Origin of the sequence: Mycobacterium paraterrae, assembly GCF_022430545.2 — a bacterium.
Classification (GTDB): domain Bacteria; phylum Actinomycetota; class Actinomycetes; order Mycobacteriales; family Mycobacteriaceae; genus Mycobacterium; species Mycobacterium paraterrae.
In genome coordinates this window covers 797,957-854,570 of sequence record NZ_CP092488.2, presented here as the reverse complement: position 1 = coordinate 854,570, position 56,614 = coordinate 797,957, and the positions used below count along the sequence as shown (strand labels likewise).

Genomic DNA, 56,614 nt, shown 5'->3' with positions numbered 1-56,614 from the left:
TGCGCCGCAGACAGTTCGGGCGCGTGGTCGGTGTCGCGGTAGACGATGGCGCTGGCGCCCTCGGGTGGCAGCGGCGCCAGCCAGCCGTGCAGCGCCGCCAGCACCCGGTCGGCGGGCACCATCGCCAGCGCCGGGCCGCCGCTGCCCTGGCCGAGCAGCACCGAGACGGTCGGGGTGTCGAGGGTGACCAGTTCGGCCAAGCAGTGCGCGATCTCGCCGGCCAGCCCGCCCTCCTCGGCCTCGGCCGACAGTGCTGGACCGGCGGTGTCGATCACCAGCACCAGCGGCAGCCGCAGACCGGCGGCCAGCATCATGCCGCGGCGGGCTTCGCGCAGCGCGGCGGGCCCGACCAGCCCGCCGGTGACGCGCTGCTGGCCGAGTAGGACCGCGGGCTGATCGTCGAACCGGGCCAGCGCCAGCAGCATCGTCGCGGCCTCGCCCTGCTCGTTCCTCGACAGCAGCACCTGGTCGGTGCATCCGTGGCGCAGCAGGTGCTGGATGCCGGGCCGGTCCGGCCGCCGCGACGCCAGCACCGAGTCCCAGGCCGGGATGTCGGGTAATGGTTCTGCGAGTGGCCGCTGCGGTGCCGAGCCCGGCTCGTCGGCGACGACGGTGAGCGCCCGGTCGACGATGTCGCGCAGCCCCTCCAGCGGCACGACGGCGTCGATCACGCCGTGACGCTCCAGGTTCTCTGCGGTTTGCACGCCGGTTGGGAACGGCTCGCCGTACAACTGCTCGTAGACCCGGGGGCCGAGGAAGCCGATCAGCGCGCCCGGCTGCGCGAAGGTGAGGTGGCCGAGTGAGCCCCAGGACGCGAACACCCCACCGGTGGTCGGGTGTCGGAGATAGACCAGGTACGGGAAGTGGGCCTGCTTGTGCAGGGTGACGGCCGCGGCGATCTTGACCATCTGCAGAAAGGCGACCGTGCCTTCCTGCATGCGCGTACCGCCCGAGCACGGGGACGCCAGCAGGGGCAGCCGTTCGGCGGTTGCGCGCTGGATCGCGACGGTGATCCGTTCGGCGGCGGCGACCCCGATCGATCCGGCCAGGAAGTCGAACTCGCAGACCACGACCGCCACGCGACGGCCGAACACGCGGCCCTCGCCGGTCAGCACCGATTCGTCGTAGCCACTGCGGGCGTGTGCGTCGGTCAGCTCACGCGAATACGTTTCACTCGTCGGGATCGCCAGCGGCTCGGTGTCCCAGCTGACGAAGGAACCGTCGTCGAGTATGGCCTCGCGCAGCTGGTCGGTCCCGATCCGCTTCACTCCGCTGCTGCCTCGAAGAACGTGAGGGGGTCCAGGACGACACCGGTCTCGTCGACGTAGCGATCCCACAGGCGCAGCAATTCGGCGAGCTTGTCGGGGTGAGAGGCCGCGAGATCGTCGATTTCGCCGGGATCACCGGCGAGGTCGTAGAGCTGCCAGTCCCCCGAGCCGTACGGCTGGGGAAGGTGCACGGCCTTCCAGTTACCCTGCCGAATCGCCCTGCGGCCGAACAACTCCCATCCGGTTCCCACCGCGTCGTCATGCACCGACTCGGACTCGCCCGACAGGTACGGCACCAGCGACCGTCCGCGCATCGGGGCGATCTCGCGGCCGCGGTATTCGGTTCCCGGGTGGGTGACCCCGGCCAGTTCGAGGACGGTGGGGGCGACGTCCATGACGGTGCTGAACGCGGTGCCGATCTGTTGCTGCCGGTCGAAGCCCGGCCAGGTCGCGAAGCCGACCACACGGATCCCGCCTTCAGTGGTGAACGCTTTGTGCAGCCGGGACGGCGCCGTCGCGGCCTGTGCCCAGCGCGGTCCGTACCACATGAACGAGTCGGGGGCACCGATGTTGTCGAGGCTGTTGTCCAGGTTCCGCTCGATTTCGCCGGCGATCGCACCACCGAGGATCGGCATCGCCTCGACGATCGCACCCTCGGCACCGTTGTCGGACATGAAGATCACCACGGTGTTGTCGAGCTCGCCGGTCTGGCTCAGGTAGTCGACCACCTTGCCGATGTTGTAGTCCATCCGGTCGACCATGGCGGCGTAGACCTCCATGGCCCGCGCCGACAGGGCCCGCTGGTCGGCGGTCATCTCGTCCCACTCTGGTTCGCTGTCGGGCACCACCGGGTGAGGAACGACGTCGGGCGGGCACAGTCCGAGCCGCTTGAGCGCGGCCAGCCGCTCGTCGCGCAGCGCGTCCGGGCCGGCGTCGTAGCGGCCGCGGTATTTGGCGATGGTGTCCGCGGGCGCCTGCAGCGGCCAGTGCGGGGCCTGGAAGGGCAGGTAGGCGAAAAACGACCGGTCGTCGTCGTGCGGGCGCTCACCCAGATACCGCAGCAGGGTGTCGGCGTAGAAGTCCGACGAATAGAAGTCCTCGCCGACGGAGACGAACTGGCCGTCTTCGGCGTACCGCGACATGGCGGGCAGCAGGTCACCGGGCACGACCCCGTAATGGCTTGCGCCGCCGGGCAATAACGCAAAGCTTCGGTCGAAGCCGCGGGCTGAGGGCGTCCGGTCGAGGGTATTGCCGAGATGCCACTTGCCCGCCATCAACGTGTGGTAGCCCGCGTCACGCAGCAATTCCGGCAGCGCGACGACCCGGTCGTTGAGGTAACCCTCGTAGCCCGGTGGAGGCGTGAAGCCGGGCGGCGTGACCTCCAGCATGGTGCCGATGCCGGCGATGTGGTGATCGGTTCCGGTCAGCAACATCGACCGGGTGGGGGAGCAGGCCGGTGCGGAATGGAAGTCGGTGAACCGGATTCCCGCGTGAGCCAGTCGGTCCAGGTTCGGCGTCTCGATCTCGCCACCGAAAGCGCCGATGTCGGAGAACCCGAGGTCGTCCGCCACAATCACCAGGAAGTTGGGCCTCGTCACGGGGAAGCATCCTGTCAGGTCTGTCCGTCCAAGGGAACGTCTCGGCTACCGCCGATTCGGCAGGCTTTCCGAAGGCTAATAGGCTTAGCGTCGTGATTCGCGCCGACGACCGTGCTATGCGCCGCTGGAGCGGCGCCAATGAGGAGGAGCGGCGCCCGTGATAGGTGTTACCCGCGTCGACAACGTGCTGACCATTGAATTGCAGCGCCCCGAACGGCGCAATGCGCTCAATTCTCAGCTCGTCGAGGAATTGCGTGAGGCCATCGAGAAGGCCGCAGGTGACGACGTCCGTGCTGTCGTGCTCACCGGGCAGGGCACGGTGTTCTGCGCCGGCGCCGACCTCAGCGGTGACGCGTTCGCCGCGGACTATCCCGACCGCCTGATCGAATTGCACAAGGCGCTCGACGCCGCGCCGCTCCCGGTGGTCGGCGCGATCAACGGTCCGGCGATCGGCGCGGGGCTGCAGCTGGCGATGCAGTGCGACCTTCGCGTGGTCGCGCCCGAGGCGTTTTTCCAGTTCCCGACGTCGAAATACGGTTTGGCGCTGGACAACTGGAGCATTCACCGACTGTCGTCGCTGGTGGGCCATGGCCGCGCCCGGGCGATGCTGCTGACTGCGGAGAAGTTGAGCGCCGAGACGGCCCTGCAGACCGGGATGGCCAACCGGATCGGGACTTTGGCCGACGCGCAGGCGTGGGCGGCCGAGATCGCCGGTCTGGCACCACTGGCCCTGCAGCACGCCAAGCGCGTGCTCAACGACGACGGCTCGATCGAGGAACCGTCACCGGTGCAGAAGGAATTGTTCGACAAGGCATGGGGTAGTCAGGACGTGATCGAAGCTCAGGTCGCGCGGGTAGAGAAGCGGCCGCCTAAGTTCCGGGGAGCCTAATCGGATGCTGCGCGGGGCGCTGCGACTGGCAGTGGGGACGGTCTCGCTCGCCACTGGCGGGTGGGTGCTGCGAGCTTTGCACGGCACTCCTGCTGCGCTCGGTGCCCAGCCGGCCGACATTCGCGGTGTTGCCGAGCGCTCACCGAACTTCCGTGACGGTGTGTTCGTCAACCTCGAGCCGGCCTCGTTCAATCTCGACACCGAGGAACAGCGCAACATCCTGTGGGAGTTGATCACTGGTCGCGCCGCGGCACGGCCCGCCGTCGATATCCCGCTGATCACTCCCGAGCCCCGCACCTTCGACGCTCCGGCAGGCCGCGTCGCGGTCAGCTGGTTCGGTCACTCGACCGCGCTCCTGGAGATCGACGGCTACCGAGTGCTCACCGACCCGGTGTGGAGCCAACGCTGTTCGCCCTCGGACGTGATCGGGCCGGGTCGTATGCACCCGCCGCCAGTGCCGCTCGAGTCGTTGCCCGCGCTGGACGCGATCGTGGTCAGCCACGACCACTACGACCACCTGGACATCGACACGATCATCGGGCTGGCCCGCAGCCAGTGGGCCCCGTTCGTCGTTCCGCTCGGCGTCGGATCACACCTGCGCGAGTGGGGCATCCCCGACGACCGCATCGTCGAACTCGACTGGAACGAGCGCACCCAGATCGACGAGCTCACCCTGATCTGCACGCCGGCTCGTCATTTCTCCGGCCGCTTCCTCAACCGCAACAACACACTGTGGGCGTCATGGGCAATCATCGGCCCGGCGCACCGCGCATTCTTCGGCGGCGACACCGGCTATACCAAGAGCTTTGCCGAAATCGGTTCTGAACATGGGCCTTTCGACGTCACCCTGATGCCGGTCGGCGCCTACAACAAGCAGTGGCCCGACATTCACATGAATCCCGAGGACGCGGTTCGGGCGCACCTGGACGTCAACGGCGGGCTGTTGGTGCCGATCCACTGGTGCACCTTCCGGTTGGCGCCGCACCCCTGGGCCGAGCCCATCGAGCGATTGCTCACGGCTGCGGACGCCGCGCACGTCAAGGTCGCGGTACCCAAGCCGGGTGGGCGCGTAGAACCCACGGACGCAATAGAATTCGAGCCGTGGTGGCGGCTCGACGAATCCCCGTAATACCCGAAGAAAAGGACACATGATGGGATTCCTGGACAAGGCGAAGGATCTGCTGGCCCAGAACGCCGACACGGTGAATTCGGCGATCGAGAAGGCGGGTGACTTCGTCGACGAGAAGACCGACGGCAAGTTCGCCGGCGTCGTCGACCAGGCGCAAGAGGCAGCGAAGAACGCGTTGAAAGACAAGGGCGAGTAGCAGAAGCGAACTATGGCAAAGCTTTCCGGATCCATCGATGTCCCGCTGTCGCCCGAGCAAGCCTGGGAGGCCGCATCCGACCTGTCCCGCTTCAAGGAGTGGCTGACCATCCACCGGGTGTGGCGCAGCAAGCTGCCCGACACGCTGGAGAAGGGCACGGTGATCGAGTCGATCGTCGAAGTCAAGGGCATGCCCAACCGCATCAGCTGGACGATCGTGCATTACAAACCGCCGGAGTCCATGACTCTCAACGGGGTCGGCGTCGGTGGCGTCAAGGTGAAGTTGTTGGCCAAGGTCAAACCCAACGGCGATCAGTCGGTGGTCAGCTTCGACGTGCACCTGGGCGGACCGGCGTTGTTCGGGCCGATCGGCATGATCGTCGCCGCCGCGCTGAAGACTGACATCAACGAGTCACTGCGGAAATTTGTGACGGTGTTCGCCCCGGCCTGACCGGCCTCAGCGGCTACTGTCGCAGTATGTTCCGCCCACGCCCCGGTTGGATGGTCGCGCTGTCCGCCACCGCGGTGTGGGTGAGCGTGTGGCTTCCGTGGTTGACCACCGAAACCGGCGGCGGCGGGCGCGCCAGCGCGATCGGTGGCAGCATCGGCAGCCTGCACGTGCCGCATGGGTTCGGGCCCGGCCAGTTGATCGTCGTGCTGTCGTCGGTATTGTTGGTGACAGGCGCGATGGTCGGTCGCGGCTTGTCGGTGCGGACGGCATCGATTGCCGCGTTGACGATTTCGATGGTGGTGGGGGCGCTGATCCTGCGCTACTACTCGGTCAACGTGAAGCCGCCGGTGTCGGCGACTTACGGGCTGTACGTCGGCGGCGTCGCGGCCGGCGCGGCGGTGTTGTGCTCAGCGTGGGCCCTCGCTGCGGCGCTGCGCCGCTAGTCGATGCGAACGTCGGCGCCCTTCAACAGCCCGGCGCACTGGTCGCAGGTCAACTGACCGACAAACGGTTCGCCGCAACCAAGATGGGTCAGCAGCACGGCAGGGCCTTCCGGCGCGTGGAACCAGCGTTGCCCGCACTGCAAGGCGGCAATGATGACCGGGAAGAACGCCCGCCCCTTCTCCGTGAGCTGATAGCTGCCTTCCCTCGAGGTGCGCATCACCCCGTTTGCGCAGAACGTCTGCAATCGACCGGACAGCAGCGACGGCGGCGCCCCGAGTTGGGTATGGAACTCCGAGAAGCGGCCGGTGCCCAAGAATGCGCACACCAACAGCGAAGCAGCCCAGCGGTTTCCCAATACACTCATCGTCTCGGGGAACAATCCGGCCTGGCCGGCGGTCGACCTGCGCCGGGTCGTGCCCTCGGGTACCGAGCGCAGCCACGACCCGCTCGGGCCCCAGCGGGCCGCCACCTGCTTTTCGTCGACCGCGCCGCCGCAGGCTAGACAGGTCAACGCCGGCGCAAAGAGGTTGCCGCACTGCGTGTGCCGCATGTTCGGCAGCGAACGAACGTGGTCGGTCACCCAGCGGCGTTCCCACTCCCAGATCGACAGCAGTACCGGCCAGAACGCTCGCCCGCGCTGGGTGACCAGGTACTCGGCCCGCACCGGCCGCGTCTGGTACTCGCTGCGCGCCAGTAGCCCACTGTCGGTGAGCGCGCGTAACCGGTTGGCCAGCACGGTATTAGAGATCGGCAACCGCTGGATGAACTCGCCGTACCTGGTCGCACCGAGCAGCGCCTGTTGGATGATCAGCAGCGTCCATTCGTCACCGAGCAGCCCCAGGATGCGGCCGACTGCGTTGGTTCCGCCGGGCGGGAGGATCGTCGGCTCAGACGTCATGCCAGCGGCGCAGTTGTGCAGCGGCCGCCCAGGTGGCATGCGTTCCGCTGGAAACCCGTTCGGGCAACGCGAGTTTGCACACCGGGCCGTCACTGAACCGGGCGGCGTCGAAGACCACGCAGTAGGAGGCGTCGGCATTCATGTCGGTGGTCAGCGTGATCAGGTAGCCGTCGTCTTCGCCGGTGGCATTCGGCCGCGGGGCCATTGCCGCCTCACTGCCGAAGACGCCGTCGGCGAAGCGGTAGTGCTGTTCACCGCCGGTCCGCAGATCGTGTTTGACCAGACCGTCGAACAGGAACCAGCCTGGTTTGCCGGTGGCTGCGTAGGTGAATCGGTAGCTGGTAGCCGCGTATTCGGGATTGATCGTGCCGAATTCGGTGATCGACTCGGACAACTGCTCCTCTTTGGCTTCACCGGTGACCAGGTTGAACCGCCAGCGGTGCAGACGGGTCTGCAGACGGTCCAGTGCCAGGAAGCGAAACAGCTTGTCCCACCTGTCTCCACCGGTGTCCGCTGGTTGCGGAGCGCCTTCGTAGAACCCGTCGAGCACGACCTCGTCACCGTCTTCGTAGGCGTTGGTGAAGTGCAGGACGAACGTGGGGTCGGCCTCGAACCAGCGGATATCGCTGCTGCCACCGCGGCGCGGCACCACCGCGAAGCGGGACGGCATATCGGCGTAGAACCGCGGCAGGTGGACATTCTGCGCGAGCAGGTCGGGATCCCAGAACAACGGGAAATCGTTGAGGATCGCGTAATTCTCGGTGAAGGCCATGTCATGCGGCAGACGCGGACCTGGCAGCGCGATGTCGATGTAGTGGGCCAGGTCGTTGTTCTCGTCGACGACGCCGTAATGCATGTACGGCGCCTGCTTGCTGTAGTTGAAGAACAGCAGCTCCCCGGTTTTCGGGTCGACCTTGGGGTGGGCGGACACACCCCAGTCAGTGGGGAAGTGCCCATTCCACGTTTCGGTGCCCAGCGTCTCGGCCGACAACGGGTCGACCCGGTAGAGGTCACCGCACTGGTAGAAACTGGTCAGCGCGACTCCCCGGTGCACGATCACGTCGGTGCTCGACGCGTCCTTCATCCGCGTCCGCGCCCCGCAGCCACCGTCGCGCCGAGCCAGCTGGACCGGCTCGGCGAGGCCCGGCCACAGCGGGCCGCCCGCCTCGTTCTCGGCAAGGAAGCCGTTGGTGCGGACAAAGCGGTTGCGGTAGAACGCCTTTCCGTCGCGGAAGCCGACGATGTGCAGCATGCCGTCGCCGTCGAACGGGTGATAGGTCTTCAGCGCCGGGTGCAGCGGGTTCTCGGTGTTGCGCAGATACACCCCGTCGAGGTCGCGGGGGATCTCGCCTTCGACGGCGACCAGATCGTCGGCGTCCCACTCGCTGGTCTGCGGTCGCCAGGGTCCGGTGCGGTAGGGGTGGTCGTCGTCCTCGGGCAGTGTCGACAGGAATTTGGCAACGAGCTCGACGTCGGCCATCAGCTCGCCACCTCCTCGACAACGAAGCTGACGGTGGTGGCCGTGCTGCCGCCGAAATTCAGCGTGGCAAAGGTTGTGGCGTTCTCGACCTGGTAATCACCGGCCATGCCGCTGACTTGCTTGGCGGCGTCGACGAGCATTCGGATGCCCGAGGCACCGACCGGGTGGCCGCCGCCGATCAAGCCGCCGCTGGGGTTGATCGGCAGCCGTCCGCCGATCTCGATCTCGCCGTTCTCGATGGCCTTCCACGACTCGCCCGGGCCGGTCAGGCCGATGTGGTCAATGGCCAAATACTCACTGGGAGTGAAGCAGTCGTGGACCTCGATGCCGTGCAGGTCGTCAAGAGTTGCGTGGGCGCGGCGCAAGGCGTCGAGCATGGCGGCGCGCACATGTGGCATCACGTAGGGGTCGTTCGCAGTGCGGTCGAGTTTCTGTTGGAGGCCGAGCCCGACGGTGCGGTGGCCCCAGCCGGCGATGCGGGCAATCGGTCGTGCGCCGGGATGGTCACGAAGGTAGGCATCGTTGACCAGGACAAGTCCGGCGCCGCCGTCGGTCATCTGACTGCAGTCGAATCGGCGGAGCCGTCCCTCGATCAGCGGGTTGGTCTCGCCGTCGTCGATGGGATCCGGCACTGTCCATTCTCTGGTCTGCGCGTTCGGGTTTCGGCGCGCGTTGCCGAAGTTGACCTGCGCGATCCCTCGCAGGTGCGCCTCGTCGATGCCGTAACGGCGGTCGTATTCGTCGGCGACCGTGGCGAACATCGACGGCCAGAGAAACGTCGCGTCGGCGCCCTCGTGTCCGGTCCACGCGGCGGCGCCGAGGTGACGCGCCGCGGTGTCGCCGGGCACGGTCTTCTCCAGCTCGACGCCCAGGACCAGCGCGGTGTCGTAGTTGCCCGCTCGCAGATCCGCCATCGCGGCGAGCGCCGCCACGCTGCCCGAGGCGCAGGCCGCTTCGTGGCGCGACGCCGGGGTGTTCCACAGGCCGTCGCAGACGGTCGCCGGCATCGCACCGAGATGACCCTGCGCGGCGAACATTTCACCGAACGCGTTGGCCACGTGGACGACTCCGATGTCCGCGGCGTCGATCTCGGCCGCGGTGAGAGTGGCGTCGACCACTTCCCGGGTCAGATCCGCGAAGTCGCGACCTTCCCGGCGGAAATTGCGAGCGAAATCGCTCTGGTAACCGCCGAGGACCCAGACACCGACGTCCATGCTCGGCACGCTACTACAACTAAAAGAGTGACGGGCTCAGAAGCACTATTTCAGGCGGTCCCACCAGCTCTCGGCTGAACCGGCAGGACCTGAGCAGCCACGTCGGTCGACCAACGTGTCCGCCTCCGTACGCGCATTGCCCCCGATGCCACCGGACAAACCTGTTTCCGCGGAACCGGACTAGTCATCTCCGCGCGCGACGGGGTTGTCGGAATCGGAACTCCACTGCGACCACGAGCCGGGGAACAGCGCGGCGCGATAACCGGCGGCGGCGAGCGCGGCGACGGTGACCGCCGCCGTCACGCCGGAGCCGCAGTACGCACCAATCCTGGTGTCGTCCACGTCGCGGTCGGCAAGCAGTCCGGCGATCGCATCATGTGCCAGGAATGTGCCGTCGGGGTTCAACATGGCGCTGCTGGGCAGATTGGTGGCGCCGGGGATGTGGCCGGCCACTGGGTCGATCGGCTCGATCTCGCCCCGGAAGCGTTCCGGCGCACGGGCATCCAAGAGGTCGACCTCGCCGACTTGTTGCGCGGTCAACGTGGGCAACGCGCCGTCGTAGAGGTCCTGGTGCGTGACGGTCGCGTTTCCCGGGGGCGGCTCGACCGGGTCAGTGGACAGGTCGCGGCCGACGGATCGCCATGCGGCCAAACCGCCGTCGAGGATGCATACGTCGGCAATGCCGGCGGCCGTCAGCACCCACCAGGCCCTGGCCGAGCCGGCGCGGTTCCAGTCGTCGTAGACGACGGTCGGCACGCCGTCGCGAATGCCCCAGCGCCGCGCCGCGGCCTCGATGCTGCGCCCCGACGGCAACGGGTGGCGTCCTCTCCCGACAGTGGAGTGGTCGCTGAGTTCGTCCTCGAGGGAGACGTAGACCGCACCAGGAAGGTGGCCGCGCTGATACGCCGCCCGACCGTCGGGCTCGTCGATTCGCCAGCGGACGTCGAGGATGGCGACGCGCTGGCCGGCATCGATCAGGCGAGCCAGTTGGGTGGCGGAGATCAGCACGCTTATGGCTTGAACCCCAGGTCATGCAGTGCGTCGACGCAGCCCGCCAGCCAGTCGTTCACATTCGGGGGCGCCGATCCACCCTTGATCTCCACCTGGCAGGCCGACAACGCGGTGTATCCGCTTCTCATCTCGCTCGCGAGATAGGCGTGGTTCTGCGGGATCGCGAAGAAGTCATGCTCGGACTTGTAACCGTCCTTGTACGACGAGCTGTTGACGTTGGCGGGCGGTGGGGCGGGCGGTGCTGCCGGGCCGGGCGCGTTGGTGGCCGGCCCGTGCGGGCAACCAGTGGCCGGGCACTGCGGCGGGTCGGCCAGCGCGAGCGGCGCAAAGCCGCAAGCGGCGACCGCTACGGATGCGGCGACAAGGACACGGTGGATCATGATGCGAATCATGTCATGCGCCGACTCGAACGCAGGCTGAAACGACTCTAAGAAACCAGCAAGCTATCGCTTGTTACCTCAATGGGCGCCGTGGCCGCCGAAACATCTTCACATAGAACGGATTTGACAGGGATTTCACATCGGCTACATGGGTTTGCTGTTAGCCTGAGCAAACTCGGCGATCGGCCGCCGGTTCACGAGAGGACAACCATGGTGAACGTCCGTCGGTTCGGTCAGGTGTGCGTGCTGGCGTTCGGTATGGGTGTCGGAGCGGCGGTGGCATCCGCGTCGGGGGTGGCCGGGGCCGACTCGTCGACCGACTGGCTGGCATCAGTCGACAGTCTGCTGAGCGGCGCGACGCTGCCGGCAGCGTCGTCGGGTCTGGATCTGGCCTTCTCCTACGACGGCTTCACGCTCATCCAGGAGGGCAGCGCTACCGCACACACCGCCACTGGGGAATACGGCCTGGCGATCGCCGCGGGCAGCGGCGCTTACGCCTACGCCGGCGGCGGCCTCGGCAATTTCGCCGAAGCGCAGGGCGTCAATGCTCACGCCGTTGCCGGCGGGTTACCGGGCGACACCAACGCGAACTTCGACACCGCCATCGACATCGGCAACAACGACCTGCCGTCGACGGGCGCGGCCGACGGAGCCTACGCCGGGAACGGCGACTTGGGCGGTGGCTCCGGCACGGGTTCCTACGACACGGCCATCGACATCGGCAACAACACCAACGGAGCCAGCGGCGGCGGCAACGAAGGCGCGTTTGCCGGCGCAGGTGGATTGGGCGGAGTCTCCGGAGACGGCAACCACGATTTCGCGATCGACCTCGGGAACAACAGCGGCCTGTTCGACGGCGCCGACGCGCTGGGCGGCAGCAACAACGTCGCCAGCCAGGTCGGCACCATCACCGGCTACGACGAAGGAGTTTTTGCCGGCTTCGGCGGTGACAACAACGTCGCGATCAGCAACGCCAACTACAGCGGCGAGTACTTCGGCACCTACGCGGAGTTGGGCAACAACAATTACGCTTCCGTATTCGGACCGGAGAACAGCCAGGCCGTCGCCTTCGAGGGTGATCACAACGTCGCGGTCGTCCTTGACCCGTTCGGCTCGGAGGGCAGTTACGCCGACTCCGGCTACGGTTTCAGCAACGACGTGACCGAAGTCCTGTTCGCCCACGGCACGACCGCCGCGGTGACCGCCGACAACGTCTACGACATCCTCACCGCGCTCGGTCACCTGACCGGGACGTTGTGAAACCCGTCAGCCGAACACCGGCAGCGCGCGCTTGCGGGCCAGCGCATCCATGCCGCTCTGAATGCTGCCCTGCACCTCGAGATACTTGCGGTGCACGTAGTCGTCGTCCTCGGCGCGCTCCGGATCGTGATCGACCTCGACCGGGGGCATGAACCGGGTTCGGATCTTGGCCGGCAACGGGAACTGCGGCAGCGCGGCCGGCGCGATGCCCCAAGGGAGTGAAATCGCGAGAGGAAACACCTTGAGGCGCAACACCTTGTCGAGTCGCAGAGCCTTCGACAGCCGGTCGCCTCGGATCAACACAGGCATGGCGTCGGCGCCGCCGACTGTCGCGATCGGGACGATCGGGACGCCCGCGCGAATGGCCATCTTCACGAACCCTGTGCGCCCGGCGAGGTTGGCCTTGTCGCGTTCGCGCCACGGGCGTAGCGAATCCACCTCGCCGCCTGGCCACAGCGCCACGTCGTGCCCTTCGGCCAGCGCGGTCGCGATGGCGTCAGGCGCGGCGGGCAGCACTCCCATCGAACGGAAGAACTGACCGAACCCCGGGATGGCCATCAGCGCGTCGTGGGCCGTGCCGTGCAGGATGCGTTCGTCGCCGAACTTCCGCCACCACTGCACGCCGACCGTCCAGGCGTCCCATACGAACGGCGCGCCCGAGTGGATGCCGATGAGCAGTGCAGGAGGCTCCCCGACGTTCTCCCAGCCGTCGATCTCCATGCGAAACCAGTAATCCATCAACGCATTCCAGAAGAACTTCTGGACGTGTAGTGCGGACTCGTCCGGACCGCTGAGGTCCCATTCGCCCGCTCGCTCGGCGACCCAACCGCTGACGCCGCCGGATTGACTTTCACGGCGTTCGTCCATGGTGGCGCGGGCCTGTTCGGCGTGCTTCTGTGCCTGCTGACGCAACTCGGGCGTCCTGTGATCGGTCTCACTCACGCCGGGCGGGGTACCCGTTTCGTCGTCGCGCAATCGCGAGTTTGTGCCCCCGGCAGGATTCGAACCTGCGACACCGGCTTTAGGAGAGCCGTGCTCTATCCCCTGAGCTACGGGGGCGGAAATCAGGGTTAAACCTACATGGTCGCCGGTGCGTTACAGGCTGTGGCGAAGGTATCGACGAAGTCGGTGAACGTCGGCCAGGGTCGGCGGCTCCACGCCGGGTCGCAGCGCCGCGTCGAGCCGCTTGCGCACGTCGTCGCTGTCGAGGTGCATCCCGATCGCGACCAGGAAGTTGGCGGCGGCTCCGCGCGGCGCATTCGCAATATGGATGGTCGGCCCGACGAGGTTGACCGCGAAGTTGGGTGTGCCTCGGCCGTAGCGCATCTTCACAACACCCTTGAGCCGGTACACCCCCTCGGGTGGGTCCTCGAGGAGGTCGAGCAGGGCTCCGGGGTGGACCTCGCCGTCGGCGGTCACCGTCACCGAGTCGGCGTGTGCGTGGTCGTGGTCGTCGTGAGCAACCTCGTCGACCAGCAGTTCGCGCAGCGAGAGTTGGCCGGGTTCGTCGTCCGATCCGGCGACGTCATAGAGCAGCCGGGGGTCGATCTGCCCGGCCACCGCCCCGACCACGGTCGCGCGGGGATTCTGCCGGTGTACCCGGTCGGCCACCCGTTCGACCATCGCGGTGCGATCAACGACGGGAAGTTGGTCGAGCTTGTTGACCACGACGAGGGACGCGGCGCGGTAGCGGGCGGGCAGTACCTCGCCGGTGTCGACGACGTCGAAATGCGTTGCGGCATCCACGACGTCGACGAGCCCGCCGTACCGAAGGCCGGTCACCTTGCTGAAGCCGATGATGCGGGACACGATCAGCGGGTCGGCCAGACCGCTGGCCTCGACGATGACGGCGTCGAGATTGAGCCGCGGATCGGCGAGCTTGCTGAGCGCGTCGTCGATGCCACCGTCGTCGGGCATACAGCAGATGCAACCACCGGCAATCGATACCGGCTCGTCGATCTGCCCGGCCACCAGCATGGCGTCGACGTTGAGCTCGCCGAAGTCGTTGATTACGACGCCGATTCGCGCACCGGGGCTGCGAAGCACGTGGTTGAGCAGCGTCGTCTTGCCGGCACCGAGGTAACCGGTCAGGCAGATGACGGGGATCGCCAGGGTCTTAGATCCAGACCAGTAACCGCGGGCTGCCGGGCGTATCGCGCGGGAAGGCGATCGGCTCGTCGATGCCGTCGAGTTTGAGGCGCACCTCCGCCGCGTCGGCCGAGACGGCCAGAATCGTGCCGACGGCGTAGTGGCGTTCGTCTTCCCATTTGACCGTCGCATGCTGCCCGAGGTGTTGCACCGCAAGCTCTTCGGGTGCGACCTCGGTCGGTTGCGGCGGCAGCGCCGTTACCCCGTCGTGCACCTCGTCGGCAACCCGTGAGGGTCCGGCATCGTCGGCCCACGCGTTCTCGTCGCCGAAGTATTCGCCGTCGTCACCGTCGTGCTTCAGCCGCCCGAGCGCTGCTGGTGCGTCCGGGCCGTCTTCGTCGTCGATCCAGAGCCGCCAGCCCGGGGGTGGCGGCGGCCACGCCGGGTCCGGTGACCAGTCCGGGTGCGGCGCCCAGCCCTTGGGGGGCTTTGGCCAGTTGGGGGGCGGGTTGTAGCGCATCAAACCACCATACGGAATCGGGCCGTCAGCGGACTTCGGCGATCACTTTTGCGATCGTGTCGACGTGGTTTTCCTGGAAGGTGAACGACGTCAACCCGTACTTCTCGCGGTAGCCGAGCAGGGTGTCGGCGATACCGCGCGGTGATCCCGCCAGCACTGAGGGCAGAGCGAGCAGCTGCTCGTCGGACAGGTCGACGAATCGGCGGGTCAGCGCGAGGTCGGGTTGTTCCGAGTCGCCGGACGGGACGGCGGTGATTGCGAGGTTCAGCTCGAGATCGGCGAACCGTTCGCCCGCGGCGTTGCGGACGAAGTCGACGCGCTCGGCCAGCGGGTCGGCGGCGTCACCGGAGCTCGCGCCGGTCAACCCGATGATGTCGGCATGCTGGGCCGCGATCGTCAGCAGCCGATTTCCGTTGCCCGCGATCAGGATTGGCACGGTCGGCAGGTGTTTTTTCATGTACACGGTGACGTGCTGGAGGTAGTCGACACGCTCCCGCGCGGTGGGGTACGGCAGCTCGGCTGCCTCGAATTCCTCACGCACGTATCCGGCGCCGAGGCCGAGGTCGAGTCGTCCGCCGCTGAGCTGGTCGACTTCGCCGGCGTCACGTGCGAGCAGGGCGGGCTTGTAGAACCCGGCGTTGAGCACATAGGTACCCAGCCGCACTCGCGACGTCGCCGACGCGATGGCAGTCAGGACCGGAAAGGGTGCCGGAGCGCCGAGGTGATCGGGCAGGTGCAAGGCGTCGAAGCCAAGGTCCTCGTAGCGCTTCACCTTGTCCCGTAAGGCGGGCAGCGACTTGGCCGCGTGAATGCCCAGCGAAAACCGTAAGTCCTTGTCGGCCATCGGCCACCTCCGATTGTGTTGTCAGATCTATTGCCACGAACGCGCCGCGGCCGCCAGGCCCCGCACCAGATCGGCCGTCACCGGCGACAATCCGTCGGCGCCGGGCAACGGGCTGCGGGGGCTGATGCCCCTGACCCGGATCGGCAGCTCCAATTGGGTTCCGCCGTAACGGGTCTGGTTCACCGGGTTTTGCGGATGCAGGCCGCGCAGCTCGGGCGGTATCTCGTCGATGTCGGTGACGACGCGATAGCCGGGGAGCCGCAGGTGCCCGGCGACGTGGGCGGCCAGCGCGCGATTGCCGCCACCGGCCAGCAGTTGTGTGGCGCGGCCGATCCGCCCGTAGCCGTGCAATGACACCGCGACGTCGACGTGGTCCAGGAACTCCGCCAGTCGCGGGGACTCTTCGCGAACGTAGCGCGCCGACGCGAGGTGGTGTGGATACCGATCAGGATGCCGGACCACATACACCGACGCGCCGGCTTCGTCGGCGGCACGCTCGGCGATCACATCGGTCATCTGTTCCAGGCCGCCGCCATGAATCGCCAGGAAGCCGAAGCGTGACCGGAGCCGGCTGTCCTCGACTACCTCGTCGTCGGCGAGCAGTTCGGAAAACGATTGCGGTGCGGGCGTTTCCGGCCGTGGTCGCGGGCGTGGCCACCGCGCGGGATCCCATCGGCGCAGGAAGTCGATCCAGTGCCGCGGCAGGCCGTGATGCTCCGCTCCGTCGATGATGCGTTCCAGGTAGCCCGGTCGCGGCGGCCCGAGGTTCACCCGGGGGTCGATGTAGACCCAGGCCTCCGCGGGCCCCTCTTCGGTCTGCACGGTCACCTCGTCACGGCGGTAGCGCACCGGTACGCCTTCGGCACTGTCCAGCGCCGTCAGGTCGTGGTCGGACACGTCCCAGACGACGCCGTGCACCGAGGTGCCTTGCAACGGTTCGACGGTGGCCACCCCGCGCTGATTGATCAGCCAGTCGTGGTCGGCGAGCACGGCCCGCCGCGGATTCACGGCCTCGGGACACCGCCGCGCCATCTGGTGCACGCACAGGTTGGACCCATATGCGAAATAGGAATGACGGCGCCGCTGCGTCACGACGTCGATGTTAGCCGAGCGAAATATCTACTTCGCTGCGAACGACGTCTGAGCGCAAGGTTAAATCCGTGAGTCGTGGCGCGAATGCGACGGCCCGAGGTGAAAAGATCGGTCGATGAGCGGCATGAACCACGGCGGCACCCGAGACCGGGCCACCATCGAGCGTGAATTGCGAGTGCTGGCAGGCGTTCGTGATGCGCACCGCGAGCGCGGCGGTGATATGCCGTCGACCGATCAGATGGACGCCCTGCTCGACGAACTCATCGAACTGGGTAGCGGCGGGAAACACCGCAAGTACGACGACTCCGACGCTCGCCCTAGCCTTTGGCGCTGACCGTCAGGTAGATCAGCACGACGTTGAGCAGGCTGATCAGCGTGCCGATCACCCAGCCGAGGGCCGTGGTGACGCGGTGATTGACGTCGTCTCCCATCAGCGCGCGGCTGCTGGTCAGCCGGACCAGCGGAAGCAGCGCGAACGGGATTCCGAACGAGAGAACGACTTGAGAAAGCACCAGCGTGCGCGTCGGATCGAATCCCAAACCCAGGATCAACAACGCCGGCGCCAATGTCACCAGCCTGCGCCACACCATCGGGATCGAGCGGTGCATCAGACCCTGCATGATCATTGCTCCGGCGTAGGCGCCGACGGAGGCGGACGCCAGCCCCGAGGCCAGTAAGCCGACCGCGAAGAGGGCGGCGATGACCGGGCTTACGGTGTCGCGCACGGCCGCGTAGGCCACCTCGATCGAGCTGATGTCGCCGTGCCCGCGCATGTTCAGTGCGGCGACGAGCAGCATGGCCGCGTTCACCCCGCCCGCGACGACCATTGCCAACCCGACGTCTACCCGGGTGATGCGCAGCAACAGGCGCCTCTCCTCCCCGGCGTCGGGATGGCCGTGTCGGTCACGGGCGAGCCCGGAGTGCAGATACACCGCGTGGGGCATCACCGTGGCGCCCAGGATGGCGGCGGCCAGCAGCACACTTTCCTTACCGTGGAAGCCCGGGATCAGGCCACCGACCACGTCACCCGGCGGCGGCGTCGACACGAAAAAGCTTGCGGTGAATCCGATTGCGATCAACATCAGCAGCCCGGTGATGACGCGCTCGAAGATCTGCTGTCCGCGCTGGTCCTGCACGCGCAACAGCAGCAGCGACACGACGCCGGTGAGCGCTCCACCCAGCAGTAACGGCAGCGCGAACAGGATGTGTAGCGCGATCGCCCCGCCGATCACCTCAGCGACATCGGTGGCCATTGCGACGACCTCGGCCTGCAGCCAAAACGTCAGCCTGACAGGGCGATTCAGCTTGTCCCCAATCGCCTCGGGCAGGGTCCGGCCGGTGACCAGCCCGAGCTTGGCCGACAGGTACTGCACCAGGCCGGCCATGATGTTGGCCAGCACGATGACCCACAGCAGCGAGAAGCCGAACTGCGAGCCCGCGCTGATGTTCGCGGCGACGTTACCCGGGTCGACGTAGGCAATGGCTGCGACGAAGGCAGGGCCGAGCAGATACCACCCGGTCTTCAACCGGGCGCGGGTAACCGAGGCCACCTAACTCACTTTCGTTCGACGAATAGAAAAGTTAGGTTAGCCGAAACCGTCAGGCGGGTGCGTAGAGGCCGCGACCGGTGATCAGCGGCAGGTCCAGCGTGGTGCGGATTCCGGCGGGCGCGGCCACGACGGCTGGAATCGCGTTGACGACACGCATCGCCGTCGCGACCAGGCCGGCATGGTTGTGGTCACCGTTGGGACTGCTCAGGCATACGTCGACCGCGTACGAGGGCTCACCGGTGATCTCGATCCGGTAGCAGCCACCGGGCTGGGCCGGCTGCGGCCACTCCGGGCAGAGGTCTTCGCGCAAGCGGGTGACGTGTTCGAGAACGACGGCGGGGTGGCCGTCCTTGATGCCCTGCACCTCGAATCTCAGCGCTGCGGCGCTGCCCTTCGGGATGTGTCCGGACGCGATGTCGAAGTCCTCGGGAGCGGGGACGCGTTCTTGTTTCTCGGTGACCGAGTCGAGTTCGACACCCAGGCCGGCCGCGAGCTGGCGCACCACCGAGCCCCATGCCAGGCTCAGCACGCCGGGTTGCAGCAGCATCGGAATCTCGTCGAGCGGTTTACCGAAGCCCATCACGTCGAACATGACTGTCGCGCTGTCGTAGGTGGCGTAGTCGACGATCTCCATGCAGCGGATCTGCTGAACACTCTGGCACGTGCCGGCCAGCGCCAGGGGGATCAAGTCGTTGGCGAACCCGGGGTCGATCCCGTTGACGAACAAGCTCGAATTGCCTGCTCGCGCAGCCTCTTCGATGGGCGTGAGCATGTTGTCGGGCAGCGTCTGCCAGGGGTACTGGAGAAAGACGGCGCTGCTGCCGACGATGTTGACGCCGGCGGCGAGGATGCGGCGGTAATCGTCGAGCGCGTCGGGTAGCCGGTTGTCGGCCATCGCGGTGTACACCGCGCACTGCGGCCCGGTGGCCAGCACGGCGTTCAGGTCGGTGGATGCCAGGATTCCGGTCGAAATATCAAGTCCGGCAAGCTCTCCGGCATCTTTGCCCGCTTTGGCTTCCGACGACACCCACACCCCGGTGAGTTCGTAGTCCGGGTTGGTGATCAGTGCCCTGAGCGCGTGAATGCCGACATTGCCGGTGCCGATGGCGGCGACCTTGATGGCCATGCTCACAGGTCCGGAATCGGGAGGTCGAGGTTGGGGAAGGTGATGCCGCCGTCGACCTCGATCACTTTGCCGGTCAGGTACCCACCTGCGGGTGAGGCCAAATAGACCGCAGCAGCGGCGATCTCGTCAGGATCGCCGAGTCGCCGCAGTGGTGTCGCCTTCTCCATCGGCTCGCGCAATTCGTCGTTGGACGCGACAATGTCGAGCGCGGACGTCGCAATCGAGCCGGGTGCGATCGCGTTGACCCGGACCCGCGGGCAGAGATCCAGCGCGGCCAGCCGGGTGTAATGGGCGAGCGCGGCTTTGGCGGTGCCGTAGGCGGCGAAGCCGCGGCCCGCGACCCGTCCCATGGTCGAGGTGATGTTGATGATGTTGCCGCCGCCGGAGTGCTCGATCATCAGCGGCACCGCGGCGGTGGTCAGCGCGTGGGCCGTCGCCACGTTGAAGGTGAACGCGCTTTTGAGGTCTTTCGTCGAGGTGGTCAGCAACCCGTTGGGCATCGTCCCGCCGACGTTGTTGACCACGATGTCGAGCCGACCGAACGCCTCGACGGCCTGGCTGGCCAGCTCGGCGGTGACCTCGGGTTGAGCCAGGTCGGCGGTGACGATGTGGGCCCGTCGGCCGGCCGCACGGACCTTTTCAGCGACGGCCTCTAGTTCGGATCGGGTGCGGGAAGCGATGACGACATCGGCACCTACGTCGGCGAACGCCAACGCGATGGCTGCCCCGAGGCCACGGCCGCCACCGGTGACGACGGCAACTTGGTCGTCGAGTCGGAATTTGTCGAGGATCACGGCGGTCACCGTAACAAGGCGTCGGCGGCCGCGGAACCACATTTCTGAAACACGTTCTAGTTGGCCGCGTTAAGAATCTGCCAAGCGGCCGCGCCTACCTTTCCGTCATTACCCGCATCATCGAGTAGCGAGCGAGGCCCACAACATGTCCCACTACCGCACTGTGAAGAAGATGCTCGGCGCAACTCTGTTGTCAGGCGGCGTCGCGGCGGCCCTGGTGGGCGTCGGAGCACCTGTCGCCCAGGCCGAACCGTACTTCGGGCCGTGGACATGTTGCCCAGGGCAAAAAGAAGGACACCCCCAGGGACCTGGCCCCGGATGCCCTTACCAGGGAGCAAATGTCAACTGGGACACCAGTGTCTGCCATACGTGGTGGACCGTCTATTACGGGCACGGCAACGCCGGGCCCAGCACCTGGGATGGTCCCGATGCGCCGCCACCGGAGGCTACGCAGAAGCCGCCGTGCGGATTCCCGTTCATGTGTTCGGGGACGCCGTAGTCCGCTGGTCAGAGATGGGGAGATTTCCCCATGCGGTGATCGGGCGGTAGGGCCGAAAATGGGCGCATGAGTGTGAAGAAAGTCGTTGTCGCCGGGCTACTTTCGGCCACGATCGCCGCGGGCCTGCTGACCACCGACATTGCCGTAGCGTATGCCGACGGTTGCTCTAACAATCCATTGACACCTCCCTGTCACTGGTGCCCGGGGGAGCCGCCGCCCATGACGGGCAATCATGTGACGGACCCTTTGCATTGGGATTTCAATGTGTGCCATACCTACTGGTATGTGTGGCCGGGCCAAGGCAACGTTTCCAACCTGATCTTCGCTGGAGACGCCCCGCCACCGCCTCCACCACCGACCGACCCAGGGCCGTTTGTCATCGATCGAAGCAACTGTCAGCAAATCCTGGGGATGTTCTGTCCGAAGGCGTGACGTGTCGGTGGCATATGGCACCATCGAATGTATGTTCGAAAATGATGTGATCGAGCGAGCGTGCTCGGCGGCGCGCGCGGAATCGCAGGCGACCGCGCGGCGACTCAACGCGGTCGCCGATCTGATGAAGTTGCGGTACCGCCAGCATGGGCCCCGCTCTGAGTGGGCCGCTGACGCGTGGGATGAGATCTCCGCCGAACTGGCTGCCGCGCTTCGGATTAGCCGCGCATTGGCGTCCAGGTACATGAGCGACGCCGAGATATTGCGGGAGCGACTGCCCAAGGTCGGCGAGTGTCTGGCATCCGGCGACATCAACTACGCAATGTTCAACGTCATCGCTACCCGCACCGCGCTGATCACCGACGAAAAGGCGCTGGCCGCCGTCGACGACGAGATCGCAGTGCGGGCGCCGCGCTGGCCGTCGTTGACGCGTGGCCGATTGTCGATGCGGGTGGATGCGATCGTCGCGCGGGTGGACCGCGACGCGATTCGTCGCGCGGACAGAGAGGTCAAGGATCGCTATCTCAATGTCTCGCCATCGTTGTCGGGCATCGCCGAGGTCTACGGCAACGTGTTCGCCAGCACCGCGCAGGCGCTGGACCGCCGCTTGAATCAACTGGCGGGCACGGTGTGTGACGCTGACCCGCGAACTACGGCGCAGCGCCGGGCCGATGCGTTGACCGCCTTGGTCGCGGGTGCCGATCGGATGAGATGCACGTGCGGAGGTCCGGACTGCCCGCGGGCGCAGGACTCCCTGCGCGACCGCAACGTGGTCATCCACGTGGTGGCAGACCAAGGCGGCGTCGCCGGCACCGGGACCACGCCTGGCTTCATGGCAGGGGTGGACGAGTTGATACCGCCGCACGTGATCGCCGAGCTGGCGAAATCGGCGACGTTGCGGCCGTTGAGTTTTCCGTCGGGCCCTGAACCGCGGTACACGCCGTCAACCGCCCTGGCCGACTTCGTCCGCTGCCGCGACCTCACCTGCCGAGCGCCGGGATGTGACGTGCCGGCGGTCCGCTGCGACCTCGACCACAGCGTGCCATTCGCCGAGGGCGGAGCGACCCATCCCTCCAACCTGAAGTGCCTATGTCGAAAACATCACCTGCTCAAGACCTTCTGGGGCTGGAAGGACAGGCAGCTGGCTGACGGAACCGTGATCTGGACGCTGCCCTCGGGACAGACCTATGTGACCAGCCCCGGCAGCGCCATCCTGTTTCCCGCGCTGACGGTGCCTACCGGCGACGTGCCTCCGCCGCCGGACGTAGACGTCCGCTGCGGCGACCGCACCGCAATGATGCCGATCCGCAGCCGGACGCGCAGCCAGCAGCGTGCTCAGCGAATCACCGCCGAGCGCAACAAGAATCGCAACGAACGCCTCGCTCGGCAGCGTGCACTCCGCCACGCCCGCGCGTCGTCAGACGAACCGCCGCCCTTCTAGGGCGACGCGACGATTACCCCGCGGTGTCGCGGGATACTGGACTGGACCCCTTGTACTGAGGGCAATAGGCCGATACGGCCACACCGATGAAGTAGCTGGATTGGCTGAAGTTCAGATCGGTGTCCCCGACCAGCTTCATGGCCAAAGCGCTTGTGTTGTAGTGCTTGTCGAGGCCATCGCACACCATGTGAGCCTCGGATAACATCGTGCCGCGATTGTCGTCGGTGATGACGATGTTGCGTTTGGCCAGCGCCGCGACCACCGCGTCATCGGTGGCATCGGCCGACGCGGGCGCAGCGCACATGACCGCGACCGCGAACAGCGGCGCAGCCCACCTGGTACATCGGACTTCCATGCGATAACGCTAATGCAAATCACGTCACTTCGCGCGGCAATCGGTCACCCGCTCCGCCGATACCCGACGCGCGAACCAAGACCGCCAGCACGATCGCGGCCAGCAGCAATGCTGGCACATCGCCCCACAGGTGCCCCCGGTGATGCTCGTTGCTCAGCGACTCGACCGCCATCACCACGGCGTGCACCACGCTGGACCAGACGGTGAACCAGATGAGGCTGATGTTGTCCTCCGGTCGGCGCGCCGCGTTCCAGACAAACACTCCCAGCGTCGCGTACAGGCCGACGATCATCATGAAATAGTCGGACTCGTATGGCGCACCGTGGTGCCATGCCCATCCCGACGGCCACACCACGGCCAGCGGGTAGAGCAGTAGCATCACCGTGCCGAAGAAGGCGAGGGCGATCCGGAGTAGGCGATAGCCGGTCGATGGCGTCATTGCACCTCCCAAAGTTGCTATGCCTCAGCGGTTTACGCTCAACCCCAGCTTCCTGGGGTACCCTGCGGCACCTGCTGACCGAGCCAGTTGCAGGGCATCATCGTGCGCCACGCGGTGAGTGCGCACTGCTGTTCGGGGGTCAGCGGGCTGGGACCGGCGCATGGTCGGTCCGGGGTTCCGCAAATGGGCGGATCTGCGTGCGCAGCCGGAGCCAGGGCGAGAGTGCAGTACATCGCGGCGGTCGCCGCGATTGCGAGTCCTGTTATCTGGATGCGACCCATGTGGAGTTCTTCCTGCACGCGGCCTCGAATGCCGCACTAGTCGCCGACCATACCGCCGGCTACCGGACGCTCGCGGTGAAACTGAACAGATTCCGCCGTTCGGCGGTCTAACGCTTGGCGGCGGCTTTCTTGGCGGGCGCCTTTTTGGCCGCAGCCTTATTCGCGGCGGTGTTCTTCGCCGGCGCCTTCTTGGCTGCGGTCTTCTTCGCCGGCGCTTTCTTGGCCGGGGCTTTCTCCGAGCGCGCCTTGACGCTGGCTTCCAGTTTGGCCAACAGGTCCGAGACGTCTTCGGTCTCGTCGAGTTCCTTGGGTTGTTCTTCGGTGGTGAAGGCCTCGCCGCCTTCGAGTTTCGCGGTGACCAGCTCCTGCAGCTGTTCCTGATAATCGTCGTGGTAGCGGTCGGGGTCGAAGTCGTCGGCCATCGACTCGACGACCTGGCCGGCCATCTTCAGCTCGGCGGGTTTCACCTCGACCTTTTTGTCGAGCACCGGAAAGTCGGGGTCGCGGATCTCGTCGGGCCACAACAGCGTGTGGATCACCATCACTTCACGCTTGCTGAAGTCCTTGACCCGCAACGCCGCAAGCCGGGTCTTGTTGCGCAGCGCAAAGTGGACAATCGCCACCCGGTCGGTCTCGGCTAACGTCTTGGCCAGCAGCACATAGGATTTCGTCGACTTACCGTCCGGCTCGAGGAAGTAGCTCTTGTCGTACATCATCGGGTCGAGTTCGCTGGCCGGGACGAACTCCAGCACTTCGATCTCGCGGCTGCGCTCCTCGGGCAGCGTCGCGATGTCGTCGTCGGTGATGATCACCATCTGGCCGTCGTCGGATTCGTAGGCCCGCGCGATATCCCGGTATTCGACGACCTCGCCGTCGACCTCGCACACCCGCTTGTACCGGATGCGGCCGTTGTCCTTGGCATGCACCTGGTGGAACTTGATGTCGTGGTCCTGGGTCGCGCTGTAGACCTTGACCGGGACGTTGACCAGCCCGAACGAGATCGAACCCTTCCAGATCGAACGCATGCTGCCAGTATGCCCACACCGACGCGCGGATACGCCTCTATCGCTGCTGCGCCGCGGCGGCCAATGCTTCCCGATCTGGCAGGTCAGCCCCGGCGCGGCCGACGGTCACCGCGGCCGCCGCGCTGCCGGCCTCCAGCGCCTCGGTCAGCGTCTCGAGATCCACGCCGCCGAGCGCCGGTCGTCGATCGGCGCCCAGCAGGCCTTGCTCCCACAGCGCGTCGAGCAGGCCGACCATGAACGAGTCGCCGGCTCCGACGGTGTCGACGACCTGCGCCGAACGCGCCGGCACGCGCACCATCCCGGCCGCGCAGACGGCCTGGGCACCCTGATCCGCCATCGTCACCGCGACGATTGCGGGACCCGTCGACTGCCAGGCCTGGGCGATGTCTTCCGGCTTACGCTTCGGATCCAGCCAGCACAGGTCTTCCTCGCTGACCTTGACGATGTCGCTGCGCTCGACGAGATGCTCGATGCGCCCGCGGGCCAGGTCACGGTCGACGATCAGCGACGGCCGCACGTTCGGATCGAAGCTGACGGTCGCCGATACCCGGTAGGTGTCGACGAGCGCCGCAACGGCCAGAGCACCCGGGTCGTGCACTGCGGCAATCGATCCGGTGTGCACGACGAGCGGCGGCACCACCGGTGGCGTCGCGGATAGTTGCCAGTCCAGGTCGAATTCGTAGCTTGCTGAGCCGTCGGCGGCCACCGTTGCGCGTGCCGTCGTCGTTCGGTCCGCGGTGTTGCTACCCGAAACCAGCTGCGCCCCAGAGGCTTTGACATACTCCGCGATGCGACGGCCGTAGGCGTCGTCGCCGATGTGGGTGAGGAAATCGACGTCACGGCCCAGCCGCGCCAAACCGACCGCCACGTTGAGTGGACTCCCACCGACGTGCTCGCCGACAACCCGACGGCCATCCTGGACGATGTCGATCAGCGCTTCGCCGATCACCAGCCCGCGGCTCACTGCAGCAACGCCTCCAAGGTCGCGCGAGCACCTTTGGTGTGCAACGAGTCCAGCGCCCAGCGGTACGCCTCGACGAATCGGTGCTGATGAGCTAGGTCCGCGAAGACAGCTGTGATCTCGATAAACGCGTTCGGGTTCTGATGCTGCGACCGCGCGATCGGCACCAGCGCGTCGGCCAGTCGATCGAGCACCTCGTAGGGCTCGCCCCACTCGTCGACGCCTTCGGCGTAGCGCGCCCAACTGGCCACCGCCGCAGAGGCCATCGCCACCGGACCGTCGTTGGCCAGGTTGTCGCAGATGACCGGGAACAGGAATTTCGGGATGCGGTCGGATGAATAGGCGCAGATCCGCGCGACGGTGTCACGCACCGCGGGGTTGGCGAACCGGTCGACCAGCGTGCTGCCGAACTCGTGCAAATCGATGCCGGGCACCGGCGGCAGGGTCGGAATCGCCTCGTTGTCGAAGTAAGCCCGTAAATACTTGGCAAACAACGGATCCTGGGCCGCGTCGTGAACGAACTCGAAGCCGCACAGGTGGGCGAAGTAGCACAGGCACTGGTGTCCGGCATTGAGCATGCGCAGCTTCATCAACTCGTACGGCCGCACGTCGTCGACCACCAGGACGCCCGCCTTCTCCAGCGGCGGTCGACCATCGGCGAACGTATCTTCGATCACCCATGCGCTGAACGGCTCGGCCACCACCGGCCAGCGGTCGTCGACGCCGAAGTCCCGTCGCACTTCGGCGGCCATCTCCAAAGTCGTTGCCGGAGTGATGCGGTCGACCATCGAGTTCGGGAACTCGGCGTGGGCGCCGATCCACTCGGCAAGTTCGGGATCGACCCGTTCGGCGCCGGCCAGCACGGTCCGTCTGGCAACGTCACCGTTGCCCTCGATGTTGTCGCAGGACACGATGGTCGGCGCGGGAATGCCGCGCGCGCGGCGCCTGGCCAGAGCCTCGGTGATCAATGCAAACGCGGGACCGTCCGGATCGCGGTATCCGCCCTCGGTGATGGTCAGCGAGATGATGCGTGTCGTCGGCGCGGCCAGCATCTCCAGGGCGGATTCCGGATCATCGGGGGCATAGCGGTAGTCGATGATCGAACCGATCACCTGAGCGCCCCGCGTGCCGTCGGGGTGCTCCAAGATCAGCGTGTAAAGGCCGTCCTGGCCAGTCAATACGTCGCGCATGGTCCAGTCGGCGGGCATCACGCCGATGCCGCAGATACCCCAGTCCTTGGCCAGGCCTTGCTGCAGCAACAGGTTGATGTACGCGGCTTGATGCGCGCGGTGGAAGTGCCCGGCACCGATGTGAGCGATGCCGACGCTGACATCGCCGCGGTCGTACCTTGGAGCGTCGATCGGTAAATCCTTGAGCGCTGAATTATTCAGGGTCACTGCGTCAGCCACGGCTGCACAACTCCTTTCACCGGTGGTGATCCCTACGTGAGTGCGGACCCCCCGCTCGTCACAGCTGTCACGATCAACGCATCGGCGAGTGCTCGCCACGAGTCCGTGACGGCGATAGCACCGGCGTCGATCAATTCCCTGATGCGGCTCTGACGTTCGTCGGCGGGCACGAACATGACGTTACCGATGGCGTGATAGCCGGCGGCCACAGCGGACTTCACACCGGGGACCGAGTCCTCTACGGCCAATCCGTGCGGCCCGTCGACTTCCAGCACCCGGCCGGCTTCGAGGTATACCGCGGGGTCGGGCTTGCTGGTCGGTACCGGCAGCGAGTCTTCCGCGCTGAATCGCACCGCCTCGGGTATGAGGTCGTCGAGTCCGGCGGCGGTGAAGGACGCTTTCAGCCGGGCGAGGGCGCTCGAGCTGACCGCGGCCATGGCGAAGCGCGTCGATAGATCTTGAAGTGGTTCAAGCACTTCCGGGTCGGGGGTGAGTGTCACTGCCAGGTGAGCGGTCACCTGCTCACGCTCTCGGCGAACCCAAGTTTCGAGTTCGGCGGCGGTGAGCGCGTGACCGTCGGCGAGTTCACTGTCGGAAGCCACCCGCGCCTCGGGTTTGCCGTCGGCGAGCGTTTTGTCGAAAGGAATCCCACTCAGCACCGCCAGATCGGTTGCGGTGCTGCGGAAGTTCTTACCCACAGCCTTCTTTCGCAGCTGGTCGCCGCTGAGCGGCGAGTCGACGCCGAACCTGGCCAGAAACTGCGTGGTCACCACTGCGGAGGCGTCGAATGCCGGGGACTCGGAGGGAAAGAGGTTGTCGTCGGCATCGAGGAGCAGCGTGGTGATGCTCGACGGGTCGAAGGGGCGCACGAATTCGAGGGGCCGGCTCATCTACGACACCAACTCCCGCGCCTCGTCCCGCAACGCCCGGTGCAGCGTGGGAACGACACCCAACTCGTCGATGTCACTGATCATCGCGTGCAGGCGGTGGGTAAATCCAGGAATCGTCCGAAGTTCGGCGAAGACCTCATGACGCAGCACAGGCTCGGGATTGTTGCCACCCATCGTCGCGAGCTTGGTCAGCAGATCCTTCTCCGGGTCGTCGACATTGATCACGCGTCCCGCGCAGTCGTAGCCCCGCAGATAGCGGATCCACCCGGCGAGGGCCACCATCAGCAGAGTGTGCGGACGGTGCTGCTCGATCGCCTCGCGCAGCGATGGCAGCAGGAACGACGCGATCTTCTCCGAACCCCGCCGGGCCAGCCGCGACAGCTGGTCGGGCATTTGCGGGTTGCTGAGCCGCACGAGCAGCGAGTGCCGGTACTCGGCGGTGTTCATTCCGGGTACCGGCGGCAGCAACGGTTGGATCTCGTCGCGGAGTAACTGCTCGGTAAACGCGTAGAGGGCCTTATTACGCATCGCCTCGTCGGTTCGCCGGTACCCGGCCAGCATCGCCAGGCACGACATCGCGATGTGCGTGCCGTTCAGCATCCGGGTCTTGATCAACTTGTGGTCCCTGACGTCGGTGACGAATTGAGCACCGACCTCCTCCAGCGGGGGACGACCGTCGCAGAAATTGTCCTCGATCACCCATTGGCTGTGCGGTTCGGTGAGAACCGGCCACTTGTCGGCGATGCCGAAGGCCTTGCGGACGAACTCGACCTCGTCTTCGGAGGTCTGCGGGGTGATCCGGTCGACCATGGTCGAAGGGAACGCGACATGGGTGTCGATCCAACGGGCCAGGTGGGGATCTTTGAGCGCGGCGAACGAGACCAGCGCCGTGCGCGCCGCCTGGGTGTTGTCGGCAATGTTGTCGCAGCAAAGCACAGTGAAGGGCGCGGTGCCGGCGCGCCGGCGCAGCGCCAGTGCCTCGGCCAGATAGCCCCACGCGGTGACATAGGGACCCGAGCTGGTCAGGTCGGCCCGCACGTCGGGATGGGTGGTGTCGAACTCCCGGGTCGCCGGATCGAGAAAGTAGCCGTTGCCGGTGATGGTCAGGCTGACTACTCGGGTGCGGGGATCGGCGAGCGCGGCGCGTACAGCGGCACCGTCGTTGGGCGCGTAGTGCACCGAGCCGATCGACCCGACCACCCGGGCCGTCTCGCCGTCGTGGCCGCGCTCGACGACTGTATAGAGCCCGTCTTGCGCCGACAACACGTCCTTGACGTCGCGGGAGCGCAAACTGACCCCGGTGACTCCCCAACTGTTCGAAACACCCTTGCACGCGAGGTCGTCGAAGTAGACGGCTTGATGCGCGCGATGAAAATTTCCGGCGCCGATGTGTACGACGCCGCGTTGCAGGGTAGATCGATCGTAAGTTGGTATCTCGATTCCCTGAGCGCGCATGGGGATGGTGTCGAGAGTGTCGTTGCTGAGTGGAACTCCGGCGCTTGGCCGCCATGGAATCACTTTTCGCATAACCCACTATGTCCACAGCCAGCGCTTAACTTAAACCGTTTAGTGGGACTCGTCACGATGGCCGATCGCGCGAAAACTGCATCAAATGAGCATCATCCGTGGTGAGGCCATTGATTCGCGGCGTAAATTGACAACCATGGCACTGCGGGTCAATTTGACGAACGCCGACAAGGTGCTATACCCCGCTGACGGCACCACCAAAGCCGAGATTTTCGAGTATTACGTTCGTGTTTCAGAATTCATGCTGCCGCATATCGCAGGCCGACCGGCGACCCGTAAGCGCTGGCCCAATGGCGTTCAGCAGTCGTCGTTCTTCGAAAAGCAGTTGGCCGCATCGGCACCGGAGTGGTTGCCGCGCGGCAGCATCACCCATCGATCGGGTACCACGACCTATCCGATCATCGACACCGTCGACGGCCTGGCGTGGATCGCCCAGCAGGCCGCGCTGGAAGTCCATGTGCCGCAATGGCGTTTCGAGGCGGAGTGGACCCGCAAAGGTGAAGAACTCAAGCCGGGTCCGGCGACCCGGTTGGTATTCGACCTCGACCCGGGCGAAGGCGTGACGATGGCGCAACTTGCCACCGTGGCCCGCGCCGTCCGCGATGTGCTCACCGACATCGGTCTGACCACGTTTCCGCTCACCAGTGGCAGTAAAGGGCTGCACCTCTACAGCCCGCTGGACAACCCGGTAAGTAGTCGCGGCGCGTCAGTCCTGGCCAAACGCATTGCGCTGCAACTGGAGAAGACGATGCCCAAGCTGGTCACCGCCACGATGACCAAGAGCCTGCGGGCGGGCAAGATCTTCCTCGACTGGAGCCAGAACAACGGCGCGAAAACGACCATCGCCCCCTATTCGCTGCGCGGCCGTGACCATCCGACCGTCGCCGCGCCGCGCACCTGGGATGAGTTGGACGACAAGAAGCTTCGCCAGCTCCGCTACGACGAAGTGCTCGAGCGGGTCGAACGCGACGGCGACCTGTTGGAGCCGCTGGACTCCGATGTTCGCCTCCCCGACCGGCTGACCAAGTACCGCAGCATGCGTGATGCCGGCAAGACGCCGGAGCCGGTGCCCAATAGCAAACCTGCTGCCGGACAGGGAAACACATTCGTCATCCAAGAGCATCACGCCCGCCGCCTGCACTACGACTTCCGCCTCGAGCGTGACGGCGTGCTGGTGTCCTGGGCCGTGCCGAAGAACCTTCCCGAGACAACCGCGGTGAACCATTTGGCGGTCCACACCGAAGACCATCCGCTGGAATACGGAACGTTCGAGGGCACGATCCCGAAGGGCGAGTACGGCGGCGGGAAGGTCATCATCTGGGACTACGGCACCTACGACACTGAGAAGTTCAACGACCCCGGCCAAGACGGTGATGGGAAGGGCGAAGTCATCGTGACGCTGCACGGGCAGCGAATCTCGGGTCGTTACGCGCTGATTCAAACCAACGGCAACCAATGGTTGGCGCACCGGATGAAGGACCAGCACGTCTTCGCCTTCGACGAATTGAAGCCGATGCTGGCCACCCACGGCTCGGTGGAGAAGCTCACCGCGGCGCAGTGGGCGTTCGAAGGCAAGTGGGACGGCTACCGGCTGCTGGTCGACGCCGACCACGGTGAGATCCGGCTTCGGTCCCGTAGTGGGCGTGATCTCACCGCGGAGTTCCCTCAATTACGTTCACTGGCAGCCGGTCTCGCCGACCATCACGCCGTATTCGACGGTGAGGTCGTCGCGCTTGATGCGTCGGGGGTGCCGAGCTTCTCGGAGATGCAGAACCGGGCCCGCGCCACCCGCGTCGAGTTCCGTGCCTTCGACCTGCTGTATCTGGACGGTCGCTCGCTGTTGCGGGCGAAGTATCGGGACCGTCGAAAGCTGTTGGAAACGCTAGGCTCAGCCGGTGGTTTGATCGTTCCCGATCTCCTTCCCGGCGACGGGCCCGAGGCGTTGGAGTACTCCCGCAAGCAGCAGTGGGAAGGCGTCATCGCCAAGAAACGCGACTCGACATATCAGCCGGGCCGCCGGTCGGCATCGTGGATCAAGGACAAGTACTGGAATACCCAGGAAGTGGTGATCGGCGGCTGGCGGGCCGGCGAGGGCGGTCGCACCAGCGGCATCGGTTCGTTGCTGGTCGGCATTCCCGCCGCCGGCGGACTGCACTTCGCCGGCCGAGTCGGCACCGGTTTCACCGAACGCGACCTGGCCAGTCTGAAGAAGACGCTGGAGCCGCTGCAGACCGACGAATCACCCTTCGACGCGAGGCTTTCCACGCAGGACGCCAGGGGTGTGACGTATGTACGGCCGACGTTGGTCGGCGAGGTGCGCTATAGCGAATGGACGTCCGACGGCCGGCTACGTCAACCCAGTTGGCGGGGGCTGCGCCCGGACAAACAGCCCGGCGAGGTGGTCAAGGAGTAGGAGGCGATCGCCTCCTGCAGGCCCCGCGTCGCCAGCTGGTCGGCCAGCTCGTTGTCGGCGATGCCGGAATGTCCTCTTACCCAGAACCATTCGACGCGGTGGCGCGCGCAAGCCAGGCGAAGCCGCTGCCACAGGTCGACGTTCTTCACCGGCTGCTTGGCGGCGGTCAGCCATCCGTTGCGCTCCCAGCCGAGCACCCACTTGGTGATGCCGTTGCGGACATAGGTGCTGTCGGTGTAGAGGTGCACCGACACGGGCCGGGTGAGTGCCTCCAACGCCATGATCGGTGCGGTCAGCTCCATCCGGTTGTTGCTGGTCTCCCCGGGATCGCCGCCGCACATCTCCCGGACATGCTGGCGCTGGCGCAGCACCGCACCCCAACCGCCGGGGCCCGGGTTCGGCCGGCAGCCGCCGTCGGTGTGGATGATCACTGAATCCTCGGCGCAGTCGGTCACCTGCCGAGAATAGGTGCCGAAATCAGCGCGGTGCGGACCGACATACCGAGGTCGTGGTGGCGCAGCGTGGTGATTCGCCGCCCGGGCTGGACCGCGTCTTTGACGCGCGTCGTGCGATCGCCAAAAAAGGCCGCCGACGCGTCGATATCGGCAACGGTGTAGGTGATGCCCCACAGTGTCGACGGGCCTTCGTCGGTGGTGTCCGGCGACCCGACCACCTCGATGATCACCGCCGCGAAGCGGAAGAAGACCTGCCGGATCGCTCGGCCGCCGAGTTCACCGTCCCGCTCCCGACGCGGTTGCACGCCCAGCGCTTGCAGGGCCCGAACAGTTCGACCGAGGTTGGGTGAGAGCACGACGACGTGATCGATCGCGGTCACGCCATTGCGATGCTCGGCCGGCTGCGGCGCGACCGCCCGCGAACCCGTCGTCGGGATGCCGTCGAGCGGGCCTTCGGAGAGCGGGCCGCGCAACGACCAGCCGACGATGCCGGTGCCGCGTTCCCGGCCGACGAGCCGGATCCGAACGTCGCCCACCCGGCAGACCGCGTCGTCGTCAACGGTGAACCCGGCGCGTATCCACACCTCCGGTGCATCGGCGACGTCGATTTCGGCGACGGTGACACTCATGGTGTGGGGCCTACGCTTTCGCGATCACATTCTCCGCGAACTTCTCGAGGTTGCGGATCTTGGCGTCGAGCGGCTCGGGGTCCTGGCCCATGATGTAGGGAATGCGGAATCCGACGATCACGTCGGTGACGCCTTTGTCTTCCAGACGCTTGACGCCGTCGAGGGTGAAGCCGTCGGCCGAGATGACGTGAATCTCGAACGGGCCGGACCTTTCCTGCTCCTCCCGAAGTTGCTTGACCCGGGTGATGAGTCGGTCGAGCTCGTCGGGGTCCCCGCCGCCATGCATCCAACCGTCGGCGCGGGCCGCGCGGCGCAGGGCGGCGTCAGCGTGCCCACCGATCAGGATCGGAATGGGCTCCGTCGGAGCCGGCGTCATCTTCGTCTTCGGAATGTCGTAGAACTCGCCGTGAAATTCGAAGTAGTCGCCGGTGGTGAGACCGCGAATGATCTCGATACACTCGTCAATTCGCTTGCCTCGCTTGGCAAATGGAACACCCATCAATTCGTAGTCTTCGGGCCACGGGCTGGTGCCGACTCCGAGGCCGACGCGGTTGCCGATCAACGCCGCCAGTGAGCCCGCCTGCTTGGCCACCAATGCTGGCGGGCGGATCGGCAGCTTGAGCACGAAGAAATTGAAGCGCAACGTCGACGTGACCGCTCCGAGTGCGGCGGTCAGCACGAACGTCTCGATGAATGCTTTGCCGTCCAGGAATTCGCGCCTGCCGTCGGGTGTGTACGGATATTTGGAGTCCGACTCAAACGGGTAGGCGACGCTGTCCGGGATCGTCATGCTCGCGTAGCCGGCGGCTTCGGCTGCTTTCGCCAGCGGAATGTAGAACGTGGGATCCGTCATCGCTTCCGCGTAGCTGAACCGCACTCCGACTCCTCATCTCGCGACGTCGATCGTCCGAATAGTAGGACCTACCTTTGCCGACGGGCTTCGGATTCGGCGTTGCCGGGTACCCATGACGGTTGGATAATCGACAGAGCGATCGAAGCAGACGATCGGAGACCCCCTTGACAGACCGGCCCCATGGACTGATCCGTGAAGTCGCGGAGCTGGTCCACACCCTCCAGCAACAGGAATACGTCGAGGTTGACGCCGTCCTGGCTGACCTGACCGTCAGCGCGCTCGGCGCGATGCCCGGGGCGCAATACGCCGGGATCACCCTGGCCTCGCGCGACGGCACTGTGCACAGTCCGTCCGCCACCGGTCGCTATCCCGCCCTGCTCGATGAGATCCAGCAGCGTCACGAGCAGGGGCCATGCCTGTCGGCGGCCTGGGAGCAGCACCTGATTCGGATCGAAGACATGAATTCCGAGAAGCGCTGGCCCTATTACTGCAAACACGCCCTGCTGGAAACCCCGATCCGGTCGGTGATTTCGTTCCAGCTGTTCGCCGACCACAATGACATGGGCGCGCTGAACTTCTATGCCGACAAACCACGGGCTTTCGACAACGAGGCGGCCGAGATGGGCTACATCCTGGCCAGCCACACCGCGGTTGCCTGGAGCATGTTGCGTCGCGACGAACAGTTCCGCAGTGCGCTGGCGTCCCGGGACATCATCGGCCAGGCCAAGGGAATGATCATGGAGCGCTTCAAGATCGACGCCGTTCAGGCCTTCGAACTGCTCAAGCGGCTGTCGCAGAGTTCGAACACGCCCCTGGCCGCCGTTGCACATCAACTCGTCGAGTTCGAGCAGCCGAAGAAATGATCGCGGCCGAGTTCGGGCCGGCGGGCCAGCGGGCCGCCGCGGCGCGGAGCGAAGCTGCCCGCCGACGGATCGCCGAGTTGCAGCAGCGCCGGGCCGAGTTGGCCGCGGGGATGCCGGCGAGCCCCGAGACCGTCAATCGCGCGCGGTTGCACGCGCTCGAGTCCCTGGAACGGGTCAAACAGGCGCATCGCGATGCGGCCGCACGGCATGTCGACGCCAGTGTTGCCCACCGCCGGGCCGCGGCGTCCCACGAGCAGGCGGCGCTACGCGCGCGTGACAGAGCCGGTGAGCTGCACCAAGATTCGGCCGCCATGCATCGCGCGGCCGCTGCCGTCCACGACGCTGCCGCGGTTGTGGAAGAGGAGCGCGAGGCCAGCTGCGCTCAGGGTTGGGCGTCCATTAACAGCAGCGCTCCCGACACGCCGCCCTCAGGACCCTGAAAGCTGGTGCACACCACTCTGACCTGGGTTGCGCGGCCGCGGCGGTTGATCGCCTCCACGGTCGTTTCACCGGCAGTGTCCGGATCGACGAAGGCGTGCCCGATCAACGGCCGGATGGTCTCCATCGGCAGGCCGATGTCCAAGCTAATGAGGAGTTCGCCGTTGGTCTCGTCGGCGCGTAGGCCCCAGAGTTCTTCGCAGCCTCGGTTCCACACCACGACCCGCATCTCCCGGTCGACCACGACTAGCCCAAGTTTGACCGAGTTCACCAGCGAGTCGAGGAAGGTGCGAGCGTCGTCGAGTTCGACGCTGCGCTCGCGCAACGTGTCGTTGATCGTGTGCAGTTCGTCGTTGGTGGACTGCAGCTCCTCGTTCATCGTCTCGAGTTCTTCGTTGGTGGACTGCAGCTCCTCGTTGGTGGTCTCCAATTCCTCGACCGTCGACTGCAACTCCTCGTTGGTGGTCTCGAGTTCTTCGTTGGTCGACTGCAATTCCTCGTAGGCGGCCTCGAGCTGATGGTTGGTCGCGACGACCTTGTCCAGCAGCGCGCGTGTCGCGGTGACATCGAAGAACACGATCGACACGCCCAGCAGGCCGTTCTCGCTGTCGATCAACGGGTTGACGTGAATCTCGAACCATATGGTCTCGGCGCCGGCCCGCTGCCACTTGACGTCCGGGATGCGGGCCGAGCGGCGATCTACCTTGGCTTGTTCCAGGTAGGCGCGCAGCTCGACCGGTCGGTAAGACACCTCCAGGTCGCGTAACAGCCGGCCGATGTCGCGGGCGGAGAGGCCGAACATGCTCTCGGCCTGCTGGTTGATCATCGCGACGGTGTCGTCACCGGTCACCACGATCTGCGCGACCGGATTTGCACGAAATGCCAAGTCCCGCACCGTCGTTAAGCCAGCTAGATCAGGGTGACGGTCGTACATCGTCGCGGCGGGATCGTAGCGCTCTAATCCTCCGTGCGAGCCCGGCGCCTTGCGGAATATGCGGTGTTTGAGGTTCAACGGCGAGAACCGGTCGCTGTGGCTGAGCAACATCTCGGCATGGCCGAGGAACAGGGTGCCCTGTGGCGCCAAGGCAAAATGCAAACGCCCCAACACGTTTCGCTGCGTCTCGGCATTCATGTACATCAACGTGTTGCGGCATACCAACAGGTCGACCCGTGAGATGGGGGCGTCTTTCACCAGGTCGTTGCGCCCGAAGATCACCGCGCGACGCAAGTCTTTGTGAAAGGTATAGCGCCCGTTGTTCTGCTCGAAGTACTTGCTCAGCAGCTCGGTCGGCACCGATTCGACGGCCTTGGCGTCGTAACTGGCAGCCCGCGCCTCCGCGAGGGCGTCCTCGTCGACGTCGGTGGCATAGATCTTGACGCGCTGCCGAAACGCTTCAGCGCCCAGTGCGCCGGCCAGCAACATCGCCAGCGTGTACGCCTCCTGGCCGGACGCGCAGCCGGCGCTCCAGATCCGGATCGGGGCATCCGGGCCGCGCTCGGCCAGCAGCCGCGGAATAATGTCCGACGTGATGTAGTCCCAGGCGTCGCGGTCGCGGAAAAACGCGGTGACGTTGATCAGGATCGTGTTGAACAGAGCGGCGAATTCGTCGGAACTGGCCTGCAGCACGTCGAGGTATTCCTCGAAGCTTTCGTAGTCGGCGTGCGCCATGCGATGACGCACCCTTCGCATCAGGCTGGTGCGCTTATAGCCAGTGAAGTCGAAGCCGCGCGAGTCACGCATGTAACGCAGTAGAGCCTCGAACGATTCGTCCGTTTCGTTGTCCATGTCATCCTGTTCGCCGACGCAGGTCGCGAACGACACTACTCGCGGCTAGAGCCGGTTTTCCGGTCCTATGACAGCCCACACCGTCTTTCCTGACGGAGTCGGCACGCTACCCCACGCGCGGCACACCGACGCAACGATCGCCAGGCCTGACACGCTTTCTCCGCCGCGGCGGGAGTCTTCATGGCGCGCCGCGGGAGCGGTGCTGGAATCTTGCACCGAGACGGTGACGCTGTTGCCGTCGGTCTCGAGCAGCAGCACCATCCCGCCGGGAGTGTGTTGCAGAACGTTCTCCACGAACACGTTCACGACCACCGTGGTCGAGGCGATCAAGTCGTCGAATGACCACTCGGCGAGCCGTTGCGCGACGAACTCGCGAGCCGATCGAAGGCTGGCCAGTGATGCCGGCAGTTGGGTCTTGGCGCGCGTCCTCGCACGCGTGGTGTCCGTCAACGCGGACAGCGCCTCACCGATCGTGGGATGTACGCGCACATACCGGGTGATGCCGTTCGCCGCTATCGTGCGGCGCACCACGGAATGCCCGCACACCAGATGAATCGGGACCGCCGGCCAGGTGTCGACCAGCCAGCGGGCGCTGGTAAATACCGCCCACGCCGACGGGGCGGGAACCGCGAGGTTGTTGACGTCGACGAGGACGGCCCGCGGTCCATCCAGTGCGGCCTTGACAATTGCATCGCGCAATTGCAGGTAGGTGCTGCTGTCCAGGACGCCGTCAACGGTAAGCACGAATGCAAGCCCTGCCGTGTCGGCGGTCACCGTCAAGGGACTCATCGACCTACTCGTCATGGGGTGCCTTATGACCGGCGTAGACCTGGGCGAGGTGATCACCGAGAACCGCGGTCGCGTGCTCCGCTTCTCGGGCGATTGCGTCGTACCGATCGCTGATCGACCCCGGATTCGCCTGATCCGCCAGGCGGCGCGACAGTTTCGCCTTCTCCTGGAGACTGCGGATCGCTGTCCACAACGCGTTCTCCACCTCGTCGTCGCGGGCTCGGAGTAGGGCGTCGGCCGTCCACGCATGGCCGACCCGGCAACGGTAGTTGCCTTCGCTCACGGCAATCAGGGAACCGTTGCAGTCGGGACAGGTGTACCCCGACGGCGGGCCGAGCGCGTCGGCGTCGATCTCGGTGGAGAACCGGCCCGCCATGGCGATGCGGTTCTCCAGTTGCATGCTGGGATCAGGTTCCATTTCGCGTTCCTCGAAATCTCGGCCGGCCAGATTTTTCAGCAACGAGCCGACCTCGCGTGCGCTGACTTGGTGGTCCACGACCCCAGCCTCGATGGCATTCAGTGGCATCGCCGGGAACAAAGCTTCACCGGGGAGCTGGGCAATGGTGATGCCGCCGCGCGACCGGATCGCCGCCGAGCCCAACGTGCCGTCGTCGAGCACACCGGACAGCAATACGCTGACCGCCCGCGGGCCGAAGGTCAGCGCCACCGATCGAAACAGCGCGTTTACCGCCGGCCGGTGACCGTTCTCAGTGGGGCCCTCGGACAACACAATTCGATGGTCGTCGACAAGTAGGTGGCGGTTCGGCGTCGCGACACGAATGGTGCCGGATTGCATCGGCTCGCCGTCCTTGGCTTCCGCGGTCGGCAGAGCGGATTCTCGCGCCAAAATCCGCGCCAGCACGCTGGGTGCCCGCGCGGGGACATGGAGAACCACCAGCACCGCGTAGGGCAGATCGGGAGGCAGACCGGCGACGAACTCTTTGAGCGCCTCAACCCCGCCGGCTGAGGCGCCCACCGCTACGACGCTGAGTTCCGGATTGTCTGTTGGCATTGCGCTCGCTTCCCCGTGCGGTACATACCCAACGGGTTGGGAAGGCAATCCCGTCATCGCGGCACAGCGACAGATTACCTGCGCTTGGCTATCTGAGCAGCAATGCGTTTTCCGGAAACGGCGGCTGGCCGATGCCGGCGATCGAATGCCTGCCCTGGGATGTCAGCTCGGTGATGCGTCCTTTGGAAGAGCGGTCGCCCACTGTCACCGTCACCGAGCGCGACTGCTTCAGGTCGGTGATCACATCATCGAGAATCATTCCTTGCCAATGATATTGGCCGTCGATGGGCTCGATGCGCCCGGTCAGCTGGACACGTATCGCTTCGGAGTTGTCACCGATCGTCAGCGTTGCCGGGCCCTCGTAGATGTCGTCGTGTACCCCGCCGGATGACAGGTCGAATGCAGAGGGGTCGACGTCCCACTGTGGCCGGTGCAGATGAACTCGCTCGTTGAAGACGCCTTGCGCGCTGCGGCGAACCTCGATCCGGGTGTTGTCGCCGAGCAGGCGCAAACATGCGGTGACGTAGCGCATCGCCGCCGTGAAGTGCGGCCCACCGACGGTGAAGTAGTTCGGGAAACCGTGCACGGCCACCCCGCGATACGGTTCGGCGCCGTCGACCCAGGCCTGCCGAATGCTCAGGCCGCGGGCGCCCACCAGCGCGTCGTCCGGGAGCCCGGCCCGTACGGCGAAGCCGGTGCCGTAGACGATCGCGTCGGCGTCGTGGTGCACACCGTCGACGGTGCGAACGCCAACTGCGGTCACTTCTTCGATCGGCGACGCAACCACCCCGACCCGCTGGCGGCGGGGGAGGTGCAGTCGTCGGCGGAGCCGCTGCACGTGGCGCCTGGGCGGCAGCGGAAACACCTCGACGTGTGCGCCGGCATCGGCCATCTGCTCGATCAGCTCCCCGGCGGCGGAGTCGGCGCCGAGCACCGCGACCCGTTTGCCGCTCGGGTCGAAAAAATTCGACGGCATCGCCGCGTGCATCGCTGTACCACGAAATGCCCTGCGGCCCAACAGGTCCGGGACCAGCGGCGCAAACGGAGACTCGCACGTGATCACCACCCGCCCGCGGCAGCTTTCACCGTCCGCGGTGGCCAGTGTCCACGTGTCGGTGTCGTCGTCGAACACCGCGCTGACCACCTCGCGGTCGAAGATCACGAAGTCGTGGACGCCGGCCGCGAGCAACTCGGTGGCGGCGTCGCCGTCCCCGACCAGAACGATCGCGTGGACCCGCTGGGCCGGCTCGGTCCGGGTCACAGGAACCGGGTGCGGGTCCAGCCGCGGCGCGCCAGCGGGCCCATCAGCCCGACCTCGGACAGGAACGCGGCGAGCGGCGCGAACCCCGCTACCTGCACATCGCGACGGTGGGCGCTGTTGCGCGCGATCCGGCGTGCCTCGCGCGGGTTCATGCCCGCCCGGGCGTACTGGACTTTATTGGTGAACAGGTAGCGGAAGAACCAGCCACCCAGGCCGTTGACGTTGGAGACGAACCAGCGCTCGGGCCGACGCATCTGGGGTGCCCGCTTGCGCAGTCCGTCGCGCGCGAACTGAATGTGGCGGGCTTCTTCGGTGACGTGAATCCGCATGAGCCGCTGGACAATCGGCTGCAGTTCCGGGTCGTCCATCATCTGGCGCTGCAGCGAGTCGAAGATCTCCTCGCCGATCAGCGCGGCAACCCATAGCACCGAGCCCTGGAAGAAGAACGGCAACGTATTGATGATCATTCGGTGATACAGCCGCGGACGCACCGGCTTGGCGCCGACCCGCTCGATCGCCTTGCCGAACATCACCATGTGGCGGGTCTCGTCGCCGAGTTCGGTGAGCGCGTAGTGGGTCGACCGACTGGTGGGGTCCTTGTGCATGATCTTGCGTAGCAGCGCCTGGTTCAAGATGTTCTCGAACCAGATGCCGGCCGACAGTGTGTTGACCAGTTCCTGGCGGGACAATTCGATGCGCTGCGCGCGAGTCATATTGTCCCACAACGGCGTTCCGTACAGAGAGACGATTCGGGGCGGCAGGTAGAACTTGTCGGGGTCCAGCGGCGCGTCCCAGTCGATGTCGACGACGGGCGCGTAGGACTTTTTGACCGAACCCTTGAGCAGCCGGTCGGCGAAGTCTTCGCGGCCGCGGCCGGCGGGCTTTACCGCACTAGTCATCGTTGACGTCCCTTCGTCGGCGTTAATGCGACGGTAGGGAGGATGCGAAGAGATGTCAATACCGACGGTACCGGGTACTTCGAGTACCGACTTGAGTCCGCTCGCGCAGGTTTTCTAACTGGCGGTACGTAATACGGCCAGTTAGATGCTCATATCAGACTCAAATCAATCAGGAAAGACCGAAACTCCTGTGAATCCGCTGTAGCTTGGCTGCCAGATCCCGGATTCGGCATCCGGCAACCAAAAGCGCATACGAGGAGATTGCGGGTGCGGCAGGGGGATTCCCATGCGGTGCGGAGCTTTCTCGCGCGGGCTTTGTCCGGACCAGCGGGAATGGTGGTCGACGGCGAGGCCGGCATCGGCAAGACCACGTTCCTGCTACAGATGACCGAGCAGGCGGCGGCCCAGGGCTTCCGGGTGTTGTCGACGGGCGGGGCGGTGGCCGAGGCGCGATATGCCTACGCCGCCGTTGCCGACCTGCTCGGCAGCGTCGATCCGGTCGTCTTCGCGGACCTGCCAACGGTGCAACGGACCGCGCTCGAGCGGGTGCTGCTGCTCGCCGGTGAGGGTCCGCCGACCAACGAACGGACGGTCGCTGCGGCATTCCTCTCCGTGTTGCGCCATCCCAGCTTCGCGACACCGATGCTGGTCGCGATTGACGACGCGCAATGGCTGGACGTGTCGAGCCAGGCGGTCTTTGGATACGCCGCCCGCCGGTTGACCGGCCGGATCGGGGTGGTCGTCAGCGTCCGGACCGGGGAACGCCGCCGCGACGAAACACCGTGGTGGCTCAAGTTCTCACGGCCCGACTCGATTCACCGGATCAAGGTCGAGCCGCTCACCCTCGGCGGTTTGCACGCGATGATCTCAAGGCGGCTGGGGCAGACACTGTCTCGCCCGCTAATCACACGCATTCACGAAATATCAGGCGGAAACCCATTTTTCGCGCTCGAGCTGGCCCGTTCGGTGGTCGACGAGCCGTCCCGCGGGATGGTCGACCTACCTGATTCTCTTGCCGCGCTCGTCCGGCAGCGCATCGGCCGGCCGGACGCCGAGCTGAGCGAGGTGTTGCTGGCCGCTTCGTGCGCGGTGCAGCCCACCGTCGAACGGCTGAGCCGCGCCATCGACATCACCGTCGACCGGGTGGTCGAGGTGGTCGAATCGGCCGAGGCGTCCGGCGTCGTCGAATTGGACGGCAATAAGGTGCGGTTCTGTCACCCGCTGTTCGCGCGTGGCGTCTACACCGGGGCGAGCCCGCGGCAACGCCGCGCGATGCACCGTAGGTTCGCCGAAACCGTCGAGGAGCCCGAGTTGCGGGCGCGGCACATGGCACTGTCCGCGACCACCGGCGATCCCGCGATGCTCGAATCGCTCGACGAGGCCGCCCAGGTGACTTTGACGCAGGGTGCGCCCGCGGTTGCGGCCGAATTGCTGGAATTGGCAATCAAACTCGGCGGCGATACCGCGGAACGGCGCTTGCGGGTGGCCGAATTGCATTTCCGGTCCGGCGCTCTCGACCAGGCCCGCGAGCATCTACAGTCGACCATTGACGAGTTGCCCGCGAGCAGCACTCTGCGCTGCGTCGCGTTGATGTTGTTTGCTGCTGTCACCGGCTACGACGACAGCATCGTCGGCGCCGTCGCTGCCCTCACCGAGGCGGTCGAGACCGCCGCTGATCCCTTGCTGCAGTTGCATGCCCGGCTACTCCTGACACCGGCGCTCGGGCTCACCGGACAGATGCAGGCGTGCGTCGAGAGCGCTCAGGTGGCAGCGGCGCACGCCGAGCGTCTCGGTGTCGCCGATTTTCACAGCCAAGCTTTGGCGATGCTGGTGTTGGTGCGTTTCATGCACGGGCTCGGCTTCGACCACCAGGCACTGCAGCTGGCGTTAACGCTGGAAGAACCAAATACCGCTGCCGCTGCCACTTTTCGCGCCAGCGCAGTCGAGGCCGTCACCAACGGTTGGGCTGGCCGACTCGACCTCGCGCGCGAGCAGATCCGGGCGATGCAGCGGCGGCTGCTGCAGGGTGGTACCGAGATCGACATCGTATGGATCGGTAACGAGGCGGCGATGATCGACATCTGGCTTGGACGATACGACGATGCCGCCGGGCAGGTCGACGACGCAATTCAGCGGGCCGAGCAGATGGCGGGCCGGCACCTGATGGTCGGCTTGCGCGGTACACAGGCGTCGATCGCTGCGTACACGGGACGTGAGGGTGAGGCGCGTGAGATGGCGCGCTGGGCGATCGATGCGGCCCGTGCGACGGGATCACTACGCCAGATCATCGCCCCGGTAACGGTATTGGGGTTCCTCGAGGTGTCGCTGGGTGACTACGACGCCGCCATCCGGGAATTGCAGCCCTTGGTCGGTTCGTTCGATCCGATGCACGACACCGAGATCATCGCGGGTGGTTACCTGCCCGACGCGATCGAAGCGTTGACCGCTATCGGGCGGGTGGACGAGGCCGAGCCACTGGTGTGTGCACTGGAAAAGAATGGTGCACAACATGATCGGCCGTGGATGCTTGCCGTGGGAGCCCGCGGCCGGGGACACGTGCTGGCTGCGCGAGGCGACCTCGAGGCTGCCGAGAGTGCCGCCCAGGAGGCGGTGAGCCACCATCAGCGTCTGCCGATGCCGTTCGAGCTGGCGCGGACCCAGTTGTTGCTCGGCCAGGTGCAGCGCCGTCGTCGTCGCCGGCAGTCGGCGGAGGCGACGCTGCGCGAGGCGCGGGAGACTTTCGAGCGCCTTGGCGTCCCCCTATGGGCGAAGCGCGCCGCGGCGGAGTTGGGGCGGCTGGCCAGCCCAGTCGGTGACGGGGTGGGTCTGACGGCCGCCGAGCGCCGAATCGCCGAACGTGCCGCGACCGGGCTGTCCAACAAACAGATCGCGGCGGAATTGTTCGTCGCGCCGAAGACTGTCGAGATGAATTTGAGCAGCGTCTACCGCAAACTCGGGATTCGTTCACGATCCGGTTTGTCCGCAGCGCTCGAGCCAGGGAAATTCCAGGGAAAGCCCTGATTCGATCGACAGCTTCACGGGGTACCGTTGCTCACGTGTGTACTAGCGCGTCTACAAACCCGTGCTATCTGGTCGAGTGGTATCAGCCGGATTTGGCCGAGACGTCATTCGACGAGGCGGTCAAACGCCTTCAGCAGGTGGCCGGTGCCGCGCAGATCTGCCTGCGTGGAGCGGTGACCGCTCCCAGCGACGAGACCACCTTCGCGGTGATCGAGGCCGAGTCCGTAGAGGCCGTCATCGACGCGTGCCGCCGGGCGGGCTGGCACACCGATCGCATCACCCCAGTTACGCGGGCCGATCTGAGCGCCTGACACCAGGGAAATCCCTGTATCGCCGCTTCGGCGGAACTCCTAGCTTCGTTCGTATGAACAAACCATCGACTCGTCGCGCGGCGGCCACAGCTGCCTGCTTCGCCGCTGTTTTGCTGATGGCTCCCATAGCCGGCGCTGACGACCCGCCCGATTGCGACCAACTGCCCGCCGACCAGGTGCAGCAGTGTCAGCAGCAGAAGGGGGCCGGGATCGCGAGCCGGGCCATAGACGAAGCCAAAAACGGCGCCGACAAAGCGAAGCAGGCTGCTGATCAAGCCAAGCAGGCTGCAGACCAGGCAAAGCAGGCAGCGGATCAGGCCAAGCAGGCCACCGACCAAGCCAAGCAGGCCACCGATACGGGGCAGAAGGCCATCGACCTGTCCGACAAAAACTGCTGGCTGATCAACGGCGTTCCGACCATGTGGTCACCCGCGCTGGTAACTGGACCGGGGCAGACTGCCGAACCCTGCTACTCCGCCTACCACCTCACGCCGCACTAGGCGCACGGCTTCGGCGGTCGTGGCGTCTACCCGCCGGTGCCGACGCACACGGGGCCGGCGCACGCACCGGCGCCGCCAGGTCCCGCTCCGGCGCTGGCACCTGGGACACCCGCGCTCGCTCCACCGGGTCCGGCACCGGCGCCGGCGCCGGGAACCGCGGTTGAGGTTCCGTTCGGGCCGGGACCGCCACCCGGAGCAGGTGCGGGCGCCTGCGCCGGAACCGATGTCGTCGTGGTAGTCGTCACCGTGGTGGTCGGCGTCGTCGTGGTCGTCGTGGGACTCCCACCTTTGTCGTGAGAGCTGCACCCGGTTGCTAAGCCGCACAGGATCAGGGCAGCGCCGACGCCCGTGCCGACATAGCGGCGGGCAGTGAGAGAAGAGACCTGGTTCCGCAACTTCGCTCCTCAGTTCGTGGAAACCTTCGCGGGCTTTGATACCCCGCTAGCGGCGGGATCACACATGAGGTTCGACGCCCGAAACGACGTCTCGCCGTCGGGTAACAATGGTCTGCCCGTTACAGCGAAATCCCTGGATCTTTGCGTCGATCCGGAATGCCAGGGTTTTCCCTGTATCGGTTCCCGACGCGCTCGACCTAGCCTTCGGCTCAACGCTTCGCTGAGATTTTGCGAAGAAAAAGCTGAGTTCAGGGTGGGAAAGGCACGTTATGGCTGGTCGGCGGGGTTGCAAGCGGAATCGGCAGTCGCGAGGGCGTGCACGCGCCATTGGGCTGGGAGCTAGCGCCAGTGCGTTATTCGCTTTCGGGCTGAGTCCCCTGGCCGCGCTGCCCGCCGCGCAGGCCGACGTGCTGACCGACTGGATCGACCTGATCGTCGACCCAGCCGTGACGGCCGCACCGGCCGTCGAGGCCTTCGATGTGTCGGCCTGGCTGGATCCGTCGACGTGGAATCTCGAATTGTTTGGGGCGTCGGCGGTTCCGGCGCCCAGCGATGACTGGTTCGGGCAGTTCGTCTACACGCCGCTGCACGCCAGCATCGAGGACTGGATCAACAGCCCGGCGGGCCTGCAGTTCGGCGAGTTCGTCAACACCTGGTCCGGGCAGTTCCTGATCGGTGACGGCGCCGATGGCACGGCGTTGAATCCCGACGGGGCAGACGGAGGCTTGTGGCTCGGTGACGGTGGCGACGGTTGGTTTGGTGGTGACGGCGGGAGTGCCGGCTGGTTCATCGGCGACGGCGGTGATGCGGGGGGCGTAGCGCCTCAGTCCGAGGTGAGCCTGTTCGCGTTGGATGACCCTGCGCCGATCAACGGAACGCCAGGCGAGGCCGGCAACGCCGCGTTCCTATTCGGCAACGGCGGCAACGGGGCTGACGGCACCGACGGTTTGTATGGCGGTGACGGTGGTGCTGGTGGTGCGGGCGGAGCCGGCGGCTTCTTCTACGGCAATGGCGGTGACGGTGGCAACGGGGGCTTCGGCGGTGACGGCACCGAACTGAACCCAACCGGCGGGAATGGTGGAGCTGGTGGCGCCGGCGGTGTCGGCAGCGTGTTCTTCGGGCACGGCGGCAACGGCGGCGAGGGTGGCGGCGGTGGCGCGGGCTTCACGTCCTTCTCGACGTCACCGGGCGTGAACGGGCTTGATGGTGGCATCGGCGGTAACGGCGGCGCGGGCGGAGCTGGCGGAGATGGCGGCTATCTCTTCGGCGCCGGAGGTAACGGCGGCAACGCCGGCGCAGGCGGAGATGGCGGCGACGGCGCCCGTGGTGGCGACGGGTACGGCGGTTACTTCACCGAGAGCGGAAATGGGGAGGACGGCGGGAACGGCGGTACGGGCGGTGCCGGCGGGATGGGAGGCATCGGTGGCAACGCCGGACACGGGTACCTGGCCAGCGACGGCGCTACCGGAAATGGCGGCGCCGGCGGGGCTGGTGGCGACGCTGGCGCTGGAGGGGCAGGAGGTCTTGGCCTTGACGGTGATTCGGCCCACATCGATGGCGGTGACGGCGGCGACGGAGGCGACCCGGGCTCGATAGGTCTCGGTGGTGGCGGCGGTGCGGCAGGGGCCGGCGGTACCGGCGGGGGTGTGGCCGGCGGGTCTGGTGTAGACGGAAACGCGGTCACGTCCGGTGGCGACGGCGGCAAAGGCGGCGACGGCTACTTCAATTTCACGACCGGCTCGACGAGCGGTTCCGGCGGTGACGGCGGCGACGGCGGAGCCGTCGGTAACGGTGGTGACGGTGGCAGTGGCGCGAATGGCGTCTACTCCACAGCCGCCGGGAGCAACGGTGGCAATGGCGGTAACGGTGGCAACGGTGGCAATGGCGGCTCCGTGTCGGGCAATGGTGGTGCCGGCGGCGCAGCGGGTAACGGAGCCAGTGGCGCTGGAGGATCCGCCGGCCACATCGACGGCGGTGGGGGTGGGCATGGCGGCAACGTCGGTATCGGCGGCAGTGCCAGCAACGGGATCGCGGGGTCGACGCCGACGACCGGTGGTAATGGCGGCAACGGCGGCGGGGGGTTTAGCGCGACGACTGCAGGCGCTTCGGGCGGTAACGGCGGCGCAGGCGGTGCCGGCGGATCGGTAGGAAACGGCGGAGCCGGTGGCAGCGGCGGAAACGGATACGCCGGAACAGCCGGTCCAAACGGCCAGGCCGCCACCACCGCAGGCTCGAACGGTGGCAGCGGCACGGTGGGCCAGGCCGGTGGTTCCGGCGGTAACGGAGGTGCCGGCGGTCTGGGCGGATCGACCGCGGGCAACGGAGGCAACGGTGGCGCCGGTGGTTCCGGTGCCAACGGAGGTGCCGGCGGTTCCGGCGTCAACGGTGCAGCGGGCGCGGCGGGTCAAAACGGTGGCGCCGGCGGCAGCGGGGCCGCCGGCGGCGCGGGCGGTAACGGCGGTAACGGCGGGGTTGGTGGTACTGCTGCCCACGGCACGGCGGGCAACGCTGGTGCCGGGGGCAACGCGGGCAATGGCGGAAACGGTGGCGGCGCGGGTAACGGCGCTGCTGGGGGCGCCGGAAACTCCGCCACGCCGAACGGCGGCGCGGGTGGCAACGGCGGCAACGTCGGTGGCGGCGGGTCGGCTGGCACCGGCGGGACAGGATCGACCTCCGGCACGAATGGGTCGGCGGGTTCGACCCCGACCACCGGCGGTAACGGCGGTAACGGTGGGAATGGTTTCAATGCCACAACGGCGGGTGCTTCTGGCGGCACTGGCGGCGCCGGAGGAAACGGCGGCTCCGTCGGTAACGGCGGTTCCGGCGGCAACGGGGGCAATGGGTTCGCCGGGGCGGCCGGACCTAATGGTGCGACCTCGGCTACCGCGGGCGCTGCCGGTGGCAACGGGACGGTCGGGCAGGCCGGTGGATCCGGGGGGGACGGTGGCGCCGGTGGTCTCGGCGGTGCGACCGCGGGCAACGGGGGTAACGGTGGCGCTGGCGGTGCTGGCGCCAATGGTGGAGTCGGTGGCTCGGGAGTCAACGGTACTGCTGGCGCGGCGGGTCAAAACGGTGGTGCGGGCGGCAGCGGCGCCAACGGTGGCGCTGGCGGTAACGGGGGTAACGGCGGCGCCGGCGGTACGGCCGCTCATGGCACCACTGGACAAGCCGGTGTCGGCGGCAATGCGGGTAACGGTGGCAACGGTGGCGGCGCGGGGAATGGGGCCCTTGGTGGCGCCGGCAACGCCGCAACACCGAATGGTGGTGCGGGTGGTAATGGCGGAAACGTCGGCAGCGGCGGGGCGGCGGGCACCGGTGGTACAGGCCTGACGCCCGGCGCGAACGGATCGGTGGGGTCGACTCCTAGCAGCGGCGGCAACGGCGGCAACGGTGGTAACGGATTTAGCCCGACGACTGCCGGCGCTTCTGGCGGTAACGGCGGCGCGGGTGGAAACGGCGGCTCGGTCGGCAACGGTGGCGCCGGCGGCAACGGGGGTAACGGGGCCGCCGGTGGCACTGGAGCCAATGGGACGACGCCGGGTACCGCAGGAGCGGCAGGCGGAAACGGCGTCACAGGTCAGACGGGTGGGTCGGGTGGTAACGGAGGTGCCGGCGGACAGGGTGGGTCGACGTCGGGCAATGGCGGCAACGGCGGCATTGGCGGCAAGGGCGCTACCGGTGGCACTGGCGGCAATGGTGGTACGGGAGCCGCAGGGGCGGCCGGTTCAAACGGTGGCGCCGGCGGTCTTGGCGGCTCGGGCGGCACGGGCGGTAATGGCGGCGCCGGCGGGAGCGGCGGGACCGCTGCCCACGGCAGTGCGGGGAACACAGGCGCCGCGGGTAGCGCGGGCACCGGCGGCACGGGCGGCTGGGGCGGTGACGGCGGCCGAGGGGGCGACGGTTACGCCGGCCACCCCGACGGCGGCAACGGCGGGAACGGCGCCAACGTTGGCGCAGGCGGCATGGGCGGTCACAGCGGCACAGGCAGCGCCGGGGATGCCGGGCGGAGCGGCGCCTACGGCGGTGACGGCGGTAGGGGCGGCGACGGCTACGCCGACCTCAACGGAGACGGCGGCGACGGCGGTTCGGGCGGCTACGGCGCTCTTCATGGCGGTTACGGGGGCAACGGTGGGTTCGGCGGCGCTCCCCCCAGCGCGACCATTGGCTACGCCGGAGGTGATGGCGGCGACGGAGGTGCTGGCGGTTCAAGCGGTGTCACGGGCGGCGACGGCGGTAACGGCGGTTACGGCTCTTTCGGGGCGGGCGGTAACGGAGGCAACGGTGGGAACGGTTTGCAAACCGGCGGCACCGGAGGTACCGGAGCGTCGGGACACCCAAGCGGCGGCCACGGTGGCAACGGCGGCTTTGGTGGCAGCGTTCCAGGAGGTCATGGCGGGGCCGGGGGTAGTCAGGGTGTCAGTGGCGGCAGCGGCGGCGGAGGCGGTGGTGGCGGCGGGGGCAGCTACCTAGGCGGCGTCGGCGGCGACGGCGGTTCCGGCGGGCCCGGCGGCAACTTGTTGGCGGGCGGCAGCGGTGGCCCTGCGTACTTCTATCCAGGAGGCACCGGAGGTGATGGTGGAACAGGCAGCGTTGGCGACGGTGGAGACGGCGGGCCTGGTGGCGCCGGCGGAGACGACATTTTCGGCACCGACACAGTGGCGGGTGGCTTAGGGGGTTACGGCGGTGACGGCGGTGACGGCGGCACGGATCCCGGTCCGGCCGGCGACGGCGGCAATGGAGGGCCGGGAGGTCCGGGCGGCTACGGCGGCCCAGGCGGTACCGGTGCCACGGGCACGCCTGGGACACCCGGCACGCCCGGACACAACGTGTAACTCGTGCGGCGGCCCCGGCCGAGTACCTTCACCCCATGACAGGTTTCGTCATCCGGGCCGGGCTAACCGGGTTGGCGCTGTGGGTGGTCACCAAGCTCGTCCACGGGCTGTACTTCGTCGGCGGTGACACCCGCCTACAGCGCATCGGCATCATCTTCGTCGTCGCGGTGATCTTCGGGCTGGTCAACGCCTTCATCAAACCTGTCGTGCAGATCTTGTCGATCCCGCTCTACATCCTGACGCTGGGACTGTTCCACGTCGTCGTCAACGCGTTGATGCTCTGGGTCACCGCGCGAATCACCGCCAATACGACCCACTGGGGTCTGGCCATCGACAACTTCTGGTGGACCGCGATCAAAGCGGCGATCGTCTTGTCGATCGTCAGCTGGGTGTTGTCGCTGGTCACCCGCAGCGCCCGCCGCTAACCGGCACACTGGACTCATGCCTGAACTGCCCGAAGTCGAGGCGCTGGCCGACTACCTCCGCCAGCACGCCGTCGGCAAGACCGTCGGCCGCGTCGACGTCGCCGCCCTCTCGGTGCTCAAGACGTTCGACCCACCGATCAACGCGCTGAACGGCCTCACCGTCACCGGCGCCGACCGCTGGGGCAAATACCTCGGCATGCGGGCCGGCGAGCTCATCTTGATCACCCATCTCTCCCGGGCCGGCTGGCTGCGCTGGTCGGAGAAGCTGGCGGCCACCCCGCTCAAACCCGGCAAGAATCCGATCGCGCTCAGAGTCCACCTCGGCCCGCCCGGCGAGGCGCCGGGCTTCGACCTCACCGAAGCCGGCACGCAGAAACGCCTCGCCGTGTGGCTGGTCGACGACCCGCTGAAAGTCCCCGGCATCGCAGCGCTAGGCCCGGACGCCTTATCGCTCAGCCTCGACGACCTCACCAAGCTGCTCGCCGGAAACACCGGTCGGATCAAATCCGTCATCACCGACCAAAAGGTGATCGCCGGCATCGGCAACGCCTACAGCGACGAGATCCTGCACGTCGCGAAGCTGTCGCCGTTCGCGACGGCCGGCAAGCTCAACGAGGCTCAGCTGGCGGCGTTGCACGATTCGATGATCTCCGTTCTCTCCGATGCCGTGTCGAGGTCGGTCGGCCAGCAGGCCGCGACCCTCAAGGGGGAGAAGCGATCCGGCATGCGGGTGCATGCCCGGACCGGCCTGCCGTGCCCGGTGTGCGGCGACACGGTCCGCGAAGTGTCGTTCGCCGACAAGTCTTTTCAGTACTGCCCGACGTGCCAGACCGGCGGCAAGGTGCTGGCCGACCGGCGGATGTCGCGTCTGCTGAAATAGGCAGATGACACGGCAGAAAATCCTGATTACGGGTGCGAGCTCCGGCCTGGGCGCCGGGATGGCCCGCGCGTTCGCCGCCAAGGGCAGGGACCTGGCGCTGTGTGCCCGTCGCACGGACCGCCTGGATGCACTGAAAGATGAACTGGCGCAACAGTATCCAGCGTCAAAGGTCGCGATCGCGGCTTTGGACGTCACCGACCACGACCAGGTGCCCAAGGTATTCGCCGAGCTCTCCGACGCGTTGGGTGGCATCGACCGGGTGATCGTCAATGCCGGTATCGGCAAGGGCGCCCGGCTCGGCTCCGGGAAGGTGTGGGCAAATAAGGCGACCATCGAAACCAACCTGGTCGCCGCGCTGGTGCAGATCGAAGCCGCGTTGGAAATGTTCACAGCGCAGGGGTCGGGGCACTTGGTGCTGATCTCGTCGGTACTCGGATCGAGGGGCGTGCCCGGTGTAAAGGCTGCCTACGCAGCAAGCAAAGCCGGCCTGAGTTCGCTCGGCGAATCGCTGCGCGCCGAATACGCCAAGGGCCCGATCAGGGTGTCAGTGATCGAGCCGGGTTACATCGAGTCGGAGATGACGGCCAAGTCCCAGAGCACAATGCTTATGGTGGACAACGAAACTGGGGTCAGGTCGTTGGTCGCCGCGATCGAGCGTGAACCCGGTCGGGCAGCCGTGCCGTGGTGGCCGTGGGGCCCACTGGTGGCGCTGCTCAGGATGATGCCGCTGTCGTTGGCCAAGCGGTTCGCCTAGTCGGCCCGGCCTCTTTGGGCTCGGTAGCGACGGACCAACGCATCGGTTGAGCTGTCGGATTGCGCTGGGGGAGGGGCATCGTCGGTGATCACCGGCAGCAGGGCCTTCGCTTGCGTCTTGCCCAGCTCGACGCCCCACTGGTCGAACGAGTCGATGCCCCAAATGACACCTTCGGTGAAGACCTGGTGCTCGTAGAGCGCGATCAACTGGCCGACAACCGACGGAGTGAGCCGGGTGGCCAGGATCGAGGTGGTCGGGCGGTTGCCCGGCATTACCTTGTGCGGCACCACATCCGCCGCAGTGCCCTCGGCGGCGATCTCCTCGGCCGTCTTGCCGAACGCCAGCACCTGCGTTTGGGCGAAGAAGTTGCTCATCAGCAGGTCGTGCATGCTGCCGGTGCCGTCCATGGTGGGCAGGTCGTCGGTGGGCTGACTGAAGCCGATGAAGTCGGCCGGTACCAGCCGGGTGCCCTGGTGCAGGAGTTGATAGAACGCGTGTTGCCCGTTGGTTCCCGGTTCGCCCCAGAAGATTTCACCGGTGTCGGTGGTCACCGGGGTGCCGTCGGCGCGGACCGATTTGCCGTTGGACTCCATCGTCAACTGTTGCAGATAGGCGGCGAAGCGGGCCAGGTCGTTGGAGTAGGGCAGCACCGCGCGGGACTGGGCGTCGAAGAAGTCGGAGTACCACAATCCGATCAGCCCGAGCAGTGCGGGTGCGTTGGACTCCAGCGGCGCGGTCCGGAAGTGCTCGTCGACGATGTGAAACCCAGACAGGAAGTCCGCGAACGCTTCTCGGCCGATGGCCGCCATCACCGAAAGTCCGATGGCCGAGTCGACAGAGTAGCGGCCGCCAACCCAGTCCCAGAAGCCGAACATGTTGTCGGTGTCGATGCCGAACTCGGCGACCAGCTTCTCGTTGGTCGAGACCGCGACGAAGTGTTTGGCCACCGCGTCGTCGCCGAGCGCATCGGTCAACCACCGCCGGGCCGCGGTGGCGTTGGTCAACGTCTCCAGCGTAGAGAAGGTCTTCGAGGCGACGATGAAAAGCGTTGTGGCCGGGTCCAAATCGGCCAGCTTGGCAATCAGGTCGGCGGGGTCGACGTTGGAGACGAACCGCGCGGTGATGCCGGCGTCGACGTAATGCCGCAGCGCCTGGTACACCATCACGGGGCCGAGGTCCGAGCCGCCGATGCCGATGTTGACCACGGTGCTGATCCGCTTGCCGGTGGCGCCGGTCCACTCGCCGCTGCGCAGCCGGTCGGTGAAATCGCCCATCCGGTCCAGCACTTCGTGCACGTCGGCGACCACGTCCTGTCCGTCGACCGTCAGCGAAGCGTCCCGCGGCAGGCGCAGCGCAGTGTGCAGCACCGCACGGTCTTCCGAGACGTTGATGTGCTTTCCCTCGAACATGGCGGCGCGGTGCTGCTCGAGGTTGGCGGCGTGGGCCAGCTCGACCAGTAACTTCAGCGTCTCGCGGTTGATGCGGTGTTTGCTGTAGTCGATATAGAGGTCGCCGACAGTCAGGTTGAACTCGCGGCCGCGATCGGGGTCCTCGTCGAAAAGCTGACGAAGGTGCGTCTCGCCGATCTGTCGATGGTGCTGCTCCAGCGCCTTCCATGCCGGGGTCGCTGAGATGTCGGGAATCTGGTCAACCGCAGTCATCCCTCGACAGTAGTCAGGTCGGTGAGGTGCCGCCGGTGTCGCCGCTGAAAGCCTGGTGAACAGCTGGCTAGTGGCCTAGTCGACCGCGGCCCAACCGAAGCAGCAGCATCGCCAAGTCCTTGCCCTCGGGGCCGAGCTCGCTGTACCGCTCGATGACCTTCATCTCGCGGCTGTGCACCAGGCGGGTGCCACCGGAAGCCATCCGGGCCTTGCCGATCGCCCGGGATACCTCGGCGCGGCGCTTGACCGCAGCCAGGATCTCGGCGTCGAGCCGATCGATCTCGAGCCGCAGCTCGTCGATGTCGATGTGGTCTTCTGTTTCGATGGTCATTTCCGACTCCGAATTCTCGTTGTGTGGAGGTGGTTGCGGTGTCATCCGTTTTCGGGCCTCACACAAGAGACGAGCCCCGGATCCGGAAGCGGACCGCGGGGCTCTGGGAAGCAGCTACACCACGGGCACCGCAGGCCGGTACCCGTAGAAAAATCGCCACTGCGCGTTGAGCACGAACTGAGTGTGCCACTCGCAGGCGTTCCGGCGCAAAGGTGTCGGCGAACGGCGGTAAATTGGGTCCGTCATGACGAGTGCGCGCGTAACCGAATCCGAGACTGATCACCTTCTCGACGGACTCAACCCCCAGCAGCGTCAAGCGGTGCTGCACGAGGGTTCTCCGTTGCTGATCGTGGCCGGTGCCGGCTCGGGCAAGACGGCCGTGCTGACCCGTCGCATCGCCTACCTACTGGCCGCGCGCGACGTCGGCCCGGGCCAGGTGCTGGCCATCACGTTCACCAATAAGGCCGCGGCGGAGATGCGTGAGCGGGTCGCCGCGCTGGTCGGCCCGCGGGCGCGGTCGATGTGGGTGTCGACCTTCCACTCGACCTGCGTGCGGATTCTGCGCAACCAGGCGTCGCTGATCCCGGGCCTCAACTCCAACTTCTCGATCTACGACGCCGACGATTCGCGCCGTCTGCTGCAGATGATCGGCAAGGACATGGGCCTCGACATCAAGCGGTATTCGCCGCGACTGCTGGCCAATGCGATTTCCAACCTGAAGAACGAGTTGATCGACCCGCAGCAGGCGCTGGCTGACCTCTCCGACGAGTCCGACGACTTGTCACGCACGGTCGCGGCGGTCTACGCCGAATACCAACAGCGTCTGCGGGTGGCCAACGCGCTCGACTTCGATGACCTGATCGGCGAGACGGTCTCGGTTTTGCAGGCCTTTCCGCAGATCGCCGACCACTACCGGAGGCGTTTCCGGCACATCCTGGTCGACGAATACCAGGACACCAACCACGCGCAGTACGTGCTCGTGCGCGAGCTGGTCGGCCGCGATCTTGAACCCGGCGAAGACGGGGTACCGCCGGGCGAGCTGTGCGTGGTCGGTGACGCCGACCAGTCGATCTACGCGTTCCGCGGAGCGACCATCCGCAACATCGAGGACTTCGAGCGCGACTATCCGAACGCCACGACGATCCTGCTCGAGCAGAACTACCGCTCCACGCAGAACATCCTGTCGGCGGCCAACTCCGTCATCTCGCGCAACCCCTCCCGGCGGGACAAGCGGTTATGGACTGACGAGGGCGCCGGCGAGCTGATCGTCGGCTACGTCGCCGACAACGAGCACGACGAGGCGCGGTTCATCGCCGAGGAGATCGATGCGCTGGCCGCCAACGGGGAGATCACCTACAACGACGTGGCGGTCTTTTATCGCACCAACAACTCGTCGCGGTCGCTGGAAGAGGTGTTCATCCGCGCCGGTATCCCTTACAAAGTCGTTGGGGGAGTGCGCTTTTACGAGCGCAGGGAGATCCGCGACATCGTCGCCTACCTGCGGGTGCTGGACAATCCAGGCGATGCGGTGAGCCTGCGCCGCATCCTCAACACGCCCCGCCGGGGCATCGGTGACCGGGCCGAAGCGTGCGTGGCGGTGTACGCCGAAAACACCGGGTCAAGCTTCGCCGACGCGCTGGAAGCCGCGGCAGAGGGCAAGGTCCCGTTGCTGAACACGCGGTCCGCCAAGGCAATTGCGGGTTTCGTCGAGATGATGGACGAACTGCGTACCAAGCTCGCCTCGTCCGAAGGCGATCTCGGCGAGATGGTCGAGGCGGTGCTGGAACGCACCGGATATCGCGCGGAGCTGGAGTCGTCATCCGATCCGCAGGACCTGGCCCGGCTTGACAACCTCAACGAACTCGTCAGCGTCGCACACGAGTTCGCGACCGACTTGGCCAACGCGCAGGCGCTGGGGGCCGACCTCGACGACGAGGACGTGCCGGACACGGGGGTGCTCGCGCAATTTTTGGAGCGCGTGTCGCTGGTCGCCGACACCGACGAAATCCCCGAGCACACAGCCGGTGTGGTGACGCTGATGACGTTGCACACCGCCAAGGGGCTCGAGTTCCCGGTCGTGTTCGTCACCGGCTGGGAAGACGGCATGTTCCCGCACATGCGGGCGCTGGGCGATCCGGCCGAACTCTCCGAGGAGCGTCGGCTGGCCTACGTCGGAATCACCCGGGCGCGGCAGCGGCTGTTCCTCAGCCGGGCGAAGGTTCGGTCGTCGTGGGGGCAGCCGATGCTCAACCCGGAATCGCGCTTCCTGCGCGAGATTCCGCAGGAGCTGATCGACTGGCGGCGCACCGACCCGACCCCGTCGTACAGTGCGCCGGTGAGCGGTGCCGGCCGGTTCGGCGCCCCGCGTCCGTCGCCCACCCGCAGCGGCGCGAGCAAGCGACCGCTGCTGGTGCTCGAACCAGGCGACCGGGTCACCCACGACAAGTACGGTCTCGGCCGCGTCGAAGAAGTGTCAGGTATCGGGGAATCGGCCATGTCGTTGATCGATTTCGGCAGTTCGGGCCGGGTCAAACTGATGCACAACCACGCGCCGGTGGCCAAGCTCTAATCTTCGAGCAGCCAGTCCCGGGTGCGCGGCAGCATTGTCAGCACGGC

Annotated in this window: 55 protein-coding genes, 1 tRNA gene and 1 pseudogene (2 of these 57 cut by a window edge); 23 read left to right on the top strand and 34 right to left on the bottom strand. The window is 66.4% G+C overall.

The features are described from left to right. Together MKK62_RS03955 and MKK62_RS03950 are read right to left on the bottom strand one after the other, a co-directional pair. Window positions 1-1,268, bottom strand: the 5' portion of a protein-coding gene (locus tag MKK62_RS03955) for a carboxyl transferase domain-containing protein (protein WP_240262315.1). It extends 217 nt beyond the left edge of the window; 1,268 of the gene's 1,485 nt are visible here — the first part of the coding sequence; the start codon lies at window positions 1,266-1,268; the stop codon falls past the left edge of the window. Then, window positions 1,265-2,866, bottom strand: coding sequence for an arylsulfatase (locus MKK62_RS03950; RefSeq protein ID WP_240262316.1), 1,602 nt, complete (start codon window positions 2,864-2,866; stop codon window positions 1,265-1,267). Before MKK62_RS03950 ends, MKK62_RS03955 begins: the two co-directional genes overlap by 4 nt. Before the next feature lie 157 nt (window positions 2,867-3,023). On the opposite strand from MKK62_RS03950, the gene MKK62_RS03945 reads away from it, so the two are divergent. Genes MKK62_RS03945 through MKK62_RS03925 form a run of 5 tightly spaced genes read left to right on the top strand, consistent with a single transcriptional unit; the run spans window position 3,024 to window position 5,973 of the window. Then, entirely contained in the window at window positions 3,024-3,755 is a 732-nt protein-coding gene (locus MKK62_RS03945; protein WP_240262317.1) for an enoyl-CoA hydratase, read from the top strand. Between the two features lie 4 nt (window positions 3,756-3,759). Next, window positions 3,760-4,884, top strand: a complete 1,125-nt coding sequence (locus MKK62_RS03940; protein ID WP_240262318.1) for an MBL fold metallo-hydrolase — start codon at window positions 3,760-3,762, stop codon at window positions 4,882-4,884. A 22-nt stretch (window positions 4,885-4,906) separates the two neighbouring features. Further along, entirely contained in the window at window positions 4,907-5,080 is a 174-nt protein-coding gene (locus tag MKK62_RS03935; RefSeq protein ID WP_240263833.1) for an antitoxin, read from the top strand. Window positions 5,081-5,092: 12 nt separating this feature from the next. Next, a complete protein-coding gene (locus MKK62_RS03930; protein WP_240262319.1) occupies window positions 5,093-5,530 on the top strand; it encodes a type II toxin-antitoxin system Rv0910 family toxin in 438 nt (145 codons plus the stop codon). A gap of 26 nt (window positions 5,531-5,556) precedes the next feature. Then, window positions 5,557-5,973 (top strand): hypothetical protein, encoded by a 417-nt coding sequence (locus tag MKK62_RS03925; RefSeq protein WP_240262320.1) that lies wholly within the window; start codon window positions 5,557-5,559, stop codon window positions 5,971-5,973. On the opposite strand, the gene MKK62_RS03920 is transcribed toward MKK62_RS03925, so the two are convergent. The 5 genes from MKK62_RS03920 to MKK62_RS03900 form a co-directional block, all read right to left on the bottom strand. Next, a complete protein-coding gene (locus MKK62_RS03920) occupies window positions 5,970-6,872 on the bottom strand; it encodes a winged helix-turn-helix transcriptional regulator (protein WP_240262321.1) in 903 nt (300 codons plus the stop codon). The genes MKK62_RS03925 and MKK62_RS03920 overlap by 4 nt on opposite strands. Then, the gene (locus MKK62_RS03915; protein WP_240262322.1) at window positions 6,862-8,352 is read right to left on the bottom strand and encodes a carotenoid oxygenase family protein; all 1,491 of its coding nucleotides are present in this window, start codon (window positions 8,350-8,352) and stop codon (window positions 6,862-6,864) included. The genes MKK62_RS03920 and MKK62_RS03915 overlap by 11 nt, the downstream gene beginning before the upstream one ends. After that, a complete protein-coding gene (locus tag MKK62_RS03910) occupies window positions 8,352-9,566 on the bottom strand; it encodes an acetyl-CoA acetyltransferase (RefSeq protein ID WP_240262323.1) in 1,215 nt (404 codons plus the stop codon). Before MKK62_RS03910 ends, MKK62_RS03915 begins: the two co-directional genes overlap by 1 nt. A gap of 180 nt (window positions 9,567-9,746) precedes the next feature. Beyond that, on the bottom strand, window positions 9,747-10,580 hold the full coding sequence (locus MKK62_RS03905; RefSeq protein ID WP_240263834.1) for a sulfurtransferase: 834 nt from the start codon (window positions 10,578-10,580) through the stop codon (window positions 9,747-9,749). Beyond that, window positions 10,577-10,957 carry a hypothetical protein gene (locus MKK62_RS03900; RefSeq protein ID WP_240262324.1) on the bottom strand — a complete coding sequence of 127 codons (381 nt, stop codon included), beginning with the start codon at window positions 10,955-10,957 and terminating at the stop codon, window positions 10,577-10,579. The genes MKK62_RS03905 and MKK62_RS03900 overlap by 4 nt, the downstream gene beginning before the upstream one ends. 210 nt (window positions 10,958-11,167) lie before the next feature. Between MKK62_RS03900 and MKK62_RS03895 the strand changes: the two genes are divergently transcribed. Then, window positions 11,168-12,217 (top strand): hypothetical protein, encoded by a 1,050-nt coding sequence (locus tag MKK62_RS03895; protein ID WP_240262325.1) that lies wholly within the window; start codon window positions 11,168-11,170, stop codon window positions 12,215-12,217. A gap of 6 nt (window positions 12,218-12,223) precedes the next feature. On the opposite strand, the gene MKK62_RS03890 is transcribed toward MKK62_RS03895, so the two are convergent. The 6 genes from MKK62_RS03890 to MKK62_RS03865 all read right to left on the bottom strand — a co-directional run bounded on the left by MKK62_RS03890 (window position 12,224) and on the right by MKK62_RS03865 (window position 16,701). Next, a complete protein-coding gene (locus MKK62_RS03890; RefSeq protein WP_240262326.1) occupies window positions 12,224-13,159 on the bottom strand; it encodes a lysophospholipid acyltransferase family protein in 936 nt (311 codons plus the stop codon). A 44-nt stretch (window positions 13,160-13,203) separates the two neighbouring features. Continuing rightward, window positions 13,204-13,276: transfer RNA gene (locus tag MKK62_RS03885), tRNA-Arg, on the bottom strand. 36 nt (window positions 13,277-13,312) lie between these two features. Continuing rightward, window positions 13,313-14,329 (bottom strand): CobW family GTP-binding protein, encoded by a 1,017-nt coding sequence (locus tag MKK62_RS03880; protein ID WP_240263835.1) that lies wholly within the window; start codon window positions 14,327-14,329, stop codon window positions 13,313-13,315. A gap of 4 nt (window positions 14,330-14,333) precedes the next feature. Further along, window positions 14,334-14,825, bottom strand: a complete 492-nt coding sequence (locus tag MKK62_RS03875) for a hypothetical protein (protein WP_240262327.1) — start codon at window positions 14,823-14,825, stop codon at window positions 14,334-14,336. A gap of 25 nt (window positions 14,826-14,850) precedes the next feature. Continuing rightward, window positions 14,851-15,669, bottom strand: coding sequence for a TIGR03621 family F420-dependent LLM class oxidoreductase (locus MKK62_RS03870; protein WP_240262328.1), 819 nt, complete (start codon window positions 15,667-15,669; stop codon window positions 14,851-14,853). A gap of 27 nt (window positions 15,670-15,696) precedes the next feature. Then, on the bottom strand, window positions 15,697-16,701 hold the full coding sequence (locus MKK62_RS03865; RefSeq protein ID WP_240263836.1) for a poly-gamma-glutamate hydrolase family protein: 1,005 nt from the start codon (window positions 16,699-16,701) through the stop codon (window positions 15,697-15,699). 175 nt (window positions 16,702-16,876) lie between these two features. Between MKK62_RS03865 and MKK62_RS03860 the strand changes: the two genes are divergently transcribed. Further along, window positions 16,877-17,095, top strand: coding sequence for a hypothetical protein (locus MKK62_RS03860; RefSeq protein ID WP_240262329.1), 219 nt, complete (start codon window positions 16,877-16,879; stop codon window positions 17,093-17,095). On the opposite strand, the gene MKK62_RS03855 is transcribed toward MKK62_RS03860, so the two are convergent. Genes MKK62_RS03855 through MKK62_RS03845 form a run of 3 tightly spaced genes read right to left on the bottom strand, consistent with a single transcriptional unit; the run spans window position 17,079 to window position 20,231 of the window. Further along, window positions 17,079-18,311, bottom strand: coding sequence for an Nramp family divalent metal transporter (locus MKK62_RS03855; RefSeq protein ID WP_240262330.1), 1,233 nt, complete (start codon window positions 18,309-18,311; stop codon window positions 17,079-17,081). The genes MKK62_RS03860 and MKK62_RS03855 overlap by 17 nt on opposite strands. Window positions 18,312-18,360: 49 nt before the next feature. Next, the gene (locus MKK62_RS03850) at window positions 18,361-19,437 is read right to left on the bottom strand and encodes an NAD(P)H-dependent amine dehydrogenase family protein (protein ID WP_240262331.1); all 1,077 of its coding nucleotides are present in this window, start codon (window positions 19,435-19,437) and stop codon (window positions 18,361-18,363) included. A 2-nt stretch (window positions 19,438-19,439) separates the two neighbouring features. Then, window positions 19,440-20,231, bottom strand: a complete 792-nt coding sequence (locus MKK62_RS03845) for an SDR family oxidoreductase (RefSeq protein WP_240262332.1) — start codon at window positions 20,229-20,231, stop codon at window positions 19,440-19,442. Between the two features lie 145 nt (window positions 20,232-20,376). Here MKK62_RS03845 and MKK62_RS03840 point away from each other — a divergent pair, with 145 nt between their 5' ends. The 3 genes from MKK62_RS03840 (at window position 20,377) to MKK62_RS03830 (ending at window position 22,603) form a co-directional block, all read left to right on the top strand. After that, a complete protein-coding gene (locus MKK62_RS03840; protein WP_240262333.1) occupies window positions 20,377-20,730 on the top strand; it encodes a hypothetical protein in 354 nt (117 codons plus the stop codon). A 66-nt stretch (window positions 20,731-20,796) separates the two neighbouring features. Continuing rightward, window positions 20,797-21,162 (top strand): hypothetical protein, encoded by a 366-nt coding sequence (locus MKK62_RS03835; RefSeq protein ID WP_240262334.1) that lies wholly within the window; start codon window positions 20,797-20,799, stop codon window positions 21,160-21,162. Window positions 21,163-21,193: 31 nt separating this feature from the next. Then, window positions 21,194-22,603 (top strand): HNH endonuclease signature motif containing protein, encoded by a 1,410-nt coding sequence (locus tag MKK62_RS03830; protein WP_240262335.1) that lies wholly within the window; start codon window positions 21,194-21,196, stop codon window positions 22,601-22,603. 13 nt (window positions 22,604-22,616) lie between these two features. Here MKK62_RS03830 and MKK62_RS03825 read toward each other — a convergent pair whose 3' ends face one another. The 7 genes from MKK62_RS03825 to MKK62_RS03795 all read right to left on the bottom strand — a co-directional run bounded on the left by MKK62_RS03825 (window position 22,617) and on the right by MKK62_RS03795 (window position 29,490). Further along, on the bottom strand, window positions 22,617-22,958 hold the full coding sequence (locus tag MKK62_RS03825) for a DUF732 domain-containing protein (protein ID WP_240262336.1): 342 nt from the start codon (window positions 22,956-22,958) through the stop codon (window positions 22,617-22,619). Between the two features lie 19 nt (window positions 22,959-22,977). Continuing rightward, on the bottom strand, window positions 22,978-23,397 hold the full coding sequence (locus MKK62_RS03820) for a DUF6632 domain-containing protein (protein ID WP_240262337.1): 420 nt from the start codon (window positions 23,395-23,397) through the stop codon (window positions 22,978-22,980). Window positions 23,398-23,785: 388 nt separating this feature from the next. Then, the gene (ku, locus tag MKK62_RS03815) at window positions 23,786-24,703 is read right to left on the bottom strand and encodes a non-homologous end joining protein Ku (protein WP_240262338.1); all 918 of its coding nucleotides are present in this window, start codon (window positions 24,701-24,703) and stop codon (window positions 23,786-23,788) included. 37 nt (window positions 24,704-24,740) lie between these two features. Continuing rightward, a complete protein-coding gene (locus tag MKK62_RS03810) occupies window positions 24,741-25,667 on the bottom strand; it encodes a carbohydrate kinase family protein (protein ID WP_240262339.1) in 927 nt (308 codons plus the stop codon). Further along, window positions 25,664-27,073: a mannitol dehydrogenase family protein gene (locus MKK62_RS03805; protein ID WP_240262340.1), complete on the bottom strand. Its 1,410-nt coding sequence runs from the start codon at window positions 27,071-27,073 to the stop codon at window positions 25,664-25,666. Before MKK62_RS03805 ends, MKK62_RS03810 begins: the two co-directional genes overlap by 4 nt. 32 nt (window positions 27,074-27,105) lie before the next feature. After that, a complete protein-coding gene (locus tag MKK62_RS03800) occupies window positions 27,106-27,963 on the bottom strand; it encodes an HAD family hydrolase (RefSeq protein WP_240262341.1) in 858 nt (285 codons plus the stop codon). Continuing rightward, window positions 27,964-29,490 carry a mannitol dehydrogenase family protein gene (locus MKK62_RS03795; protein WP_350355745.1) on the bottom strand — a complete coding sequence of 509 codons (1,527 nt, stop codon included), beginning with the start codon at window positions 29,488-29,490 and terminating at the stop codon, window positions 27,964-27,966. Window positions 29,491-29,626: 136 nt separating this feature from the next. Here MKK62_RS03795 and MKK62_RS03790 point away from each other — a divergent pair, with 136 nt between their 5' ends. Next, window positions 29,627-31,903: an ATP-dependent DNA ligase gene (locus tag MKK62_RS03790; RefSeq protein ID WP_240262343.1), complete on the top strand. Its 2,277-nt coding sequence runs from the start codon at window positions 29,627-29,629 to the stop codon at window positions 31,901-31,903. Here MKK62_RS03790 and rnhA read toward each other — a convergent pair. Genes rnhA through MKK62_RS03775 form a run of 3 tightly spaced genes read right to left on the bottom strand, consistent with a single transcriptional unit; the run spans window position 31,843 to window position 33,864 of the window. Then, the gene (rnhA, locus tag MKK62_RS03785; RefSeq protein ID WP_240262344.1) at window positions 31,843-32,358 is read right to left on the bottom strand and encodes a ribonuclease HI; all 516 of its coding nucleotides are present in this window, start codon (window positions 32,356-32,358) and stop codon (window positions 31,843-31,845) included. The two genes, MKK62_RS03790 and rnhA, sit on opposite strands and share 61 nt — an antisense overlap. Further along, window positions 32,355-32,987, bottom strand: a complete 633-nt coding sequence (locus MKK62_RS03780; RefSeq protein WP_240262345.1) for a VOC family protein — start codon at window positions 32,985-32,987, stop codon at window positions 32,355-32,357. The genes rnhA and MKK62_RS03780 overlap by 4 nt, the downstream gene beginning before the upstream one ends. Window positions 32,988-32,997: 10 nt before the next feature. Beyond that, on the bottom strand, window positions 32,998-33,864 hold the full coding sequence (locus MKK62_RS03775; protein WP_240262346.1) for a TIGR03619 family F420-dependent LLM class oxidoreductase: 867 nt from the start codon (window positions 33,862-33,864) through the stop codon (window positions 32,998-33,000). Between the two features lie 140 nt (window positions 33,865-34,004). Here MKK62_RS03775 and MKK62_RS03770 point away from each other — a divergent pair, with 140 nt between their 5' ends. Together MKK62_RS03770 and MKK62_RS03765 are read left to right on the top strand one after the other, a co-directional pair. Next, complete coding sequence (locus MKK62_RS03770) at window positions 34,005-34,703, top strand: GAF and ANTAR domain-containing protein (RefSeq protein WP_240262347.1); 699 nt, start codon at window positions 34,005-34,007, stop codon at window positions 34,701-34,703. Further along, window positions 34,700-35,143, top strand: coding sequence for a hypothetical protein (locus tag MKK62_RS03765; protein ID WP_240262348.1), 444 nt, complete (start codon window positions 34,700-34,702; stop codon window positions 35,141-35,143). The genes MKK62_RS03770 and MKK62_RS03765 overlap by 4 nt, the downstream gene beginning before the upstream one ends. Here the strand turns inward: MKK62_RS03765 and MKK62_RS03760 are convergent. From MKK62_RS03760 to MKK62_RS03740, 5 genes are all read right to left on the bottom strand, one after another. Continuing rightward, a complete protein-coding gene (locus tag MKK62_RS03760) occupies window positions 35,086-36,927 on the bottom strand; it encodes a CheR family methyltransferase (RefSeq protein ID WP_240262349.1) in 1,842 nt (613 codons plus the stop codon). The two genes, MKK62_RS03765 and MKK62_RS03760, sit on opposite strands and share 58 nt — an antisense overlap. A 45-nt stretch (window positions 36,928-36,972) precedes the next feature. After that, entirely contained in the window at window positions 36,973-37,716 is a 744-nt protein-coding gene (locus MKK62_RS03755) for an STAS domain-containing protein (RefSeq protein ID WP_240262350.1), read from the bottom strand. Between the two features lie 4 nt (window positions 37,717-37,720). Continuing rightward, a complete protein-coding gene (locus MKK62_RS03750; RefSeq protein ID WP_240262351.1) occupies window positions 37,721-38,728 on the bottom strand; it encodes a chemotaxis protein CheB in 1,008 nt (335 codons plus the stop codon). A gap of 88 nt (window positions 38,729-38,816) precedes the next feature. Further along, window positions 38,817-39,989 carry a DUF4873 domain-containing protein gene (locus tag MKK62_RS03745; protein ID WP_240262352.1) on the bottom strand — a complete coding sequence of 391 codons (1,173 nt, stop codon included), beginning with the start codon at window positions 39,987-39,989 and terminating at the stop codon, window positions 38,817-38,819. Beyond that, window positions 39,986-40,888 carry an AurF N-oxygenase family protein gene (locus tag MKK62_RS03740; RefSeq protein ID WP_240262353.1) on the bottom strand — a complete coding sequence of 301 codons (903 nt, stop codon included), beginning with the start codon at window positions 40,886-40,888 and terminating at the stop codon, window positions 39,986-39,988. The genes MKK62_RS03745 and MKK62_RS03740 overlap by 4 nt, the downstream gene beginning before the upstream one ends. Before the next feature lie 267 nt (window positions 40,889-41,155). Here MKK62_RS03740 and MKK62_RS03735 point away from each other — a divergent pair, with 267 nt between their 5' ends. The 9 genes and pseudogenes from MKK62_RS03735 to MKK62_RS03695 all read left to right on the top strand — a co-directional run bounded on the left by MKK62_RS03735 (window position 41,156) and on the right by MKK62_RS03695 (window position 52,006). After that, the gene (locus MKK62_RS03735; protein ID WP_240262354.1) at window positions 41,156-43,909 is read left to right on the top strand and encodes a helix-turn-helix transcriptional regulator; all 2,754 of its coding nucleotides are present in this window, start codon (window positions 41,156-41,158) and stop codon (window positions 43,907-43,909) included. Window positions 43,910-43,944: 35 nt separating this feature from the next. Beyond that, the gene (locus tag MKK62_RS03730) at window positions 43,945-44,220 is read left to right on the top strand and encodes a hypothetical protein (RefSeq protein WP_240262355.1); all 276 of its coding nucleotides are present in this window, start codon (window positions 43,945-43,947) and stop codon (window positions 44,218-44,220) included. A 53-nt stretch (window positions 44,221-44,273) separates the two neighbouring features. Further along, window positions 44,274-44,720 (top strand): hypothetical protein, encoded by a 447-nt coding sequence (locus tag MKK62_RS03725; protein WP_240262356.1) that lies wholly within the window; start codon window positions 44,274-44,276, stop codon window positions 44,718-44,720. Window positions 44,721-44,756: 36 nt separating this feature from the next. Next, a complete protein-coding gene (locus MKK62_RS03720; protein ID WP_240262357.1) occupies window positions 44,757-45,017 on the top strand; it encodes a hypothetical protein in 261 nt (86 codons plus the stop codon). 367 nt (window positions 45,018-45,384) lie between these two features. Next, window positions 45,385-49,947, top strand: a complete 4,563-nt coding sequence (locus tag MKK62_RS26425) for a hypothetical protein (RefSeq protein WP_286670888.1) — start codon at window positions 45,385-45,387, stop codon at window positions 49,945-49,947. A 35-nt stretch (window positions 49,948-49,982) separates the two neighbouring features. Next, window positions 49,983-50,372: a phage holin family protein gene (locus tag MKK62_RS03710; RefSeq protein WP_240262358.1), complete on the top strand. Its 390-nt coding sequence runs from the start codon at window positions 49,983-49,985 to the stop codon at window positions 50,370-50,372. Between the two features lie 16 nt (window positions 50,373-50,388). Next, a pseudogene (locus tag MKK62_RS03705) lies at window positions 50,389-50,583 on the top strand (DNA-formamidopyrimidine glycosylase family protein); the annotation flags it as partial. A gap of 195 nt (window positions 50,584-50,778) precedes the next feature. Continuing rightward, window positions 50,779-51,252 carry a zinc finger domain-containing protein gene (locus MKK62_RS03700; protein ID WP_240263837.1) on the top strand — a complete coding sequence of 158 codons (474 nt, stop codon included), beginning with the start codon at window positions 50,779-50,781 and terminating at the stop codon, window positions 51,250-51,252. A 4-nt stretch (window positions 51,253-51,256) separates the two neighbouring features. After that, complete coding sequence (locus MKK62_RS03695; RefSeq protein WP_240262359.1) at window positions 51,257-52,006, top strand: SDR family oxidoreductase; 750 nt, start codon at window positions 51,257-51,259, stop codon at window positions 52,004-52,006. Here MKK62_RS03695 and pgi read toward each other — a convergent pair. Together pgi and MKK62_RS03685 are read right to left on the bottom strand one after the other, a co-directional pair. Continuing rightward, entirely contained in the window at window positions 52,003-53,667 is a 1,665-nt protein-coding gene (pgi, locus tag MKK62_RS03690; RefSeq protein WP_240262360.1) for a glucose-6-phosphate isomerase, read from the bottom strand. The genes MKK62_RS03695 and pgi overlap by 4 nt on opposite strands. A 67-nt stretch (window positions 53,668-53,734) precedes the next feature. Further along, window positions 53,735-54,043, bottom strand: a complete 309-nt coding sequence (locus MKK62_RS03685; RefSeq protein WP_240262361.1) for a chorismate mutase — start codon at window positions 54,041-54,043, stop codon at window positions 53,735-53,737. Between the two features lie 199 nt (window positions 54,044-54,242). On the opposite strand from MKK62_RS03685, the gene pcrA reads away from it, so the two are divergent. Beyond that, window positions 54,243-56,567, top strand: a complete 2,325-nt coding sequence (gene pcrA / locus MKK62_RS03680; protein WP_240262362.1) for a DNA helicase PcrA — start codon at window positions 54,243-54,245, stop codon at window positions 56,565-56,567. Here the strand turns inward: pcrA and MKK62_RS03675 are convergent. Further along, a protein-coding gene (locus MKK62_RS03675) for a hypothetical protein (protein WP_240262363.1) crosses the window boundary here: on the bottom strand, window positions 56,564-56,614 show its 3' portion. The gene runs 495 nt beyond the window's last position; only the last 51 of its 546 coding nucleotides appear in the window; its start codon lies off the right edge, out of view; its stop codon occupies window positions 56,564-56,566. The genes pcrA and MKK62_RS03675 overlap by 4 nt on opposite strands.

Bases quoted from the DNA above. Each gene is read 5' to 3' on its own strand.
- MKK62_RS03940 (WP_240262318.1), top strand. From the start codon at position 3,760: ATGCTGCGCGGGGCGCTGCGACTGGCAGTGGGGACGGTCTCGCTCGCC.
- MKK62_RS03910 (WP_240262323.1), bottom strand. From the start codon at position 9,566: ATGGACGTCGGTGTCTGGGTCCTCGGCGGTTACCAGAGCGATTTCGCT.
- MKK62_RS03710 (WP_240262358.1), top strand. From the start codon at position 49,983: ATGACAGGTTTCGTCATCCGGGCCGGGCTAACCGGGTTGGCGCTGTGG.
- MKK62_RS03865 (WP_240263836.1), bottom strand. From the start codon at position 16,701: ATGGCGCGGCGGTGTCCCGAGGCCGTGAATCCGCGGCGGGCCGTGCTC.
- MKK62_RS03685 (WP_240262361.1), bottom strand. From the start codon at position 54,043: ATGACACCGCAACCACCTCCACACAACGAGAATTCGGAGTCGGAAATG.
- MKK62_RS03740 (WP_240262353.1), bottom strand. From the start codon at position 40,888: ATGACTAGTGCGGTAAAGCCCGCCGGCCGCGGCCGCGAAGACTTCGCC.
- pcrA (WP_240262362.1), top strand. From the start codon at position 54,243: ATGACGAGTGCGCGCGTAACCGAATCCGAGACTGATCACCTTCTCGAC.
- MKK62_RS03915 (WP_240262322.1), bottom strand. From the start codon at position 8,352: ATGGCCGACGTCGAGCTCGTTGCCAAATTCCTGTCGACACTGCCCGAG.
- MKK62_RS03900 (WP_240262324.1), bottom strand. From the start codon at position 10,957: ATGATCCACCGTGTCCTTGTCGCCGCATCCGTAGCGGTCGCCGCTTGC.
- MKK62_RS03790 (WP_240262343.1), top strand. From the start codon at position 29,627: ATGGCACTGCGGGTCAATTTGACGAACGCCGACAAGGTGCTATACCCC.
- MKK62_RS03725 (WP_240262356.1), top strand. From the start codon at position 44,274: ATGAACAAACCATCGACTCGTCGCGCGGCGGCCACAGCTGCCTGCTTC.
- MKK62_RS03830 (WP_240262335.1), top strand. From the start codon at position 21,194: ATGTTCGAAAATGATGTGATCGAGCGAGCGTGCTCGGCGGCGCGCGCG.
- MKK62_RS03930 (WP_240262319.1), top strand. From the start codon at position 5,093: ATGGCAAAGCTTTCCGGATCCATCGATGTCCCGCTGTCGCCCGAGCAA.
- MKK62_RS03765 (WP_240262348.1), top strand. From the start codon at position 34,700: ATGATCGCGGCCGAGTTCGGGCCGGCGGGCCAGCGGGCCGCCGCGGCG.
- MKK62_RS03755 (WP_240262350.1), bottom strand. From the start codon at position 37,716: ATGAGTCCCTTGACGGTGACCGCCGACACGGCAGGGCTTGCATTCGTG.
- MKK62_RS03800 (WP_240262341.1), bottom strand. From the start codon at position 27,963: ATGAGCCGGCCCCTCGAATTCGTGCGCCCCTTCGACCCGTCGAGCATC.
- MKK62_RS03925 (WP_240262320.1), top strand. From the start codon at position 5,557: ATGTTCCGCCCACGCCCCGGTTGGATGGTCGCGCTGTCCGCCACCGCG.
- MKK62_RS03920 (WP_240262321.1), bottom strand. From the start codon at position 6,872: ATGACGTCTGAGCCGACGATCCTCCCGCCCGGCGGAACCAACGCAGTC.
- ku (WP_240262338.1), bottom strand. From the start codon at position 24,703: ATGCGTTCGATCTGGAAGGGTTCGATCTCGTTCGGGCTGGTCAACGTC.
- MKK62_RS03850 (WP_240262331.1), bottom strand. From the start codon at position 19,437: ATGGCCATCAAGGTCGCCGCCATCGGCACCGGCAATGTCGGCATTCAC.
- MKK62_RS03835 (WP_240262334.1), top strand. From the start codon at position 20,797: ATGAGTGTGAAGAAAGTCGTTGTCGCCGGGCTACTTTCGGCCACGATC.
- MKK62_RS03875 (WP_240262327.1), bottom strand. From the start codon at position 14,825: ATGCGCTACAACCCGCCCCCCAACTGGCCAAAGCCCCCCAAGGGCTGG.
- MKK62_RS03750 (WP_240262351.1), bottom strand. From the start codon at position 38,728: ATGCCAACAGACAATCCGGAACTCAGCGTCGTAGCGGTGGGCGCCTCA.
- MKK62_RS03695 (WP_240262359.1), top strand. From the start codon at position 51,257: ATGACACGGCAGAAAATCCTGATTACGGGTGCGAGCTCCGGCCTGGGC.
- MKK62_RS03825 (WP_240262336.1), bottom strand. From the start codon at position 22,958: ATGGAAGTCCGATGTACCAGGTGGGCTGCGCCGCTGTTCGCGGTCGCG.
- MKK62_RS26425 (WP_286670888.1), top strand. From the start codon at position 45,385: ATGGCTGGTCGGCGGGGTTGCAAGCGGAATCGGCAGTCGCGAGGGCGT.
- MKK62_RS03760 (WP_240262349.1), bottom strand. From the start codon at position 36,927: ATGGACAACGAAACGGACGAATCGTTCGAGGCTCTACTGCGTTACATG.
- MKK62_RS03870 (WP_240262328.1), bottom strand. From the start codon at position 15,669: ATGGCCGACAAGGACTTACGGTTTTCGCTGGGCATTCACGCGGCCAAG.
- MKK62_RS03795 (WP_350355745.1), bottom strand. From the start codon at position 29,490: ATGCGAAAAGTGATTCCATGGCGGCCAAGCGCCGGAGTTCCACTCAGC.
- MKK62_RS03860 (WP_240262329.1), top strand. From the start codon at position 16,877: ATGAGCGGCATGAACCACGGCGGCACCCGAGACCGGGCCACCATCGAG.
- MKK62_RS03935 (WP_240263833.1), top strand. From the start codon at position 4,907: ATGGGATTCCTGGACAAGGCGAAGGATCTGCTGGCCCAGAACGCCGAC.
- MKK62_RS03895 (WP_240262325.1), top strand. From the start codon at position 11,168: ATGGTGAACGTCCGTCGGTTCGGTCAGGTGTGCGTGCTGGCGTTCGGT.
- MKK62_RS03820 (WP_240262337.1), bottom strand. From the start codon at position 23,397: ATGACGCCATCGACCGGCTATCGCCTACTCCGGATCGCCCTCGCCTTC.
- MKK62_RS03780 (WP_240262345.1), bottom strand. From the start codon at position 32,987: ATGAGTGTCACCGTCGCCGAAATCGACGTCGCCGATGCACCGGAGGTG.
- pgi (WP_240262360.1), bottom strand. From the start codon at position 53,667: ATGACTGCGGTTGACCAGATTCCCGACATCTCAGCGACCCCGGCATGG.
- MKK62_RS03840 (WP_240262333.1), top strand. From the start codon at position 20,377: ATGTCCCACTACCGCACTGTGAAGAAGATGCTCGGCGCAACTCTGTTG.